At 37.6% G+C, this 57,671-nt stretch carries 34 protein-coding genes and 1 pseudogene (1 of these 35 running past the window's edge); 4 read left to right on the top strand and 31 right to left on the bottom strand.

Annotated features, from left to right (window positions below; translation table 11 throughout):
• From AC4MRQ_RS01240 to AC4MRQ_RS01215, 6 genes are all read right to left on the bottom strand, one after another.
• A protein-coding gene (locus AC4MRQ_RS01240) for a hypothetical protein (RefSeq protein ID WP_491195813.1) crosses the window boundary here: on the bottom strand, positions 1-3,856 show its 5' portion. The gene continues 2,585 nt to the left of window position 1, outside the view; the window shows 3,856 of its 6,441 coding nt (coding positions 1-3,856); it begins with the start codon at positions 3,854-3,856; the stop codon falls past the left edge of the window.
• An 11-nt stretch (positions 3,857-3,867) separates the two neighbouring features.
• Entirely contained in the window at positions 3,868-4,482 is a 615-nt protein-coding gene (locus tag AC4MRQ_RS01235; RefSeq protein ID WP_491195812.1) for a hypothetical protein, read from the bottom strand.
• 2 nt (positions 4,483-4,484) lie between these two features.
• The gene (locus AC4MRQ_RS01230; protein ID WP_491195811.1) at positions 4,485-5,027 is read right to left on the bottom strand and encodes an OmpH/Skp family outer membrane protein; all 543 of its coding nucleotides are present in this window, start codon (positions 5,025-5,027) and stop codon (positions 4,485-4,487) included.
• 11 nt (positions 5,028-5,038) lie between these two features.
• Positions 5,039-8,545, bottom strand: coding sequence for a PKD domain-containing protein (locus tag AC4MRQ_RS01225; protein ID WP_491195810.1), 3,507 nt, complete (start codon positions 8,543-8,545; stop codon positions 5,039-5,041).
• Positions 8,546-8,666: 121 nt separating this feature from the next.
• Complete coding sequence (locus AC4MRQ_RS01220; protein WP_491195809.1) at positions 8,667-8,864, bottom strand: hypothetical protein; 198 nt, start codon at positions 8,862-8,864, stop codon at positions 8,667-8,669.
• A gap of 81 nt (positions 8,865-8,945) precedes the next feature.
• Entirely contained in the window at positions 8,946-9,137 is a 192-nt protein-coding gene (locus AC4MRQ_RS01215) for a hypothetical protein (RefSeq protein ID WP_491195808.1), read from the bottom strand.
• Positions 9,138-9,351: 214 nt separating this feature from the next.
• Here AC4MRQ_RS01215 and AC4MRQ_RS01210 point away from each other — a divergent pair, with 214 nt between their 5' ends.
• Complete coding sequence (locus tag AC4MRQ_RS01210) at positions 9,352-10,956, top strand: helix-turn-helix transcriptional regulator (protein ID WP_491195807.1); 1,605 nt, start codon at positions 9,352-9,354, stop codon at positions 10,954-10,956.
• A gap of 176 nt (positions 10,957-11,132) precedes the next feature.
• Here the strand turns inward: AC4MRQ_RS01210 and xylE are convergent, their stop codons facing one another.
• From xylE to AC4MRQ_RS01160, 10 genes are all read right to left on the bottom strand, one after another.
• Entirely contained in the window at positions 11,133-12,524 is a 1,392-nt protein-coding gene (gene xylE, locus AC4MRQ_RS01205; RefSeq protein ID WP_491195806.1) for a D-xylose transporter XylE, read from the bottom strand.
• A gap of 168 nt (positions 12,525-12,692) precedes the next feature.
• A complete protein-coding gene (xylA, locus tag AC4MRQ_RS01200; protein ID WP_491195805.1) occupies positions 12,693-14,009 on the bottom strand; it encodes a xylose isomerase in 1,317 nt (438 codons plus the stop codon).
• Positions 14,010-14,110: 101 nt separating this feature from the next.
• Positions 14,111-15,583, bottom strand: a complete 1,473-nt coding sequence (locus AC4MRQ_RS01195) for a xylulokinase (RefSeq protein ID WP_491195804.1) — start codon at positions 15,581-15,583, stop codon at positions 14,111-14,113.
• A 62-nt stretch (positions 15,584-15,645) separates the two neighbouring features.
• Positions 15,646-16,635 (bottom strand): GntR family transcriptional regulator, encoded by a 990-nt coding sequence (locus AC4MRQ_RS01190; RefSeq protein WP_491195803.1) that lies wholly within the window; start codon positions 16,633-16,635, stop codon positions 15,646-15,648.
• 436 nt (positions 16,636-17,071) lie between these two features.
• Positions 17,072-17,485, bottom strand: a complete 414-nt coding sequence (locus tag AC4MRQ_RS01185; protein ID WP_491195802.1) for a hypothetical protein — start codon at positions 17,483-17,485, stop codon at positions 17,072-17,074.
• A 56-nt stretch (positions 17,486-17,541) separates the two neighbouring features.
• Positions 17,542-22,440 (bottom strand): DNA repair ATPase, encoded by a 4,899-nt coding sequence (locus AC4MRQ_RS01180; RefSeq protein ID WP_491195801.1) that lies wholly within the window; start codon positions 22,438-22,440, stop codon positions 17,542-17,544.
• A 129-nt stretch (positions 22,441-22,569) separates the two neighbouring features.
• Positions 22,570-24,711 carry a hypothetical protein gene (locus AC4MRQ_RS01175; RefSeq protein ID WP_491195800.1) on the bottom strand — a complete coding sequence of 714 codons (2,142 nt, stop codon included), beginning with the start codon at positions 24,709-24,711 and terminating at the stop codon, positions 22,570-22,572.
• A gap of 3 nt (positions 24,712-24,714) precedes the next feature.
• Positions 24,715-25,401: a hypothetical protein gene (locus AC4MRQ_RS01170; protein ID WP_491195799.1), complete on the bottom strand. Its 687-nt coding sequence runs from the start codon at positions 25,399-25,401 to the stop codon at positions 24,715-24,717.
• 112 nt (positions 25,402-25,513) lie between these two features.
• On the bottom strand, positions 25,514-26,230 hold the full coding sequence (locus AC4MRQ_RS01165) for a PspA/IM30 family protein (RefSeq protein WP_491195798.1): 717 nt from the start codon (positions 26,228-26,230) through the stop codon (positions 25,514-25,516).
• The gene (locus AC4MRQ_RS01160; protein ID WP_491195797.1) at positions 26,217-26,636 is read right to left on the bottom strand and encodes a type III secretion system chaperone family protein; all 420 of its coding nucleotides are present in this window, start codon (positions 26,634-26,636) and stop codon (positions 26,217-26,219) included. Before AC4MRQ_RS01160 ends, AC4MRQ_RS01165 begins: the two co-directional genes overlap by 14 nt.
• Before the next feature lie 189 nt (positions 26,637-26,825).
• On the opposite strand from AC4MRQ_RS01160, the gene AC4MRQ_RS01155 reads away from it, so the two are divergent.
• Both AC4MRQ_RS01155 and AC4MRQ_RS01150 read left to right on the top strand, forming a co-directional pair.
• A complete protein-coding gene (locus AC4MRQ_RS01155) occupies positions 26,826-27,560 on the top strand; it encodes a helix-turn-helix domain-containing protein (protein ID WP_491195796.1) in 735 nt (244 codons plus the stop codon).
• A 6-nt stretch (positions 27,561-27,566) separates the two neighbouring features.
• Positions 27,567-28,247 carry a phospholipase D-like domain-containing protein gene (locus AC4MRQ_RS01150; protein ID WP_491195795.1) on the top strand — a complete coding sequence of 227 codons (681 nt, stop codon included), beginning with the start codon at positions 27,567-27,569 and terminating at the stop codon, positions 28,245-28,247.
• A 240-nt stretch (positions 28,248-28,487) separates the two neighbouring features.
• Here the strand turns inward: AC4MRQ_RS01150 and AC4MRQ_RS01145 are convergent, their stop codons facing one another.
• The 15 genes from AC4MRQ_RS01145 to AC4MRQ_RS01075 form a co-directional block, all read right to left on the bottom strand.
• Positions 28,488-29,465 (bottom strand): glycoside hydrolase family protein, encoded by a 978-nt coding sequence (locus AC4MRQ_RS01145; protein WP_491195794.1) that lies wholly within the window; start codon positions 29,463-29,465, stop codon positions 28,488-28,490.
• A gap of 174 nt (positions 29,466-29,639) precedes the next feature.
• A complete protein-coding gene (locus AC4MRQ_RS01140) occupies positions 29,640-33,173 on the bottom strand; it encodes a hybrid sensor histidine kinase/response regulator transcription factor (protein WP_491195793.1) in 3,534 nt (1,177 codons plus the stop codon).
• Between the two features lie 290 nt (positions 33,174-33,463).
• Positions 33,464-36,025, bottom strand: a complete 2,562-nt coding sequence (locus AC4MRQ_RS01135; protein WP_491195792.1) for a GH116 family glycosyl-hydrolase — start codon at positions 36,023-36,025, stop codon at positions 33,464-33,466.
• 3 nt (positions 36,026-36,028) lie between these two features.
• The gene (locus AC4MRQ_RS01130) at positions 36,029-37,138 is read right to left on the bottom strand and encodes a cellulase family glycosylhydrolase (RefSeq protein ID WP_491195791.1); all 1,110 of its coding nucleotides are present in this window, start codon (positions 37,136-37,138) and stop codon (positions 36,029-36,031) included.
• Between the two features lie 10 nt (positions 37,139-37,148).
• Positions 37,149-37,463: a hypothetical protein gene (locus AC4MRQ_RS01125; protein WP_491195790.1), complete on the bottom strand. Its 315-nt coding sequence runs from the start codon at positions 37,461-37,463 to the stop codon at positions 37,149-37,151.
• A gap of 135 nt (positions 37,464-37,598) precedes the next feature.
• Positions 37,599-39,194 (bottom strand): beta-N-acetylhexosaminidase, encoded by a 1,596-nt coding sequence (locus tag AC4MRQ_RS01120; RefSeq protein ID WP_491195789.1) that lies wholly within the window; start codon positions 39,192-39,194, stop codon positions 37,599-37,601.
• A 9-nt stretch (positions 39,195-39,203) separates the two neighbouring features.
• Entirely contained in the window at positions 39,204-39,746 is a 543-nt protein-coding gene (locus AC4MRQ_RS01115) for a hypothetical protein (protein ID WP_491195788.1), read from the bottom strand.
• A 2-nt stretch (positions 39,747-39,748) separates the two neighbouring features.
• Positions 39,749-42,475 (bottom strand): GH116 family glycosyl hydrolase, encoded by a 2,727-nt coding sequence (locus tag AC4MRQ_RS01110; RefSeq protein WP_491195787.1) that lies wholly within the window; start codon positions 42,473-42,475, stop codon positions 39,749-39,751.
• Between the two features lie 6 nt (positions 42,476-42,481).
• Positions 42,482-45,067: a GH116 family glycosyl-hydrolase gene (locus AC4MRQ_RS01105; RefSeq protein ID WP_491195786.1), complete on the bottom strand. Its 2,586-nt coding sequence runs from the start codon at positions 45,065-45,067 to the stop codon at positions 42,482-42,484.
• 424 nt (positions 45,068-45,491) lie between these two features.
• Positions 45,492-46,487: a family 43 glycosylhydrolase gene (locus AC4MRQ_RS01100; RefSeq protein WP_491195785.1), complete on the bottom strand. Its 996-nt coding sequence runs from the start codon at positions 46,485-46,487 to the stop codon at positions 45,492-45,494.
• Between the two features lie 43 nt (positions 46,488-46,530).
• Positions 46,531-49,182 (bottom strand): GH116 family glycosyl-hydrolase, encoded by a 2,652-nt coding sequence (locus AC4MRQ_RS01095; RefSeq protein WP_491195784.1) that lies wholly within the window; start codon positions 49,180-49,182, stop codon positions 46,531-46,533.
• A 289-nt stretch (positions 49,183-49,471) separates the two neighbouring features.
• Entirely contained in the window at positions 49,472-51,187 is a 1,716-nt protein-coding gene (locus AC4MRQ_RS01090) for a RagB/SusD family nutrient uptake outer membrane protein (protein ID WP_491195783.1), read from the bottom strand.
• Positions 51,188-51,199: 12 nt separating this feature from the next.
• Positions 51,200-54,640 (bottom strand): TonB-dependent receptor, encoded by a 3,441-nt coding sequence (locus AC4MRQ_RS01085; protein WP_491195782.1) that lies wholly within the window; start codon positions 54,638-54,640, stop codon positions 51,200-51,202.
• A gap of 76 nt (positions 54,641-54,716) precedes the next feature.
• On the bottom strand, positions 54,717-55,694 hold the full coding sequence (locus AC4MRQ_RS01080) for a FecR family protein (protein WP_491195781.1): 978 nt from the start codon (positions 55,692-55,694) through the stop codon (positions 54,717-54,719).
• Between the two features lie 82 nt (positions 55,695-55,776).
• On the bottom strand, positions 55,777-56,379 hold the full coding sequence (locus tag AC4MRQ_RS01075; protein ID WP_491195780.1) for an RNA polymerase sigma factor: 603 nt from the start codon (positions 56,377-56,379) through the stop codon (positions 55,777-55,779).
• 593 nt (positions 56,380-56,972) lie between these two features.
• Between AC4MRQ_RS01075 and AC4MRQ_RS01070 the strand changes: the two are divergent.
• A pseudogene (locus tag AC4MRQ_RS01070) lies at positions 56,973-57,671 on the top strand (lysine 2,3-aminomutase); the annotation flags it as partial.

Below are 57,671 nucleotides of genomic sequence, written 5' to 3'. Positions count from 1 at the left end.
AACTATTTCCTTCTTCTTTATTAGAAGCGTAATTAAAATTATCATGATACCTGATCTGTTTCACTCTGGTACCAGTATATTTAGCTTTGTAAACAGGTGTCCGGATAAAAGACATCTCAGTTATATATGATCTTCCCGGCTTTCCGAAATCCAGATCAATCACATCTTTAAACTCGCCATTGGATTTAAATATATTCCTAAAATTATTCAGAGCTTTCTTAGCTGCATCAAGAGGATCATCTTTCCCCATATTATCCATTTTCTTAAGCTCGGATTGAATATTATGACTTGTCATCGGCACGGCTTGCCTGATACATGTAATTTGCTCTGAATTATTATACATGTACAACTCCACCTCCCTGAAAAATGGCGGTTTACCCCAATTGGCTTTATTCTCTTCTTTATTATTTGCCTTTACAACAATCGACTGATAATAGCGATTATCATCACTCAAATGAATATCGTCTAATATCTCAACTAATTCTACTTCGGTAGCAGCTACAAACTGTTTACCTGGTTCGGGTGTGAAGTAGGACTGATAGAAAGATATTTCACCGTAAAGCATATCTCCTGCTTTCATAATATGGTTTAATCCTTTAAGGTTAGCACCTCCGTTAGCCTTAATTTCATCTAGGCAGATATCATTAACATCAATTGATACACGTGTATTTTCACCAAATGCATCTAAGGCGTCGGCATTTGAAGCTTTATCCTCGAGCCTCCTCATCACACAAGCTTTTTTATCCTGAACATGAGCATAGGATTGTGCCTGATAATCAATCTCCATTTTTCCGCCACTGGGTAAGCTAACATTCTTTAACTGCCATACTTTAGCATTTACATCGGCAACTTTCTTTTCGTATACACAATAAGGATTGTATAATCGAACCCCCTTGTTCTTGCCAGGTATGGGTATCTCCACCGAAGAGGCATTTTGATTATAATTACCCCACATATCCTTCATTTGATTATTGTATGAAGGATTGTAATTACCATCTTTATCATCAGAATAATAACTAAAGGTATAAGATGGTAAAGCTTTACTCTCTCCATTAGATTTGTATGCCAGATGCTGAACCTTTCTGAGTGTCAAACGTCCACCTCCAATATCTTCACCATTTTTTGGATTATAGTGATAACTCAAATCACCCTGATCAATATCCATTCCCGGGTAATTCGTAAGGTTATTAGGCACCTCACTGCTTGTTGAATAGTCATAATAAAACCGGGTTGATTTAACAATTTTACCTGGAGCAGAAGAAGTGTAAACATGCTTGGAATGTTCTCCCTCAATATGCTTTTTATATAAATCAACTCCTGTAACCACAAATTGAAAATTATCACCGGTATAATCTTCCTTAAACAAGTCGTCTTTACCGGGATCGCCCTCTGCTAACGGATTGCGATTAGTTCCGTTGATGCGATCCTTTGCATCCAAACCATCAAATCGTTTTTCGTAATTATAACGACAAACATATTGAGATGATTCTATCTCAGCAAGTACATAGATTTCTTTCTGCCCCGTGGTCATATTGTATGAATCATCGCCATAACTGGTAATTGAATTGGGCATATACATCATTCCTGTAAATGGGAATCTCCATCTGTAACCATCTGCAGTTTTGGTGTATCTGAATTTCACCCAATACCCCAAATCTCCATCACTTGGACCAGGTATATCGTCAAAATCCACATAATCTTCTCCAACAATAGCAGTCAGCATCCAGGCATAGGGATAGGAATAGTTATCTTTAACCTTAACCTTGTTCCGGTATTTATTACCGAATGACTTATATTCTCCATTTCTAACAACTGGAGGATTAACCCCTTTGCCACTTAGCATGGTCATTTCTGTTTCTTTGGCAAATGCAGGCAAGTTGAAGATGTATTTTAAACCTGAAACATTCTGCACTTCAACAGAACTAATTACAGATGAAATATCTGATTCAGACTTTTCATTTAACTCCTTAAGGTGCGCCAGTATATTAAACCTTGATGTATGGTTATTCAAGATAACATTCTGCGTTTTATCCCCTGTAACCTTCTCATATTGATTATGCGTGTAAAACGATTGGCTAAAATTAAAACTCTCAGAATCAACATGATCTTCCGGATCAATAGTCAATAAAGCATCATATGCTTCAATCGTTTCACCCAAAGTTCTGTAGCTTATATTTGTTGATGTTTCAATTGCTCCCGCATTATCAAATAAGCGCTGTGTAGCCGCACTGGCCTTAGGCTCAAATAACGTTATTTTACGTCCACCCCGCAGAAAACCAGAAACACTTCCACCCGATCCCTGAATTTTGACAATGTCAAACTTATTTATATCATCATCTTTAAAATTTCGAGACGCTAAGTTATATTCTCCGGACAGCTCACCCCTCATTTTAAATTTAGTATTACCAAAAGTATGCTTATCTGTAACCAGACTGGCCTTAGGAATATGCTTAAACATGGTATTATCAAAGTCATTCTCTGATTTTCCTCCTTTCAGTAATTTCAATAAATCAACCCCGTTATTAAATTTCGCTTCATCTACTGTTGCCCATGAAAATGACTCATTTCTTGAAGTCTTAACACTCAACAAACCAATATCACGATATTGCACTCTGGAACCACCTCTTGAAACCACTCCATACTCCTCATGGTTCAATTGCATAGAGCCTCCCAAGCCCATGGCATTGGCTACAAAATAATCACGTTGAAGATAACTTGGATTTAATCGGGGATCATAACCTTTCTCTTTAATTAAATCATCGCTTGGAAAAATATTTTCACCTTCAATAGTAAAGTCTCCTAAATGACTTTCATCTTTCCTGTCTACATCACCCAAATACTGATACCCAAATACCTTTTTGGTTATATTATTTCTATCAAGTTTATTTTCATTATAAGCTGCTTTTACAGAAACTGAAATTCCTGCTGCTGGCATTGGTATTGGCACTGTAATTGATAAACCCCATCCCTTATTAACTGGTAAAACGTTTGATAATGCAGCGAGAGATTGCACACAACTACCTGAGGTCGTTGAGAAGTTACTTATTCCAGCAGAAGTTATTACACTGGCAGATGAAAATGTACTTCCCTTACCTCCAACCTGTTGAGAAAAGCCAAAACCTAAAGATCCAAGCCCACCATTTTGGGCAACCAGTTTATTTTGCCAATCTTTTGCCGAATTAGTACTAACTCCTACTGATAAACCACCATTAACAGATGCCCTTGTGTTTCTGCTATCTGAGGTAAGGCTTAATCCCAAACTTCCGGTAGCAGTAAGGTACTTGTTTTCAACATCGAACAAAGTATGTGATAAACCTAAACTAATTGAACCGAAAGCACCTTGGTAATTATCATACCCTGCAGTTATTGATACACTTGAACTAATTCCTAGCTTTTCGAAAACAGGAATTTTCACTTTATTACCAGCCAGACTTACAGTTGCACCTGCAGTTGCCGACCATTGTTTTTGATTTTGATAATGATAATTACGCGTAGCCCCTCTTATATCATCGGGTAAACCAAGCATATTGCGCCCGATTGCCCCTGAAAAACCATGAAAACCATAACCAAACATCCCTGCTTCTGTATCTGGCCTATTACTTGAACGATATGATATCGCCATCGGATATTCTGGTATAGAAGTAACCGGAATTGTATAGTTGAAGGCACCAGTTGTAAGACTGACATTATCTGTCGCATCAACCGGTTGGTACGAAAACACTTCTGGCTGTGATGCGCCATTAGTCGTCATGGCCATAGCAACTGTTGGTAAAAACAGTTCAGACAATAAAGTCACAACCAAAGTGATACTAACTACTTTTACCAGTTTATTTTTAGGATTTAAAAAGATTGTCATAAACAACTTATCTAATTAAAATTATACTTCATCAATTCTTTTATCCGGTATTTAAAGCGGCATTTATTCTTTATACCGTAAACCCGATCTTTATATATCAGCTCAAACTCTTCTTCCTTCTCCAAGAAACTTTTTGGAAATACAAGACTGATATCACATGCATTACTTGCCCCGAATGAATTCTGAAAACTATGCCCAAGTGCCTTTATCTTTTGCATATTTTTAGTCAGAATGTAAAAATCATTATAGACGTGGTTATTCAAATAATCAATTCTGGAGGCATACATACGTCGATCACCAACGTTATATAATATGATATTTCCTTCATCTTTTAATGAAAATCTAATATCAAAATATAGCGCATCGTCATAATTCCCTAATTCCTTGGAAAGACCTGTAGTATCTTCGTACTCATTACCACTCTTTAACAGTTCACGCATTGCCAGGTAAAATGGTGGTCTGTAATGACAGTTAATTTTTATGTCCTCAACTAACACTTCCCCACATAGTTTTTCATCCTTTTCAACTTCAGACATCAAACTATAAACGTTATTCTGCTTGCATGCTCCGGAAAGAAGCACAAGCAAAATAAAAGGCAGTTTTGATATTGTAACTTTTTTCAACATATCTAATTATCGTTCTGTCCCTTATAGTTAGCATTAAGGACTTCAAGAATTTCTTCAGTAACATCGAAACTTGTATCACCATAAAGAATACTACCATCGTCAGTAGCTCCAAGAATGACTTTAAATCCTTTCTTTTTACCGTAATCTTCAATTATAGAGTTAATCTCAAGAATGACTTTATTTGTCAGTTGCAAGCGTCTTTGTTCCAGTTGTTCCAGTGCTTTACCCGTATACCTGTTATAATCATCCTCTGCAATTAACAACCTATGTTCAACATCTTTCCGTTTCTTTGCTTTAGATTGCTTTAAAAGCTCTTTTAAAGATTGATATCGAGATCTTAAAGTATCAATATTCGCATTTACCCTTGCGCTTTCTTTTTCGTAAACTTGATTTGAATGAATCATCGCTTCATAATTTGAAAGAACATAAGCAGTTCTCACAAAGCCAACCTTTTCATTCTTCATATTTTGAGTCACAACATATAAAACAATGTTGGTCAAAACCGAAACTACAATAACCAATAATACTACCTTAATAATCTTCATTGCCCTATGTTTTACTGACAATTACTGTCGTTCTCTTTAATGCTTATTATTTTGCAATGTGAGTATACTTCACCACCTTCTTTTGTAGACAAACAAACCTCATATTCACCAGGCTTATCATATACTTTTGTGACAACCTTATCATTTGAACCATTACCATCCCCAAAAGTCCATTTGAATTCATCTGCTTCTCCTTCTGGCGTAAATACCACCGTATAATTATCTTCACCAAAAACATAACTAAAGCCGGCATATCCAACATCTTTTACTTCAACTATAAACTCTGCAGTTTCTACACATTGATCCTTCCCGATTGAAATTAAGTAAGTTGTTGTTACATTAGGAGAAACACTTGTGTAAAAACCTTTTGGATTGCCTATGCCCGTTTCAGGTTGCCACTCAATCCAATCAGCTGATCTGTCAAATTTTACATCAATTGATTCCCCGCGACTGATCGAGATGCTTTCTTCGAGTTTTATCTCAGGAATATCAACTACCTCTAATGTTACACTTTCAGAAGTTTCACAATTATTCGCATCTACTACGGTCAATGTATATACTCCTGAAAATTCAGGACTCATAACGGTTGGATTTAGTATTGTTGTCGAATTAAGATTATCCGGTCCCGACCAGCTATAGCTTATTATATTCCCAGTACAGTTTAATTGAAACATTATCTGTTCTCCAGGACAAACCTGGTATGATAATTTCCCCGAAATTATTGGTTTTGATTGCAAAGGAATGCTAAAGTCTTTTATAAATGAGCATTTCCCCTTAGTTGCTACAAGCTGATAATTCGATTCATTTTCAGGGGTTATTATTTCCGTTTTATTGCAATTATTGCATGAAAAGGATGATTCCGGCAACCACGAGTATGTATCGTAACCTGAAGATGAAACTTCAACCTTTTGAGAAGTACATGACTCATAATCAATCAATACGTCGTTACCTTCAATTACACTTACAATCACTTGATCTGTTGCAAAACACCCCTGGCTATCCATTACAATTAATTCAATCTCAGTTGATGCAGGGAAACTTAATAATGCTGTTCGTTCTTCGGAAAGCAGCTCTCCATTAGCTTTCCACTGATAAGTATAATCATCTCCTTCTTTTGCTGATAAACTAAATCCCTCACCCGGACATACTTCTATTTGCTCTGTATCACAAACTGCCTCAGGCGACTCCTTAACCTTTATACTTACAGTTTTATCTACAAAGTACTCTTTATCATTGATCGTTTTAAAAATTCTGACATTGTATGATGCGTCATTGCTGACTGTTGCGATTGGTGATGCAGTTGTCGGATCATCAAGCCCTGTGCCCGGAGACCACTCATACCGTTCTCCTCCATAGGCCTCTAATTGTACACTCTCTCCTTTACAAATCTCCTGATCATCAATAACACCTCCCTCAAGGGATGGTAATATTTTTAAAGCATATACCTGCGGTTGATCCATGCAAGTAGATGTGATTTCTATATCGACAGATTGATTCGGGTTATCCAGGTCTTCTGATACAGGTGTATAAGCAGGCTTTCCATTTACAATTCGAAATGCTCCCTTACCATTACATGACCAGATTGGATTATGAACATTGATTAATTCAAGCTTATCAAAAAGAAATTCTTCACCCACCAACGCACCATCGTATTCACCAAAATCAACTGATAAATGATCAACATCAACGAAGGTTAGTTTTACTGAACTTGACTTGGAGTTAAAATCATTTAAGCTATAAACTGTTAATGTACATATCACTTCCCCATCATCAGCTGCAGGAACATACTCTGTATTTAATAATGTCGGATCTAAGAATCTACCGTTACCGTTTGTTGTCCATTCTACCCTCCCCACATATTCCTTTGCCTTTTCAGCCTTTTGTTCATCCAGTTCATAAGTTACACTAGCGTCGTTTAAGGCAACATTTTTATATCCGCAGATAGGTTCTGAAGATCCGGCATATGGATAAAGAGGGTAAAGTACCTTAACTTTTGTAGTTCCTGTTTCAGGGGTACAATCTTTGGTAGAATAAGCAGTTGCCGTTAAGTCAATTATAGTTCCAAAATCATCCTCTGTAGAAATATATTTTGGATATTTATGTTCATGATCATGATTTTCGTATACGATTTCTCCTGTTCCACTGTGAACCCATTCAACATTCTTAATAGCATTATAAATTCCACTTCGCACTTTATAAAAGGCAGGCTCACCTATCAATCTTCCATCAATGGTTGTGTTTGATAATAAATTAACAACTGGCGTCTTTCTTGTAAAAAACATGTATCGAGATTTACATCTATCATATTCAACACCATTTAAAATATATGCTCGATTAATAAGGTTCATACTTTTATGTGAAGGAATCGTAAAAAGATCTCCATGAGAATTAGAAATTCCACTTCCTGATAATAGTGTCGAACCATCCCCATCCTTTACTGATACATTCAACTCATGATCTTCACACAAATAAATATTTGGTATATTATCTTGGTATGCAAAAAGTAATACACGATCATTTATTGATTTATTCGCCTCTACTTTGATATCAATAGCTGATGACTCTAATTCCTCAGCCATCTTTAAATATAAGCCATGGTTGTGCATTTCTCCTGAATACCATTTATCAACAATTGATTTTATATCAAATTTGAAATATTTTCTAATTTTCTTAACTCCATTATCAATAATTTCATATTCATTATATTGAGTCATAGGTATTGCGTCACCTACTTTTCCAGAAAAGTTATCCCAGGTAACAGAAGAGTAATCCCACTCTTGATCCACCACATACAACTCCAAAGCATTCTCCAAGGGGAAAATCCCTTCGTCGCCAGCATTAGTTGTTTGAATAGTAATGTAAGAAGAGTATAAACTTGATCCTTGATAAAGTCCATGTAAAAAGATCTTAAGAAGAGCATGACTTACTACGCCATCATTAATACCATTACTTAACACAACATCATCACCTGCATAATTTTTTAGTTGAACACCAGCATCTACATGACTAAATTTAATTGGTGCCGCCTGATAAAATGCAACGCCTGAAGTTAAATGATAATCATCAAAAAAAACTTCTTCATCCTTTATCTTCAAATCATAATCAAGAGTTTCATTTTGCCGGATAGTTAAATTAATATCAATAGATTCAACAACAATATCATTTTCCTTTCCAGAAAGCGTTATTTGTATTATTTTCCCAACATCTTTGGGATTAACAACATATTGTGCATTCAAGCTATTACCATCCTTTAGATATCCCGCACCATCGTGTTCCCACCTAAATTCCTCGTATGTGCAGATTCCTTCCAAATCAACAGTTAAGTGATTTTGAGCTCCTGAACCACAAATTGAAATTTCTTTTTGGACTGCATCCACATACTTATCGGTTACTGGTGTTTGTGAAAAAACTGAGAAAGCAATTATGACATTAACTAATACTGCAAATACCTTTAAACCAAATGGATTAAAGAAGTACACAATAGTACTTATTCTACCTATAACTTTCTGTCTTCTCATATGGTTTGCTAAATCAATATTGATCAATAGTATAATTTTAAGGCTACAAACATAAACACGAAAAAGGGTCACCTGATGACCCTTTTAATTTATTCTGAAGACAACCTTCAATAAATATCAATTAACTTCTTATGTAACTTCTAAAACCATAATCAAATCGCACATCCATACCTGCATCTCTCAGGTCATTTATCATTCTTTTAATAGAACTTTCAGACATGTCTAATTTATTGGCCAATTCTTTTCGAGATCCTGTTGATCGCTTGTCACATAATTCAAGAAAATAAAACATACGTCTGATAAATATGTACCTTTCCATCCTTTGTTTCTATTACTTGTTTAAAAAATATCAATCTCCTCTGCAAGCCTAAATTCAATAAGCTAAAATCATCGTGTAAATCTAAATGACAGCTAAGGGTCTGATAGTTGGATCTAACTCTTCAATTCCTGTTTTGTAAGTTTTTTCTTTTAATAAACGAGAGAGATACATATCCCCCTTGTGATAATGTTTTGAAACTAAAAAAGCTTCAGCGCTTTGAACCTGAACCCCAACAAGTATAAGTAACAAAAGACATTTATTCATTCTCCTCATAACATTAAGTTTAGTTTTATTTTGACGCGGCAAAGCAATAAGAGTTAGGAATTATTATAAAAAAAAACGTGCGGCATTACATGTGGCATCAACTAACCAGTTGTTTAACTGACCACTTAGCTAATAAAAAGAAAAGGATTCCCAAACAACCCTTTTAACATTATTTTTAAAACCTTTTTGTAACACTATCGTAATAGAGCCCCAAAAACAATATATGTTGATAAAAATACCAAACCTGATTACTCTTGTTATTATAGTACCTTCTTTGATCTCTTGTATACAAGTAAATTTAAATAATGAGCATATTGATAGAATAATAGATAACGTTGAAGAGCTAACTCACTATCATCCAAATCTCGCAGACTCTATCTTAAATGAAGTTCAAGAAAAATATCATCAAAAATATTTAGCTAATTATTATCCGAGATTAATATATCTTGATGGATTATTGTATTATAAACAAGGTTTTATCGATTCTTCATTAATAAAAATAGAGTTATCCATTAATGAAGCCATTAATATTTCAGACATTGAAACACAAGCTAAATGTCAACTTTTACTTGGATGGATTTCAGAAGGATTAGGCCAATGGGAGCAAGCTAAAATTAATTACTATAATTGCCTCGATATTTTTCAAAACTCCAATAATTTAAATGTCGGGCTTGCTTCATTTGGTCTTGCCAGATGCAAATACTATTTAAAAGATGAATATCAAACCGATTTAGAGAATGGTACCAACCTTATCTCTAAATACGGCTCAAAAGAACATGTTCTACAGAGCAACTATATCAGCACCTTATTAAAAAAAGACTTTAATAAAAGTGATTTTCGAACATTGAATAAATTAGCCGAAGAATTTATCAGTATAGGATTAGAAAATAATGCAGCTAATATTTACAAAAACCTTGCAATAAAATATCAGAGTGCAAATGAGATGGATAGTGCTATAATATGTATCAATAAAGGTCTTAACTGTAATTTTAGTAATTCCCCGGAAATTTCAGAATTACCTGCTTTACTGCAAATAAAAGGTGCTCTTTTATATATGAATAAATCCTACCATGAGGCTTTACAATTCTCACATGAGGCACTTGAATATTATAGCCAATTTAATCTTGAGGCTCGCAAATACTATGCTTATCATTACATTCACAAATCGGAATATGCGCTTGGAAATCTATACAATGCCTATCATTATAGCAATAAAGCCCTTAAGGTTTACAAAAAAAACAAAACGATATCAAAATCAAGGTTAGCCAAGGTAATGGAAATTTCATCACAAATTAAAAAATTAGAATCTGAAAACAATAACCTTAGGTTTGAACATAAAATATCAATCTTATCTTCCGTATTAGCTTTAACTGTTCTATTGACAATATCTTATGCCTTCCTTAAACGATATCAGACCAATCAAAACAAAATCAAGATTAAAAATAGTGAATTGCAAAAACTTATGGATGGAATGAATGAAAAGATTCTCATGCAGCGTAAGTTAGGAAAAGAATATGAAGTTAATAAGAATAAAAAAATTAAAACATTGGCTGATCAGTTTGATGAATGTTATTATGAAACGATTAGCAAAGTTCTAACTACTTATCCAAGTTTAACCAAGGTCGAAGCGAGATATGGACTAATGTTCTCTTTAGGATTATCTAATGATGTTATTAGTTCAATATTAAGTGTTCAGAAATCTACGATTAGAAAAGCTAAACATCGATTGAAAGAAAAGCTTGAACTTGATGAATCAGAGGAATTGAATGAATACTTCAAAAAACATATTGTCACACCAAAACGTTCATTAAAATCTATAACCAAATAAGCATGATGACATACAAAATTTTGCCATCATCAACACTTGCCAATTGCTAGTTCTTCCTGTCAACTAGGCGAACCCAAGAACGTTTCATCTTGGTAGCATGTTACCATGCCCGACATACCACAAAGTCCGCCAATCATAAAGATTAACGGACTTTCTAATTCAAAATATATCTTGACTTACAATTTCTCAATTATGTCTTCCATTTCTTCTAAAGATTTACCTTTTGTTTCAGGAACCATTTTCCAAACAAAAATGGCTGAGAGTATACTCATAATTCCATAAAACACATAGGTCATTCCTCCACTAAACTCCATCATGGCTGGGTAAGTTGACGAAATAAAATAGTTAGCTGCCCATTGTGCGGCAACAGCAATTGCAATTGCTCTGCCACGGATCTTATTTGGGAAAATTTCACCGATTAGGACCCAACAGATTGGTCCCCAACTCATCATAAACGAAGCAGTGTAAACAATGATAAACACTAGGGTACTAATACCAATCACTTCCAGGAAGGATAACATTCCAATCGCAATCATACCTACAGCCATTCCGATTGAGCCTGTAATTAACAGAGGTTTTCGCCCCCATTTATCAACTGTGAGGATGGCTACAACGGTAAAGATGACATTAACCAACCCCATTACAATGGTTTGTAACATCGATGCATCTTTGGCAGCTCCCATACTTTCAAATATGCGGGGTGCATAATACAATGCGACATTGATTCCTACAAATTGTTGGAAAACTGAAAGTAAAATACCGATGATAATGATTTTCTTACCATATGCCATCACACTTGATGATGCCACCGTTTTCTGTATAGTTTCTTTAATGTCGTTGAGGATATTTTTGGCCGCTTCCACTCCGTTTATGCGCTCAAGAATTAATAATGCTCTCTCATTTTGACCTTGCATGGCCAGGTAACGTGGTGTTTCTGGTACAAAAAGAAGAAGGATACCAAACAAACCTGCCGGGATGGCTTCCGATAAAAACATATAACGCCAACCCGTTTCGTTAATCCATTCAATACTTTGTCCCTTAGCTATTGACCAGTTGACAAAGTAAACCACTAACATTCCAAAGATGATTGCAAACTGGTTAAATGAAATCAATCGACCCCGAATATGCGCAGGAGCGATTTCGCTAATGTACATAGGGCTAATAGCTGATGCTAAACCAACACCGACTCCTCCAATAATTCTATAGAAATTAAACATATAAAGTAAGCCAATGGTGGCTTTACCATGCTCAAAGAACAGGAATTCAGGTTTACCGGAACCTAGAGCAGAAATAAAAAATAAAACAGCAGCTACCATCAAAGATCTTTTCCTTCCCAAGCGCGAAGCAAATATCCCAGAAATTGCACCACCAATAATACAACCTATTAATGCACTCGATACTGTTGCACCATGAACAAATGAACTCAAATTGAGCCCATTAATTAAAAAAGCCTGGATGGATTTCTCAGCCCCTGAAATAACAGCTGTATCATAGCCAAAAAGCAACCCGCCCAATGTGGCCACCAAAGTCAAAAGCATGATATAGCCCAAATTTTGTTGTTTCTTCATAATCCCAGAATTACCTAGCTACCAGAAGCTATATGAAAACTCCCCAAAGATGCCATTTTGAACACTTAACTACATGTATGTTTGAAATTCTGAATAACCCAAATATGTAATTAGATTGAACAAACTGAGATTTAGCTCATTTTACATCTTCCGGAATATAACTAACTACTAGATATACATATTTATTAACTGTTCGTAACGTTCTTGCTTACCACTGATCATTTCAGGTTCTCCAACTTCTTTTGCATAAGAACGCAAATCTTCCATTGTCAATTTACCTGCTGCAAACTCAGCTCCCTTTCCACTTTCGAATGATTCGTAACGTGCAGCTTTTTGCTTTAGGTAATCGCTGTTGGTAAGGATGTCATCCGCAATAACCAAAGCACGGGCAAAAGTATCCATACCTGAAACGTGAGCAATAAATATATCCTCTAAATCTGTGGAGTTACGACGTGTCTTAGCATCGAAATTAACACCTCCACCTTGTAATCCTCCAGCCTGAAGAATCACCATCATGGCCTGAACAGTTTCGGTAATATTTGTTGGAAATTCATCAGTATCCCATCCGTTTTGGTAATCACCCTTGTTAGCATCAATACTTCCTAACATACCAGCGTCAGCAGCACACTGCAATTCATGCTCAAAAGCATGCTGAGCTAAGGTAGCATGGTTTACTTCAATATTTAGCTTGAAGTCTTTATCAAGTCCATAGTGACGTAAGAACCCGATGACAGTTTCAGCATCAACATCATACTGATGTTTTGCTGGTTCCATAGGCTTTGGTTCAATAAAGAAGTTACCGGTAAAGCCATTCTTGCGCGCATAGTCACGCGCCATGGTTAAAAATATTGCCATGTGTTCTTTTTCGGCTTTCATATCGGTATTTAATAATGACATGTAGCCTTCACGTCCACCCCAGAATACATAGTTTTGTCCCCCAAGAGCAATCGTGGTATCTAACGCATTTTTAACCTGAGTTCCGGCATGTGCTAATGCCTTAAAATCAGGGTTAGTAGACGCTCCATTCATGTATCGGGCATTTGAGAATACATTTGCAGTACCCCAAAGCAGGTTTACTCCTGTTTCTTTTTGATATTGCTGCGCAACAGGAATTATTTTAGCCAATCTTTCTTCGATTTCAAAAACAGTTCCGTCACCAACTAAATCAGTATCATGGAAACAATAGAATGGAGCACCAACCTTTGTAAAGAACTCAAAGGCTGCATCCATTTTATATTTTGCCCGATCCATCGCATCGACTCCTTTATTCCAAGGGTAAATTTTGGTGCCAGGTCCAAATGGATCGCCACCATCTCCACAGAATGTGTGCCAATAAGCAATGGCAAAGCGCAAGTGCTCTTTCATTGTTTTACCCGCAATAATTTGTTCCGGGTTATACCATTTAAAAGCTAATGGGTTTTTTGAATCTCTGCCTTCGTAGGCAATTTTTCCGATACCGGAAAAAAACTCCTTACCTGTTGCCATGATTTGAATAATTTATGTCAGAAACTAAACTTGTTTGTCGTATTAAGCATACCTGAAAATGTTTAAACCGAAGCTTAGGTTTCCAACAGATAGATTTATTTTTAATTTAATTCTTGTTTCCAGTTTTCATACGTCACTTCTAATTGGTCAATATTATTAGGATTTGGTCTGATAATTTCTACCTTTTCGAGTGACGAAAATGCTTCTTCCAATGAATTATATAAACCGGCTCCAAAAGCAGCACCTCGCGCAGCACCTAAAGCGCCATCTGTTTCATACAACTCAATAGTTGAACCAGATATATCAGCCAGTGTCTGACGGAAAACTGGACTGAGGAACATATTTGCTTTACCTGCACGGATAACTTTCGTTGCAATACCTGTTTGCTCCATTACTTCCATGCCATACATAAAACTAAATGCAATACCTTCCTGGGCAGCACGTAATATATGACCACGCGTGTGAATATTGAAATTTAAATGTTTAACTGTTGCTCCCGGGTTCTTATTTTCCAAGACCCGCTCTGCTCCGTTGCCGAATGGAAAAATCAATAATCCGTTACTGCCTGGTTCAATGGCCTCAGCTTCATCATTCATCTGTATATAATCTAATTCAGCAGCCACATTTTTACGTAACCATGAATTAAGAATACCTGTTCCGTTAATGCAGAGCAATACCCCAAGGCGATTGTCAACATTGGTGTGATTGACATGGGCAAAGGTATTAACGCGCGATGCAGGGTCATATTTCAACTGGTCGCTTACACCATAAACAACACCAGATGTTCCTGCTGTTGCTGCTACTTCTCCAGGATTCAGCACATTAAGACTCAAGGCATTATTAGGCTGATCACCAGCCCTGTATGATACTGCAATACCGGCTTCCAAATCTAACTCTTTCGCCGTTTCCAGACTTAATACTCCTTGTATTTCAAATGTTTCCTTTACGGTTGGAATGATATCTGCACTAAAACCATAATTGTTTAATAATTCTCTTGAAACGCTTTGTGTTTGAAAATCCCAGAAGATTCCTTCAGACAAACCGCTCTTTGTTGTCACTATATCACCTGTTAATTTGTAAGCAATGTAATCACCCGGTAACATTATTTTGTGTATCCTGGAGAATATTTCCGGCTCGTTCTCTTTCACCCACCTCAATTTAGAAGCCGTAAAATTGCCGGGTGAATTTAACATGTGAGACAAACAATGTTCTTTACCTATTTCATTAAAAGCTTTATTACCATGTTCAATAGCACGGCTGTCGCACCAAATTATGGCTGGACGTAGCACATCACCATTCTCATCAACAGCAACTAATCCATGCATTTGGTAAGAAATGCCAATGGATTTAATAGCTGATTTATTAACACCTGGTTCGGTCAACACATCCTTTAAAGCCTGTTTTAGGTTATTCCACCAATCTGATGGATTTTGCTCAGCCCATTCGGGATGAGGGCTTGAGATGGCCATCTCTTCTTTGGGATAAAAAGCAGAACTAACCGCTTTCCCGGTTGTAACATCAAGTAAAGCAACTTTTACTGAAGAACTTCCTATGTCGAATCCTAATGAATACATACTCTAACATTTCCGTACTGTTCTGTACTGGTATGTTACAAACATATAAAAAAGAATCATGCTTATAATGATTCTCTAAAAAATATTTTTGTTGGCACACAAAAATTCATATCAATATCGCTGGAAGCAAAAGCTGCAGCTTTCTGTCCCATCAATTTAAAATCTGTTGAAACAACAGATATTCCTTTATAAATAAACTTCTTCATTGGTGTTTCATTATACGATAGAATACCAACATCAATACCCGGTTCTAGCTTGCGTTCTTTACATTGCTCAAGAATATTCCCAAGCATACGATCACTTACACTGAAGTACATATCCCCTGCCCGAACACTAAGTTCGTCCTCATCTGTCAAGCGAAAATGCTCATAGCCTCTTTCATTGCAATACTTCTCGAAGCAATCAGCTGTTATAATGGGATGGTAAGTGAATGTCGGGTAAACCATTATTTTTCGTTTGTACTTTTGAAGCAAGTGATCAGCCTCCTGTAATGCCTCATATACCGGTTCGTTAAAATTCTGATAGAGTTTATTTTTTACCTTATTGATATTTGTATCCCAGTCGATTATCAATATTTTTTCAGAAGGAAGACTGCTAACAATTTTGTCTACTTCCGGGTGATCAAAAGGCATAATAATATACTTGCTATAACGACCTCGGCTATCTGCTATTAGCTTCTTAAAAAGTTCAATATTGTAATGATGGAAATGCACATCTGCAATGGTGTCCTTATTCAGGTTCTTTACAAATTCACCATATAAAACTTCTTTATATGCTTTGAATGTGTCAAGAAAAAGAAAAACCTTTCTCCCCTCTTTAGCAATGAAATAACCTTTATTAGGCACTGATTCAATAACACCCTGCTCCTTTAAAATTCCATAAGCTTTAAAAACTGTATCACGGGATAGCTTATAGGTCTGACAAACTGTGTTTACAGATGGTAGTTGGTCTCCTTCGTATAATTTATTCTCAGCTAATGCATTGACGACTGTATCAACTAATTGCTGAAACTTTGGAATTTCGCTATTGGAATTGATCTTAAATTTAATCATCCTAATCGGATTTTAAGTGTTCTGCTCTGGTAGGTACAAATGTAGAATTTCTTTCTTTAATAAGAAAAATGAACTCACTAGACAATATGAAACAAAGAACACTTTGTATTTGAAAAATCTCAAATTTGTTGTACAGAACGAAGCTTCATCTTTTAAACAATTCAACACCAGGTTTTAAAATATTAGGAATAAACTATTTACACACCAATATTAAGCATTATAATTTGACTATCTGTTTTTTCATGAAACGCCTCTAATCTAAAAAGTTACTCGTCTCCTAAGCAGTATTGATTCAAATATTATAACACTCAGCTTCTATTTATTGAATTACATAGTTCCCCTTCATTAATCTACCAAACATCAGAAAACAGAAATGCAGACCAACCATTTGATAAATTAATCAATTGGGTCTGCACTTCACAACTATAGTGTAGGGTTATAACACTGGTAATAAGATTTTCTCTATTTCCTCATATCCAACAACCTTCTTTTCCTGTTTTTTAGATAACTCTATAATATTTTGCATTTTATCTTCATCGATATAGAGTCTCTTTCCAACCTCATAACAAAGGGCTATTTCTTCCTCATTCATCGTAAGATCAACTTTCATCATTTGGATGACCATGTATAGCGTCGCAAAACGCTCTTTGGGATTTGCGGGTGGGAGGTATTTATATTTATCAGGATTCTCCAGAATGTAGTCAAAATCGTCTGTGGAAATCTTCAGTTTGTGTGCCAACAACTTCAGAAATATCATTTCTGACTGGATAATTTCGCCATCTGCTTTGGCCATTTTTACAAATAAGGCCAATTGTGCTTCTGCTGAGTCAAAATAGTTTTTAATGTTCATATAACTTTTTAATCTGTTTAAAATTTTATCAATCTGCCTTTGGGCATAACCTCACTTTAATTTTTGTTCCTGCCTATTTCATCCTTAATACCGAACACACCTTTGGCGATCTCTTCCATTTGCACCAATACATGGGCTGCCTGGTTATCATTACCCATACCTTTTAGCTTGTTATTTCGCACAAATGTTTCCTTCAGCTCGGTCCAACGGGTACGTTCCTCATCTGTAATAACACCATATATTTCTTTAAACTTCAGAATATTTGCCTCGGCTCCGCTGGTCAGTGTTTGGGCTTCGTTTCGATAATGCGATAACAGCAATGTTTCCAACTCCTGATTGTTCATGATTGGTAATATCTTTTCCGATATCTTATTCATATCACGATACGACCCCTGCAGCTTAAATGGTGGTTCTATCCGGTATTCATCAGCCTGAGCTGCTGAGGAGATATATTCGAGATTAACCTTTAGGATCACATCCCGAGCCGTTATCAGCTTTTTAAGAACGGTGACATATTCGTTAATTTCCTCAGGAGTATGCGAAGCTTCGAATTCCTGTCCTTCTTTACGACCTGTTTGAGCGATCGAAATTAAAGTATACAAATCCTTCTGGCTTTTTGAAGAAAGCTTGTTAAGCACCGGATTGGATGTTAATGAATTCTCAATGTAACTAAGTTTAAATTCTTCATCCGATCCTCCGATAATATCACCAATGTTATAGATGTCGGCTCGGTTAGCCAACATATCCGGAATCTTAAACTTCTCGCCACTCTCGGTATATGGGTTACCAGCCATCACCACACACACCTTTTTACCTCGGAAATCGTAGGTTTTACTCTTGCCTTTATACACACCTTCCACCTTTCGCTGTGCATCACATAGGGATATAAATTTCTGCAGAAACTCGGGGTTACAATGTTGGATATCATCCAAGTATATCATCACGTTATCACCCATCTCAAAAGACAGATTTAGCTTTTCAAGCTCTTCACGAGCAGCTGCATTTTCAGCTTCAGATGGATCCAGTGATGTAATGGTGTGTCCGATGGAAGGCCCATTAATCTTCATAAAGATAATACCAAGGCGGCTGGCCAAATACTCCATTAAGGTGGTTTTACCATAACCCGGAGGTGAGATAAGTAACAACATACCCATCAGGTCAGTACGTTTTCCAGCTCCCTCGGCACCAATTTGCTTGGCCAGGTTATTACCAATTAACGGCAAATACACCTTGTCGATCAACTTATTTCGAACAAAAGAGGTTAACACCCTTGGTTTAAACTCATTTAATCGTAATTCTTCAGAAAAAGAGTCTGCCAGCTCTTTTTTAAGTACATTGTATTTCTCAAACTTCGGTACAATGTTATGGCGGAAACTCCTTAGCTTGGCTATAAAGTCATTGTAATGAAAACTATAAAGATGCTCATTCAATAAGGCATGAGAGCCACGTAATCCTTCTAGTTCAGTGCAAACAGGCTGATCAATCAGCTGCTTCTTTAACTTCGAATCGAGTAAAAGAGTGATGCTTATTTCATTTAAATACTCATCCGACTTACCTTCCATATCCAGGTAGGCTTTTACCCATTTGGCGATTAAGCGATAAGCATTGGCACGATCTTTTTCAAGTGGTTTCAACGACTCTTCATAGGTTTTAGTCGCTCGATTCTTCCTTAAATAAGCCAGAAATCCATCCAGATGAACGATGGCCTCTTTAGAGATTATAAACTCATCTGCGTCTATCATCTGGTAAAAAAGGAAATGCACCGCATCATTAATTAATGACTCATTAAAAAGTTTTTCATCAGCCTGGAATTCTTCTAACATCGCGGTTAGTGACTCCAATAAATAGTCAAACTGTCGGGTTTCGGGGAACACCTTAATGATCAGTCCTGCACCCTTTAGGTTGTTATTAAGATCTTCTCGCACCTCATCGGCACAATAGACTTTCCAGAAATACTCAGCCATAGCACGCGCATCAGCCGGGTAACGTAACAAACCGGCGTTGGCATAAACATCTAACAACTGCTTGAGGATAATGGCTGTATCCACATCATGAATACCTTTCGAGTAGCCTTCGCTGTAGCGCAATGCCATTGCTTTCTGCACGAAGTTAACCAGAGCTTTTTGCTCCATCTCTGCTAATTCTCTTAATGATGGATGATTTTCTACTTTATTTTGCGCAGCCATAAATATCTCGTAAGCCAGGTATTCGGACCGATAAACCGTTTCATTCTCGGATGGCAATAGCTGATTCCAAATCATTTTGGTTTCCAGAAACTCAATATCACTAACTTCTTCAAAGAAGTTGGTACCTGTAAGGTGATAAAACATACACCCTTCCTTGTTGACCATTGACAGTTCCAAAGGCTGTGTGTTCACCGAAAACTTATGGTTTCCAAACTTGATGATGTTAGCTCCGTCTTCAAACAGTTCTGTTCGATCTTTAATCTGACGAATGGTTTCTTCTTTAAGCGACTTAAGTTTGCTTTCCAGGTCATCGGCCTTAACATTGTCGTCCAACTCTTTTAGTTGGGTAATAACATCGCGTACCTTCTCAATCATCAGATCTGATGCAAAATAACCATTGACTTCTGATATCTCATTGAACTTGGAAATGCGACTACGAATGGCTTTTAAGATACGTTCAGCTGACGATTGTAAAGCTGTTGTTTTGCGGTTACGCTCTTCCACCAGGCTTAGTTTTTTCGACTCAAAAGCATTGTAGACCTGTTCGCGTCGCTCGGCAATTCCCGGCATAAACTCGTCAAAATCGGAGAATTTACCTTCCAGCTCCTCTAGCTGCACCATTAGTTTCGAAAGGTACTCATCGGCTTTACCAGGCGTATCACAAAGATCGATGTAATTGAACATGCCCTGCTCTACCAGCTTCAACTGCGAACTAAAGTCAGCTTTTGCTTCAACAGCTCTCAGGCTTTTTCGCTGCTTCTTCAGGTCAGTTTTTATAAGGTTAAACTGTGAATAAACACCTGAAATATTATTGATGATCTGTGTGGTTTGCGTGGCATCATCAATTTTCAGATTGCTAACAATGTCGATCAGCATTTCGAGCTGTCCGGCTAGTTTTAAAATTTCATCGGAGAGTTCGTCCGCTTCGCTCACTTTGGCTACTTTGGTAACGCCCTCACGGATATTTTCTACTTTATCTTCATAAGATCTTAAGGCCTCATCGCGCAACAAAAAGGTCACACAATCCTGCGAAAGGCGGATCGTTTTTTCTTCAACATTGCTTTCCAACTCTTCCACGAAAGGTATATCAACGTAGCGTAGTTCTTTCAGGCTAATCACTTCTCCACGTACGGTACGAAGCGCTGCCAATAACTCCACATAACGATCAATGTCACCAATCTTTTGCTTGGTAATATGCGAGAATATTTCATCCACCTTAACGCTTACAGCGTCGATACGCTCTCTGGTATTTTTTCGGATGTTGCGCACCTTTTCATACTCGGCAATGGCTGAAAAAGCTGATTCTTTGATTTCAATCAGCGGTGATTTAATATCAAAAGCATCTGGTTCAGACAGCCAATAGTAGCTATCAATCACATCCGTACATTGTTTCACCAAATCGCCGTATACATCGGCATAGGTCTCGTCTTTATTCACTAACAATATGACTTCATTACACTCAGCCATTGCCTTCACTACATCTTTATTTCCAATTTTATAGAGGCGTGAATTATTTGTTGGCGCCACCTGGAACTCTGCAGTCATAAAAGGCGTTTGCCACACCTGTATAACGTGATGACGTGTAGGATCATCCGGCTTTTTAAAATAACACAACTCGCCATTATCAAATAAGGAATAACCATTGCAAATGATGGGCGTTTCTACGCGTTGATTAATCAGATTGTAAATCAATAAAACATAGGCACCGATCTCCTGATTATAAAATGTATAAAGAAAATCTTCACCATTAATCGAAGCCAGCTTACGCTCAAACATCAGACCTTCGATATCGCGGTCGAATAACTTAAACTGTCCATTCTGTAAATAATATCCATTGGCAAAAATAAGCCCCTGATCATCGGGTAATAATACACATGAATCTTCTAATGCATCAATCCTTTGAACTTTCTGGATCTTTGAATTATAAACAAAGTAACGGAACTCTTTTTCTTTATAAGGTAGAATCCGGATGATTATGAGGTTACCAATAATGGAATAATGTATTTCAGCATCATCAAGCGTTTGATCTTTCACCTCCACTTCCTCGGCATAAATTCCACGACCCGAGTTAGTGTTATCTTCAATTTTGAAAGTAATATCACCTCCCACTGCTTCCACAAAAACAACGTCTTCGATGGTTACGTGAGGATGTTCACCGTAAACGTATTGCTCACGCGTCACCTTTTCCCATTTAAACTCATGCTGATCAGGGAATACAAATTCATGCGAGCTTCTGTTTCCTTTATATTCAAGTTTATCACCCTTAATCAACCATTTAAAAGCCTTGATGTCATCATTACTTTTCCCTGTCTGAAACACCATAAACAGATGGGGACCAATGGTTGCAAATTTCTTGAATTGAGTCTCTTTGTAATATTCATAGAGGTTGTCAAAATCATTAACAAACTGAGTGTCATTAATGATGTTCATATTTTTTTGGTTAAAAATATGCTCTTTAAAATCATAGACACTGAATACATCATCTAAAGAGGTTTTTGTTTTCAGACCCATGGTTACGTTGTAACCAAACAGTAAGGTGTTACCCAAGGCCACCATATCTGACGGCGTACAATTATTTTCTGTACTGATGCGATCTGTCGCCACTAGTGTACTTTCAATGGATCCAAATACATCTTTTCGTGCCGTATTAAGCTGATCTAACCTTTGGCCCAGGTCGCCGGCATTTTTACGTAATCTGTTTTTAATGATTTCGTAGGTGCCTTCTTCAAGCTGTATGTTTTTATCTGTGGTGTTTTGATTATCAGACATAAATCATTTATTAGGAATGGATGATGAAACATGGCATAGCAATCCCGGCAATGAGGATGAATGCTGATTGCAAAAAGATTGGAAGTAACGCCTCCTGATTAAATCTGGAAGCGTTAATCATGGTGTTAATTATACAATACCAAGACTTTTGGCAGTGCTATTGGATACCCCCAGACTTTTGGCGATATCATTTAAACTACTTAGCATACTACCTGTCTTATCATCTGTATTTTCCTGCATCATGCGACCAATTAAAGCACTAATACTTAAGTTACGCACATCTTCGGATGAAATTCCAAACTGGTCGATGAAGCTGGCAAATTGATCTTTAAAACTCTTACCATCTGAGCTATCGAAGAAATGATTCTTGATATCGTTAATGATTTCACTGTTCTTCACTACCTTGTCAACCTGCTTACCCTGTGTGATGGAACCGATTATCTTATCAAAGAACATTGTTTCTCCACCTACGATATCGATATTTGCTGCTTTCAGTGCTTCGGCAATCACTTGCGACTGAGCATCCGCAATGCCTTTCTGAATATTAATACGTGCCAGCTCAAGCTCTTTTTGCATGTCTAACTTCAACTTGAACTCTTCGTGGTCACGACCAACAGCATCCAGCTTCTTCATTGCCATACCTTTATCTTCAATACCTTTAGCTTCAACAGCATTACGTTCGTCAAGCACTTTGTTTTCTGCCTGTCCTCTTTCGGCTTCTGCTTCAGCTTTTGCTTTAATCACTTCAGCTTCTGACTCACCAACCTTTTGAATAGATTCAGCATCTGCCGCGGCCTTAGCCTTTCTACCTTTGGCTTCAGCTTCTGCTTTCATTTCCATTACCTTCGCTTCATTCAAGCCCTGCTTCTCCATGGCGTCTGCTTTGGCTTCAATAACCTGAGCTTCTGCAACTCCAATGGCCGCTTCTTCAGCCGCTTTGGCTTCGGCCATGATCTTGCTTGCTTCGGCTTTCTTACCGGCTGCTTCAAATTCTGCCTCTGCATCAATTAATCGTGTTTTTGCATTATGCTCCGCAGCGTTCTTAGCCGCTTCAGCCGATTTGATTTCACGAACAAAAGCTTCTTCGGCATCCATTTCAGCCTTCGTAATCGCTACTTTCTTAGCACGGTCGGCCGATGCAAACTCTTGCGTATCTTTGATTTTCTCTTGCTCTGCAACAGTTGTTTTCTCCACCTCAACGCGCTCGCGAATCACTTCCTGAATTTGCTTTTTCTGCAATTCCACTTCTTTCTCTTTCTCAATCTGAGCCAAAGTAACAATGCGCTGACGTTCTGTTAATTTTAATTCACGTTCCTGTTCAACAGCTTCTGTTTCTACAGCTTCAACACGTTCACGGTTTTTCTCAGCAATAACAATCTGACGTTCTTTGTTCTTTTCAGTTACTGCAATTTCTTCTTCGGTTGCAAGGCGTGCCTTTTCAGCAATTAAGCGTTGCTCTTCAGCTACTTTTTTCACCTCGGCTTCTTGGCGGTCTCTGATGTTGGCAACTTCACGTTTCTGATTTTCTTCTGTCTCGGCTAACTGACGTTCTAACTCCAATACGGTTTCTCGCGCTTCAACATCCTGTTTGGTAATAGTCTTTTGCTTGTCGCGCTCAATCTGGTTCGATAGAATTTTTTGCTTGGCAGTTAGCTCAACAATCTTCTTAATACCTTCTGAATCGAGGATGTTATTTTCTGACAATGACTCTAGAGGTGTTTGCTCCAGGAAGTCAATAGCACAGTCATCCAGAATATAACCATTCAAATCGGTACCAATGATGTTGAGAATCTCGTGCTTAAATTTCTCACGCGAATTATAAAGTTCAACAAATTCGAATTGCTTACCAACCGTTTTCAAAGCTTCCGAAAACTTAGAATCAAACAGTTCAACCAGGGCTTTTTGATCTGAGGCGCGGCTACAACCGATTGATTGCGCCACCTGAATTACATCTTCGCTGGTTTTGTTTACCCGCACAAAGAAAGCCACTTTAATATCAGCTCGCATGTTGTCTTTACAAATCAGGCCATCTTTAGCCATGCGTTCAATAACAACTGTTTTTAAGGTGATATCCATAATCTCCATTTTATGAAGAATAGGTATTACAAACATGCCTGTAAACGTCACCTTTGCACCACCGGCACCGGTGCGCAACATTGCTTTCCCTTGCGTAACTTTTCGGTATGTTTTTACAATAAGATAAAATGCTCCAATACAAACAAATACAATCAATAAAATTGTAGCTATTCCTAAGGATTGAATTAATTCCATTTTTTAAATTTTATAGGGTTCTACTAAATAACATTTTTTCTCGGGTATATATTCTATTATCAGGGCTGTTTGACCTTTTTCCAAAATCACCTCGTCATATGTGAGTACATTGACACGATAGATGTTACCATTCCTGTTTATTTCTGCCTGACCAAACTTGTCATGGGTGGCACGCATCAAAACAGTACAAACTTTACCGGTATATTTGAATTGATCCTCATTGTTCTTTTTCATCTTGGTGAATACCATTGCTATTGGGGTCGTGAGCACCTTGGAAACCATTAGACTTACGATCAGATTTGGTATGAGGGCTGCTAACGCCAATAAAAAAGAGCTGTTGCCTAGAAAATGATTGAACAAGATGGAAATAACCCACATTGGAATAACCAGAAAGCTCAACCATACCATAAATGGAATCTTGCCAAGATTAAAAAAGACTAGGATGGAGTTAAGAAAAGCTACAGATCCAACCCCTTCACCTGCATTGACTTCGGCTTCGGTATCCACATCAGTATCAAGATCTACATCAGCATCTGCATCAATGTCCACATCGGCATCCACATCAACACTAATCGTGTCGACATCCATTGCCCCAATGATCACAAAGATCCAGTAAATCAATATCAATAGTAATAAAACAGTGGGTATGATATTTACCCCGGAAAAAGCAGCTTCAAATAATTCCTTCATAATTGAGGGTTTTGTTTTTTGATTCTAAAGGCCTTACTAAAACAGTAGCAGCATTAATAATTGAAAATAAAAAAAGGTTAATGCCAAAAGCACTAACCTTTTATATGTATGTCTATTCTTCTTGTTTATTCATGCCTAACTTTTCTTTTAGCTTGGCTAAAGATTCGGATGCTTCAGCTTTTTCTGTTCCTCCGAGTGCTGAATCAATTTCATCATCCAAGGATTTGGATTCGTTAGCAATTTCACCATAAGCTTCCGATAAAGCTTCTTCCTGGTTCACCTTTTCCTTCATCTTTTCAAGCATACTGATGGTACTGCTCGAATCGATTTGTGCCATCTGCTTATTAATGCTCTTAGTAGCTTTGCTTACTTTTACTCGTGCCTTGAGCGTCCGTAGTTCATTTTCAAAAGTACTGATTTGTGAACGCAATTTTTTAATGTTGGCATCTAACTGAGCAATGTTTTGATCAAAACGGTTCACCTCGCTCTGCTTTTCTTTGGCAGTGGCTAAACACTCTTCTTTTTTAGTTAGTGCTTCGGTTGCCAGTCTGTCAGCATCTTCAGGTGTGATAGCTCCTTTTTCAGCTTTCTTGAGTAATAAAATGGCCTTGCTCTCGTAATCATTGGCACGCGAACGATTTGTTTCCAAATCGTTTTTGGAGCGAATGGCTAAAGCCTTTACTTCTGCCAGGGCCTTTAAACTATCATCTAAATTCTTTTTAAGATCGCGAATACCTTGTTCGGTCATTTTAATCGGATCTTCTAATTTATCAATTGCCGAGTGCGCTTCGGCTGTTCCTATTTTGAATAATCTGCTAAATACGTTCATGGTACAATTCTTTTGAAGAAAACTTAATTATTTCGTTGGCATATTCACTAAGTAATAAACCTAATGAGTTAATAGAACCTTCTAATTCATTCAAATCGAGATTCTCAATTTGGAGTGTATCTCTGAAAATCACCTTTCGACCAGTTTCATCAAGCACGAAGGCTCCGTGAACAATATCGCGGTTCTTCATCAGTAATTGCTTGAACACACTCATATTATCTTCATTGATTTCAAAAATAAACTGCTCCATTATCAGGAGTGGATCGACACAACCAAGAACTAAATTTACTATCCCTTCACCGGGCTTAGTCACAACAAGAACACCTTCGTTCTCCTGTTCAGTTACGATTTCACAATTTAATTCTAACAGGTAATTCTTTACTTTTCTAAAATAGTCTTCCATCATAGAGAGGTTTCATTTTTCAGGTTTTGAATTTAAAAAAATTATTGACTCATTAATCATAGATTGTTTATTTAAAATCATAAGAAAGAGTTAAGGTTATTAGCAATTGCGTTTTATTTTTCGTTTTTTTGACAACTACATTAGCAAATGTAACCAATATATTTTTAATTGCAAATTTTATTAGCATAAATTATGAGTTTTTTTGGCAAAAACATTCGAAAGATTCGTTCGATACAAAAAATAAGTCAGGCAGAATTTGCAGATTTATTTGAATTATCAAGGGCTAGCGTAGGTTCTTACGAAGAAGGACGCGCCGAACCTAAAATAGAATTAATCAATAAAGTTGCTAATCATTTTAGCATTACTTTGGATGAACTTATTAATAAGGAGCTAACCGTTAATGAACTTTACCATTTTGATGTGGGAAGTGAGCCGACCTTTAAATCCACTCAACACTCTACTTTCACCACATTAACCATACCTTTACTGTTATCCATACATGAATTGAACACTGACACATCCAAAGCAAGCAAAAAGAAACAATCTATTCAATTGCCTTTGAATGTTAGCTATGATAACCCAATTGCAATTGTATTTTATCCGTACCAATTTATGGCAGCACCAAACAACCTGAGACAAAACGATATCTTAATAATTGATACAAGCCAAGGTCAACTAAATAACAAACAGCATTTTTTAATCAAGGTCAATAATGCTATCTACATTAGTAAGCTAAATTTATTAGCAAATAACAAAATCCTTATTAAACAAAGCAAACAGGGCATTACGACTGTAAACATAGACGAAATTGACTATTATTATCCTATAATCAGATTTTTGGGAGACTTACCAGAAGAAAGTGAGTCTGAAAGAATAAATCGGTTAGAAGAGCAACTCATTTTATTAATTGAAAAAACACTACAATAAGCTATCATGAAAGAAGTTCTTAGCCACTTGAAACAAACACTTGAAGACCGAATCCTATCAAAAAGTGAAAAGAAAGCACTTAAGGCCGTTATTGGAGAAAAACAATTAAGCAAGCATGAACTAAGCCGTGTAAGAAGTGAGATATTTACTGAAGCACGTAATCATTTCAATGAATTCAAGCACGTTCAGGTAATCGATTGGTTGGAAGAGGCCAACAAGCTTATTCTACCAAAAGAATCACAAAATCTATACTGTCATTCATATTTTAGCCCTGGTCAGGAGTGCTTAAGTGCAATTCTTACACAAATAAGTTACGCCGTTAAAAATATTGACATCTGCGTTTTCACTATTAGCGATAATGAAATTCGGGACAAATTAGAATATGCTATGAATAAAGGTGTGAGAGTCAGGATTATTACTGATGATGAAAAAACTCATGACCTGGGTTCTGATGTTGATTATCTTCAACGGAAAGGTGCAGAAGTAAAAATCGACAACTCAAGTCACCATATGCATCATAAATTCGCAATTTTTGATAGTGAGATACTTTTAACTGGCAGCTATAACTGGACAAGAAGTGCTGCTCAATTCAATCAGGAAAACATCCTGGAAACAAACGATCCTAAAGCAATTAGCAGTTACAAGAAAGAATTTGATAAGCTTTGGAATTCAATGAGTATTTATTAATTCTGATTGATGACTGAATAAACATGGCTTAACGGAATAACATATCTTCGATCACACTGTATTATTGCCCCTTTAGGCATCAGTTAATTCAATAACTCAGCAGTCCTTTCTACCTTCCAACAATGTAAATAAAAGGATTGATGTCCATAATTAAACCATAGTTTACTTAAAGTTCCTTCAATGTTTGTTCAACTTATATTGAAGGGACATTAAGTAATCAACATTCAATTAGCTAATAGCCTACCTCCACTCCATTTTTGCAATATAAATCCCTTTTTTATCCCATCCTGTATTGGATAAATACCACTCATCTTCCGACACTTTGATAACTTCAGAAGCGTGGGTGGGTAGTTCGCATACTAAATTTTCGATTGGGAATGAATCTGGGAATTTGGACCAATAAACATGTGTTTGATTATAATCGGTCATAGCCCGGCAAATGAATAAATAATAAAGATCATCTTTTTTAACAACAAATGGTGATTCTGCATCTCCTCCCCAATCGCATTTTAATGATTGAGTATGCACAATCTTTGGGCCACTCCAATGTTTTAAATCAGGGCTTGTACGAACAGCCACACAAGATCGAAGATCTACTTCATCGAAGGTGCGCGTGTAATAAAAGTAGTAAAGATCATCATCCTTCAAAATATATGAATCGCGAGCATGTCCGGGATCACTAAACAGAGGATTAAGAACATGGCGCTCCCAGTCAAACATATTTTTTGAATCAGCTCTGCATAATTGTCCCCAACTGGCATAATTAGGCGCATGCTCCTGCCGGTTACCAATATTGTAGAACATATGCCACTCATCGCTGCCTGCTTCATGGTAGACATGAGGTGCCCACAATACGCGTTCCACCCCTGGTTGACACATAAGCGCATAATCATGATCCTCCCATTGAGACTGATTAAAGTGGTCAGCCGAGATATGAAACAGTTTCGTTTCTCCTGTCCAGGGATTAATTGGTTTGTGGCCGATAATACCATAGGCATGCCATTTTCCATCAGGTCCTTTAGCAAAACAATGGTCGTTTGTATACCAAGTTGTATCTTCTTCAGACCGAGTATCATTCGGATTAAAAATATGTTGCCATTTACCAACAATTTCAGGCTTTTGAACTTTCACATTCTTATTACTCTTCTCTTTATTTTTAAAGCAAGCAACCAGTAATACTGATGTGAGTGCTAATATTATTGTATGTGTTTTTGCCATCTTTATGAATCTTCAATTACAGTACTTACAACTCTTAGGTTCGTAGATAAAGCAAAAGTAGAATCAGCATATTGAAATGTAGTTTACAAATCATGACGAAAAGTATACCATTAATGATAAAGCAACGGATTTTATAGAAATAGCTCCATTAACTCCTATTATCAGACAGCTGCCCTACTTTTTCCGATACTTACTTGGCGATACGCCAAACTTACTATTGAAACATCTTGAGAAGTACTTCTGAGTACCAAAGCCCGTTAAATCGGCAATTTCAGAAATAGAGTAAATACTATTACGCAACAGATGCGCAGCTTTATTTAATCGAAAGGTTCGTATATAATCCACCGGACTCAGACCAGTTAACGCCTTTACTTTTCGATAAAGGCCAGAAGGGCTTAAAGCTACTGCAGATGATAACTGATCGACATTAAACTCTGAATTATCAATAGCTTCCTCCAAGGCTTTACTTAGTTTATCCATAAAAGCCTGATCAATCGGATTTAATTCGGCCTGCACCTCCTCAAGCTGATCATTTGAATATTTCTCGCGTAAGCGCCGACGAAGTTCTATTAATTTTTCAGCTTTTATTTTTAACAAACTTTCTTGAAAAGGTTTTGTAATATAGGCGTCTGCACTACATTTAGCAGCACCAACTTCTGCTTCGTAACCGGTTTTTGCAGTTAATAATATTATTGGTATATGACTTGTTTCAATCTGTTCCTTAATGACTTTACAAAGCTCAAAACCATTCATCTCCGGCATCATCACATCTGATATAATTAAATCAGGCATTAAAACACTCACTAACTCCCTTGCTTCCTTACCGTTGGATGCTTCTACACATTGATAAGAATTTGCAAAACTCTCTTTGATAAAAGAACGGATATCTTCATGATCATCTACAATTAATATCAGTTTTTTATCCTTTGATGTGACAACGTCATTGGTTTCGATCAACTCACTATCAACTCCTATAGGTATAACAAGTGTAAAAACAGAACCTTCCCCTGATTTACTCCAAACACTAACCTTAGCTCCAATTAATTCACTCAATTCTTTAACTAGTGATAAACCAATACCCGAACCATTGGTTCTCTTTTGTTTAGCTTGATAGTATCTTTCAAAAATCCTGGATTGTTCTTGCTCGTTCATTCCAATGCCATAATCCTTCACTTTAATACGACACTCTGTTTCGTCTGCTTCAAGGTAAACTTCAACATCGTTATCTTCAGGACTAAATTTAATTGCATTGGACAACAAGTTATACAAAATGGTTTCAATCTGCTCACGTGGACCGCTAATCCATACTGGTTTTTCAGGTAATACCAGACGTATCTGATGTTGCTCTTCCCGTATCCGAAATGCATCAACCGTTGCATTCAAAAACTCTTTCATGTTGAAAAAGCTCTTTTTTGGTTCCACATCCGGGCGATCCATTCTTTTTAGATCAAGCACTTCATCAATCATTCGTGTCAATCGATGCGTATTGTGCTGAATGCGTTCCAAATCTTTGTTTTCTGAACCACTCTCATTCGTCATTAAACGATCAATTGAGCCTTTGATTAGAGTCAGCGGTGTTCTGATTTCATGCGACACATTTAAGAAGAAACGAAACCTTAGTAAATCAAATTTCTCTTTTTGTTTTCGTTTCTCCAGCTGCCTTGTCTTAATTAATATAACTACATATAACACATACAGCAATAATACTAAAATTAAGAAATAGGCAATTTTAGCAAAAGTCGTTTTCCACCATGGTGTCAGGATAGTAAGAGCAAAACCTGTAGTATTTCTCTTCCCCTTCTCCCTGATTTTAACCGTGTATTCACCTGGTGCTAAATAATTCCAACTTCGTTGGCGATCATTAATTACAATCCAATTGCTTTCATAACCTTCGAGCATAACTTCATAAAGAATATCCTCATCCTGACTATAATTGAGACTGGTGAAATCAACCAACAGATTATTCTGATCATATGCTAATTGAAGCCCAGCAAATGCCTCATTTTCTTTCCACATAGAGGTGCCCTTAAGCGAATCAAAGATAAATGCTTCACCATTGATACGTACTTCGTTGATTAATAGTGAATTTTCTACTTCGTCGGCATCTAATATATCTGGATGAAAACGATAAAAGCCATACCTTGTACCAAAATACATGTAACCATGTAGATCTTTAGAAGCTCCCTGCGTGCAGCTATTCCCCATTTGTCCGGAATACAATTCAAAGGTTTTTACTTCAGCATTGATTGGGTCTATTTTAACCAATCCCTGATTAGATCCAAGCCATAAAAATCCCTTATCATCACTCAAGATGGATTCAACATGAAGAGATGGTAATAAATGGTTATTCTTGAAACTCAAAAATTCCTGAAGACGGTGGTTATAATAAAAAACGCCATTTTCACCTGCGAACCAATCGACCCCATTTAACTCAACACTATTAAATAGTAATCCAATTTCTCTACCGCTTGCCTCCCGGAATTTCTTCACATGGTTGGTAGTTAAATCCCATAAAAAGGTGTCCCCGTCACGGCAGCTGATCCAAAGATACTTTTGATTGGTTATACAAACCATATGAATGGTTTTTCCCGATAATAAATCAGGCTTATCCAATTCCGGGAATTTACTTCGTGCATTAAATTCTGAATCGATATGCACTAATCCACCATAAGTACCGCACCAGACATCACCATCAATACCTTCACATAAACTTCCGATAAAATCATTCGGTAATTTACCGTTACTTACCATGAATGGAATACATCGGTAATCATTGTTTTTTTTCCTTTCAGCACTCAAATAATACAAGCCACCTCCATAGGTACCGATCCACACATTTGAATTAGCATCTTCAACCACAGGAAATATTAAATTCCTTCCCAAAGGTGATCCATTAACCTGACGCAATGGAAGCGTTTTGAAATTAGGTCGGCTGGAATCCAAATCCTCCTTATCCCAAACATTTATTCCACCTCCCCAAGTCGCAATCCAAATATCGCCATTCTGCATAGCTTTTGGGGAACTAATATCACGATGGCTTAAGCCGCCTTGTTGTCTATACTCTGACCTGAAGAACTGGAACCTTTCAGGTTCAAAGGTTATTTTATAAAGACCGTCATTACGAGTTGCTATCCATAAATTGGAAGATTGATCAAAGAATAAATCAACAATTTCGCGATCAAGTACACTAGCAAAAACTTCTCTTACATCAGCATACCCATTATACTCATCAATATTCTGGATAGAATACAATTTACCTGACGTCGGCTCGTAGAATCCAATACCAAACAAATGCATTGAAAACCATACTTTTCCATCTTTGGCTTCAATTGGGTTTGAGCAAGCACGTACAGGCAGATCACCGTTAGAATTTAACCACTCTACTTCCTTTGTAATGGTGTCCAGGTGTCCGATACCATAACCTGAACTGATCCAATAACCCAATGATGATTTATCAATCCCGTTATATTCTCCTCTAAGGGTATCTTTACCAAGAATCAGTTTTCTATCCAATAAATAAACATTTGCAGTCCTTTTTGACAGATCATTTGCTGGTTTAAACGGGCGTGATTCAAAACCGTTAAAATAGTAACTTCCTTTTGTGCAATGCAATATGATCAAACCATTATCTTCCTGATCGATGGAAACTATCGGATGAGGTGGTAACCCATTGCTTTGATGCCAATGATGGAGGCTTAGCTCTATCATACTTGCCCCACTAAAATGGGTTACAGTGAAAAATAGTATTATCAAAAAAATGTATCGAACCATACCGCTTGGTTTCTCATTAACTTATAATCGTTAATTTTTAAAAATTCTGAGATGTATTTAATACGATCCATTCGCATTATTTTTCAATCAAAGAATTGTTTAACCCAGACACCTAAATTACTATTTGTATTTACAAAAATTCCAGGTGTGACCATTTATTTCTTAATAAATAATCACGCCTGGAACATGGGTTTGTTATTCGGAATTACTTTCTGATTCAATGCTATTTACAACTTAAAAACTACCGCTTTATTTCCATTCGCATTTAGCAATTTTATTTTTGACTTTTTAGCTATACCATTATCCAATTGTAATTTATCAACCTCAACTTCACCGTACTCCACATTCAATGTAACTTTCTTATCGCTCACCACACAGTTACCCCAAGCCGAACCATTACTCCAAAAATAAGTTCCCGGCCTGGCAGTTATTGTGAATGTTTTAGTATAACCGTTGTAGTTAAATTTACTCAAGGCCATTGGTGCCGACCAGCTAGCCATAGCACGTGCATAAAAATGTCCACACTCAGGCTCATCAAACGGATTTCGTTTTTTACCATCATAACGGTCACGAATGGCCTCAATACATTTTAAGCCATTTTCAACCTGTCCCTCGTACAACATGCCTATCGCCGCCGTGTATTCAAAGCCCGACATGGATTCGGCCCAGTATGGAAAAGGAACTTTCAATCGGCCTTTGGGCCAACTTGACATGATCAGCCCTGATTCTTTATCCATCACATAAGAACGCATATTATTAAAAACATTTTCGAACTCCTCAACAAAGTTATTGGTCATGATGGTTTGCATCGTCGTTTTTATATGCTCTTCATCGGCCAAATAGCCCAATCCGCAAACATGCGCCATATACTGACCTGCAAGTTGATCAACCAAACAACCTGAACCTAACTGATACCAAGGTACTTCTACATCAGGATCATCCATATCCAGAAACTCACCATATTCTTTAGGGTTTGTGATTTTATGCTCATAATAATTGCCGTTGAATAGGTTCGCATCTACCCATTTTCTACCGTTCTCCTGAATAGCTTCACACTTTTTCGCAAACTGCTTATCTCCGGCTACTTTAGCCATTTCGGCACAGGCTTTTAAAGCTCCAAAATACCAGAATTGCATTTGAGGGTTTGGTCCATAATAATCACAATCCATTGTATTGTGCTGTTTGCCTTCCTGCACACCATCCTGATTACCATCCCATCCTTTGGCTTTCCAACCATAAGACATGGCCAATTTGACCTTTGGCCAATGCTTCATTAAAAATTCCTTATCACCTGATAGCATCCAGTCTCGGTAAAAGCGCATAATCGTTCCCATTTGTCCATCAGCCGCTGCAGTGTGATGACCTTTATTACTCTCCAAAGGAAACTTGACCCTGTTCATCATATGTCCCTTATCACTGGTGGCATATGTAAATTCCACATCGCGCATGGTTTGCGCCAACTCACTGAATAAAAAACTGGTGGCTGTCTCGTAATTCCACACATGCGTGCAACTACCATAACACGAACCCACTTCATCCATTATCCCTTCCCAGCCCATCAGGTGTCCTGAAGGAATACGAAATACAGTTTGCGAACGCATACTGGTTAAATTAAATAAAGCCGCTTCTTTTACAACATCAGGAATAGAAGTATTAAGGAAAGTATTGACGAAGTTTATAGTCTGCTTTTCATATTCCGGCAGTTTATTAATTTCTTTCTCAATCACCTCCTTTGCATCTGTGTATTGGGTAGTGTAATAGTTTCCAATTATTTTGCCACTGCGATTTAAGGACCACCCTTCATTCCAATCCAGGCGATTAGGAAAATGCCAGGTCATGTAAAAGGTAAAGGTCTGACTAGAGTTGGCAGGAATTATTTTCTTCTTGGCGAGAGAGGCCATTGGATTATCATCAACCAACTTATCTTTATCAGTCAACAGACCATCTTCACTAAAATCATCCCAAAAGTCCAATATTGCATTTTCCCAGTGATTAGGCGTGGATGATCGACGGTAAGTCAGCTTTCCTTCATTTAATGTCGAAAGAGCGAATGTTCCCCATGCAGCATCTTCCTGATCCACTCCGTCGCTGCTCATATAAATTCCACTCACTTTATCACATTCAAAAAATGTATTGACATTATCCTTCGCACCATAAGGTACAATATCTCCCTTCCAGTTTTTGTTGGTTTTACTGCCATCAATACCAATAAAATTGCGGATTGAACCACAAACAGCAACCTCCATTTCTTTATTGGTATTATTGGTTACTTTGTATTTGAGAATAGCAATAGGAATACTGCTGGCGTCCACATCTCCCGGTATAAAAGGATTAAAACCTTTTATTTTCACAGATATTGGTAATAGATCATCTTCAAGGTTAACCTGACCAAATGGGTACGCCCCATCAAATGAAGCACTGGAAAACCGAGGCAATCCATGATGATTAACCGGACGACCTTCGTAATGCTGATATTCACTAACATCAAGTGGCCCCATTAAAGCTTTTGTCATGGCTTCCTTTCCTTGTGGTTTTACATACACCGAAAAGAAGGGAGCGTTATTCCCTACCGGAGTAGTGTAAAAGTTCATCCCGGGTTTATTCATAATCTGCCAGTCGCGCAGTTCCCCTCTTCCTCCTAATGAAACTGTTCCGGTACCAATTCCACCCAAAGGAAGTGCAACATTTAATAAATGATCGCCATCATAATGCTTGAATTTGGGCCATTCCTGCGCATTGGCAGATAGACTTAACAAAATGACTATCAAAAAGATTCCTATTCTTTTCATTGTTTATTCTTTTATCATTGTTTTAATAAAATCAGTTTCTTCTTTCATGTAAGGACTGCCGTCTTTCCTAAAGATATCATGAAACCATATTTTTGGTTCTGACTTATATTTTTTATCCCATGAGTCCCAGGGATAGATTGTTTGAGATTTTCCATCAACCAATCCCCAATTGTATGCAGCAACCTTGTATTTTTTAAAAATCGGGAGAATTTCGTGGAAACTTGAACCAACTGGTCGTGCCATATATTCGGTGCATATTAAAGGTCGATTTGAGATGGACAGCCTTTTTACCATTTTTTCAGTATCTGAGGCATTAGCATAACAATGGAAATTTATTATATCTGAGTTGTCATAAGCGAATTTGTCAATTTCACTCATTTCATCCAGTTCCTTATGAATTGATGTCCAAACATCGATACATATAGGTTGAGACGGATTTACTTCACGAGCCCATTTGTAAACCTTCTTTAATAAGTTTAAAGAATACTTTGCCTTATTTTCAGGCTCAAGTTTTCTGTAACTATTTCCGTTAATATTTCCGGGTTCGTTATACAAATCCCAGATTATAACACGTTTGTCGTTTTTGAAATGCGAAATAATTCCTTTTACATAGGACTCAAGAGCATCACATTTTCTGGAATCAACCAAAACTTCACTTCCGGGACTTTGAACCCAGCCCGAATTATGTACTCGAGGGGTTGGATCAGGTTGTTTACCAAGTTTTGGTAGAGGATTCCATACGTCATCAAGTAACACCAGCATAGTCTTAATCCTATGCTTATCCGCGATTTCAAGGAACTCCTCAATCCGTTGGATGAATTCTTTCGAATTCTGTTCCCAAAGCATGTGATGCAAAAAAACGCGCATGGTATTGAAACCTAGTTCCCCGGCCCATCCTAATTCTCTATCAATGGTTTTTGGATCAAAGGTTTCAGCCTGCCACATTTCCAGTTGATTAATGGCCGTAGACGGGACAAAATTAGCCCCAACCAACCATGGCTGGTTTTGATACCATAAATTAGCTTTTTCTACACTCCACTGCTGACAATAAGCTGATTTAGCTATAACTACAAATAGTAAAAACAAGCTAATTTTTAGTTTTATTCGATTCATAGACATGATTTTATTTCATTAATCCTCTCATCTTCTTTTCTTGTTCACCATTCCAATATCCACAGTCTAACCTGAAAAAGACTGAGGTATACGGAATCGTCAGATTCGTTTTAAGCACCAGAATATTGAATACTTTAGCCGCTTCATCAATATTGGCAATCAACTCTTCATGAAGCTTTTTATTGACGCTCTTCCCATTTAAGATTTTAAAGAGTTCTTTTTTGTAGGCTTCAATTCCCTTTGCTTCCTCTTCTGGCACAAAATCAATTTCCTTATCCAGAAACACTACAGAATAAACATGCTCAGCTTTTTCAATGGCTGCCAAAGGTAAGGCCAGGTTTAACAAGTGATCGCCATCGTAATGTTTGAAGGTGGACCATTTTTGGCATATAAACCAACACTTATCCAGACGAGTAGAATAACCGAAATACTAATTTTAATCTTTCTCATATCAATAACTTTAGTTTTTGCTTTTATATAATTCTACAGGCGGTCTGTAATTAATTCCTCTATCCAATAACACATTCAAATGATATTGCATTCGAACTACGAAGTTCTTCCACTCGCGATTCTCCATATTAGTCCAGCCGGCATCTGCCAAGGCAAAAGCTCGCGGGAATGTCATGTAAAATGCCCGATGGATATTTTTTACCGATTCCCCCCAGATGGTCGCCTCAATTCCCCTGATATATTCTGATTCTTCTTTGGGAAGTCCATAAGCGGGATCAAACTCATAAACTTTATTAAGGGGGAGTACTGGAATCCAGGCTGGTAAATATTCCTTATCACTTTGCGATTCCGGGTAATCAAAATACGCGTATTCGCCAGGGGCACAAATCAATTTAAGTTGTTGTTCCCTGGCATCTGCAATGACTTTCTGTGCAGTTCCCAAGCGCCATAGAAAAATGGTTTCTCCTTCGGGGTATTTATGGCCGGCCTCGTGCCAAAACTGAACATTCTTACCATATTCTGATGCAATTTTTGTGACCCTTTCAAATAGATAATCCATTAATTGGTCATCCATTTTCAGACCTTTTTCATTTTTTAAATTCTGACATTTAGGACATTTCGACCAAGCTTCTTTATTTACTTCGTCTCCACCAATATGAATTTCATCTGCTGTGAATATTTCACTTAACTTCCGTATCACATCCTCATAAAAAGCATAGAATTTATGGTTACCAATACATATTGGCGCAGCATGGGGATAAGCCTCTTTAATTTCGGCCTTTAAAGTAGTATCGGGAAAACACGCAAACTCCGGATACGCGGTCAATAAAGCATGGCCGTGCCCGGGTATATCCACTTCCGGAATGATCTGTACGTTTCGCTGAGCGGCATAGGCCACTAATCCTTTTAAGTCTTCAGTAGTATAAAACCCACCTTTAAGAATTTCGTCATTATAAATGGCATCGCGTTTGGCACCAAGCTCCGTCAATCGGGGATATTCTTTCATTTCCAGCCTCCACCCATGGTCGTCGGTTAAATGCAGGTGCAAGGTGTTAAACTTATAGTAGGCCATGGCATCTACATAGCGTTTAATATCCTCTACCGGTAACATATGACGAGCCGGATCCAACATTAATGCCCGGTACTCAAAACGAGGGGCATCAACAATGTTCAGTTTATTAATTCTACGATCAATGCGAAGATCCGGATAGGACGTAAAAATCTGATCGAGTGTTTGAATAGCATAAAACAAGCCTCTACCACTGGCTCCTGTTAAGCGGATTGCCTGTTCATCTATATCTATCTTGTATGCCTCTTCCTTAGGTAAACGTTTATCTATACTGCAAACAATCTTTTGCAAGTCATTATCTGAATGCTGCCCTCCCTGTTCAGTATCAAGGTGTCTTAAAACGGCTTTCTTTAGTAATTCCTTTAAATACTGACTTTCAATATTCGTATTGAAATCAATCAACATTTCATTCGCCAGTACAACTTTCTCTTCTGAAATCTGCATTGAATTCGGCTGTGGTATTAATTTCAATTCAGCACTTGAGGCGTTCATCTCAATAAAAACAATGCAAAAAAATAATAAAGCTCTGATTTTCATAAACTGGAATTATTTGTTCATTAATTTCCTCATCTTCTTCTCCTGCTCTCCATTCCAATAGCCACAATCCAAACGGAAGAAAACAGATGTGTAAGGAATTGTCAGATCGGTTTTTAAAACCAATATATTAAATACTTTGGCCGCCTCATCAATATTGGCTATCAACGCTTCATGCAATTCTTTGGTCACGTTTTTTCCACTCAATATTTTATATAGTTCCTTTTTATAGGCTTCAATTCCTTTTGCCTCTTTTTCGGGCACAAAGTCAATTTCCTTATCAAGGAATACCTCCGGGTACACTTGCGGTGCCTTATCAATCGCAACCAATACCTCTTTTACCACATCCAACTGCTTTTCTCCGGTTGAAATGGTTTTTATGGCCGCCTTGCTTTGTAATGGATAGGCAGCATCAACCACCAATATCCAATTACGATGGCCAAGAAGAGGTAATTGTTCTTTTAAGGTTTCGCGCCAGTTGTGATCTGCTTCCTGAGCAACAAGCTGAAGTGAGCATAAACCTGTAATTAAGATTCCCAATAATATTCTCATCATATTTATTGAATGTTTATCGTTAATATTTGATTCGATCTCAGTGTTAAATGCATCAAGTCCAAAAGAATCTTCCTTCCATCAAGAGTATATCTGACATCAATACTTTTACGGTTGATATCTGCATTCACAACAGTAGGATGGAAATCTGGATAGAGAACTAATGAAACCTGCTTTAAATCCAGCTCGCCGAATAATAGTTCTATTGTATTTGTTTGTTGGACGCTATTTCTTTGCTGTGAGAAGTTACCCCAACCTTGTGCAGTGGAAAAAAATGATTTGTGGTTTTCAGGCTTCCAACGTGGATTAAATCCTATAGTTTTTTGTGGACCATTGTATTGAAAACCTTGGGTTGCCAACAATACTGACCAATTAGATAAAGCTCTGCTGTAAAATTGTCCACATTCATCATCTCCAAATGGATTTCCACTAAAACCAAAATTACCCCAACCATTATCCGTTTTATACCCTGTTTTTAATTTCCCATTGTAACGATCATAACCAGAACGTAACAAAATAAACGCTTCTTTAAAAAGCCCGTACTTGATAAGTGATGCTCCGATTGTATATTCATAACTTGTCCAAATTTCATCGGAATATCCTGAAGCATATTTTGTTCGATCGTTGCCGGGCCAAGTTGTTCCAACCATACCTGCTTCATCAGGTTTCGCGAATTTTCGGGATACCTGAATGTGATTATTAAGATTGCTTTTAAAGTTAAATTGAAAAACGGATCTGGTTGCTGAGAATATTCGGTAATTCGGATATAAAGTATCAAAGTTAAGTTGATCAGCCCACCATTGTCCCAATAACTGATCGGTCATGCAGCCATTTTCATAATCGGTTGCCCGATTATCTCCTGGAATCTGAATAAAATACTCTCCATTCCAGAGTCTATCGTTCTGAAGTTTTCCAGAGCTGACAGCAATACCCTGCCATTCTTCTGCTTGTTCAATATCTCCGGCTACTTTAGCCATTTCTGCCGAAGCGCTTAATGCCGTTAAATACAAAGAAGTCAGGATTGAAGGATTCCCAGTCATGCTGGCATCATAGGTGGTATGCTTTGGTGCATCTGAAAGCCAACCATCTTTATCCTCATCATGATTCACAATCAAATAGTTCATCGCCTTCTTTATATTGGGATACATTGTTTTTATCCAACTATCATTGTTCGATAACAAGTATTCACGATAGGCACCTATTATATCTCCACACTGACCATCAAAAGCCGGAGATCCATTGGGCTGACGATAAGGAATCTGACCGTTACTTTTAACTGCCTTAAACGATTGCTCCTTTATTTTTCTACCCATTTGCGGAAATAAGCGGGCATGTGCCTGGGCATAATGCCAAACGTGATTACAGTTGCCGGCACATGATCCATCACCTGCTCCACATCCTTCCCAGAGGCCTACATAATTGTTCTTGTCATGAAAAATAGTTCTGCTTTTTAATATCGCTAATTGATTTCCTAACCTTTCGATTAACCAAAACGGAAGATTGGTTTTATACAGACTCTCGGAAAAGGTCGCGGTTGTTGTCTTTAACCATCTATGATTATCAATTATATAACCCGAAAGCTGCTGAATATCATACCAATAATTAGCATAGTAATTACCCTGTCCCTCCCAGGTTCCTTTCCCCCAGGCATCCCACGAATCCAAATGACCTCCATTCAATCCGTTAGGAAAATACCAGACCAAAGCGAATTCCATTTCTTTTCTTTCGCCGGGAGCCAAAGTAATTTTAGCATTTAAAGCACCAGCCCAGGTTTCTCCTTCTATACTTCTTTTTGATTTTGATTTTGTTTTTATATCACCCGAGGTTTTAAAATCATTATGAAAGTCGTCATTATACTCTATGCCTGCATTCCCCTGTACATCATCCACGTCACTTAGCAGCATTAAAGCCATTGCTCCAAAATGTTCATCGTCTGAATTAAAATCACCTTCCATTAAAAGCATTGACATGTTTCGTAGCTTTTCAATCCTATTCCTGTTATTACCGTAATAATCTGATTTATTACCTACAACTGCTTTTCTGTTAATGCTTTTCTGAAAACGTTCGGCAAAAGAATCTCCTTCTGTAATTTTGGGAATCCGGGAAAAACCAACCGAATTTTGCTGTGAAGCCAACAAGCTAATTTCGAGAGGTTCGCTGCTTTTATTTTTCAATGTTATGGTGTAAAAAGCAGCAGGTATTCCGGAATTTTTCAGATCTGTTGGAATGAATGGATTATAAACATCCAAGCCCACATCCACTGCTATATCATCTATAAAGCGATAACTTAAAAATGGAAACTTTGAGCTTGCATTAAGTTCTTTCATGGCAGGAAATCCAGCAACTTCTTTCGTTTGTAATGCACGAGTGCTGACACCATCATTACTCTTGACACGAATAGCAAAAAAACTATTGGGAATAAAATCGTGTGTCATATTATTAAAAATCTGCCAATACCTCGGAACCGCACTTCCATCGTACTGGATACATCCCGTTCCAATTCCACCAACGGGAAATTGGATTGCTTCGAGATATTCACCTTTAAATATCGTTGGTGTTCCCCGTTCCATTAATCCCGGATGCGTTGCTTGTTGGTAGAAGCTTTGCAGGAGATCTTCGTTATCAACAATTTGTTGCTTTTGCTGGCCTTTTGTTTCCAAATTTCTGGCTACTTGTGAGTAGCCATTGAACAGCGCAACAAAATATAAGAATAGAAAAATCAGATTTTTCATTTGGTATTATTGAATAATGATGACCAGTTTTTGATTTTGCTTAATTGTAATTTCAGGAAAAGTTACCGCTATTTTCCCATCATCATTTCTAAATTTTGATTTTAAGCTTTTACCATTTAACAATACTTCTACAGATTTCATTTTAGAATCTACAATAGCTGAGGTTTCAAAGCTCCTGATTTTCAGCTTACCATAGGCAACGGCTAATGAATTAACCTGTTTGTTGATTTCCTTTTTTTGAGTAAAAGTTCCCCAACCCTCAGCAGTAATAAATGCCGATTTAAAATCTTCCGGATTAATCTTAGGCGCGAACGCTATTTCACCTTTGGGCCCATGATACTGAAAACCAGATGCAGATACAAAAGCACCATAGCTTGACATGGCTCGTGTATAGTGGTTACCATACTCCACTTCATTGTAAGGATTTCTTTTAACCGGATTATAACGATCATGGATGGCTTTGATTATTTCCATCCCTTCATCGACCAATCCTTCGGCAATCATGTGGGCTGCTGCCTGGTAAGTGAATCCGGTCATGCATTCGCTAAAATAGCCAACCACCAGTTTCTCCCAATCATTCTTTACTTTTCCGGGAGCTTTTTCTTCTCCACCCCGAGGGAAAGAACACATAACAGTACCTGCTTCTCCCGGGAGTGCATAAAACCGAACTGGTTTTATTTTTGCCGTCTCCAAATAGTAGCCAATATCTTTCTGAAAACTGTATTTGTAAATGGATGCCAATGCACTTTTGGTTTCTTTCTCAGGCAGTACACGCGGCAAGCCAGCCTGAACGGCCCAAGACTCTCCAAGCACCTGATCGATGTGGCAACCAAGGTATGAATTAGGTGATTCAGGATTTTCAGTATCAAGAATATTGGCAAAATATTCGCCATTAAAGAGTTCATCAGACATTTTCTCATATCCGCTTTCAGCAATATTTTTGCATTGTTTGGCAAAAGCCTTGTCACCCATTTCGCTTGCCATGGCTTCCCCTGCCCTTAAAACAGCGTTATACATACTACTAATCCAGGCATTTTTTCCATACCACATACGGTCTAATGTATTGTATTGAATGCCTTCCAGAATTCCGTCAGCTACACCATTTTTTTCTTTATCATGAGCAATCATGTACTCAATGCTCTTTTTAATTTTTGGCCAATTGTTTTTCAAAAATGTATAATCGGGCGACATTGTGTGCTCTCTGTAAGTTCGGAGAATGGTTCCTGCATGCCCGTCAACAGCATAACCACGTCCATCGTGATGTCCCATGTCACTCAACTCTCCTCTGTAACCGATAACTCCTTCAGACTTATATGAAAGACCATAATCAATTTGTTCTCTTAACTGCCGCGCCAAATTAGGGAATACACGCCCCAATGCCTGTTCATAATGAAATACATGTGTACATGTTCCATGTCCCAGATAAACACCTTCCATCGCATAAAACCGTCCCATATTAAATGGGGCACCACTTAAATCGGTTAATCGATAACACGATGTGGTGGCCAATGTGCTTGTGTTAACAAAAGTGCGATCCAGAAACCAATCGGGTAATGTTGAATCGTACCAGGTTTCAGCCCAATCTTTAGTTGCACCGGCCAATTGCTGATATTGACTTACAATATTATTAGCTACATCGGTAGATGACCCAAATTGATCACTGTAGTAGTACCTTAAAGATTTTTTATTTCTAAGATTATGAAATCCGCTTTCCCGACAATGTAAATTAGGATAGTACCAGGAAATTAAAAACGTTACCGTCCTTTCTTCATCAGGCTCTAGCTTAACTGTTTTTCCTAAAGCTCCGGTAAGAGTCTTACCCAAGTCTGCCTGAACAGCAGTATTTTTTGAGGCTTTTAGTTCCGGCAGATTGTAGTCGATGTTTTTAGGGGCCCTTGGAGATGTCCAGGTATTATCACTTCCAAGAAGAGTAAGTGTCATATTACCATAATCTGGTAAATCAGTCAACTCATTTCCCTCAGAGCTGCAAACCAGTTGAACAACATCGTCGGTTTTAACAATTGTATTAACATGCTTGCCGATTTGATTGGCCGAGGAAAAATAGTTACTTGTATTTTGCAGCCACCCGAATATTTCTGCTTCTACCATTTTATCTCCAGTGTTTTTAAGTGTATATTCCATTATCACAGCCGGATAACCGGATGCTTGGCTATTCGTAGGAATAAACGGACTAAACGCTTGTAAGCGAACATCAAGAGGCAAATCATTATCACTATAATAAACATTTCCGACAGGGTATTGCCCTTTAAAACGAATATCAGAGAATCCTCCTTCTCGCAAGGCTTTTACAGTTGGTGTAATAGCTCCCTTAACACGGATCGCAAACCCCTGTTCGAAACGCTTGTCCTGCGTCATTGGATTGATATAAAATTTATCGCCCGGTCCGCCAGGGCTGATCCTTTGATAATTAAAAATATCCCAGTACCATAACTGACCATCACCACCGAGATAAACCTGTCCGGCACCAATGCCACCGACGGGCATACCGATGTACTTTAATTCATTTGTTTCGATTGACCACAAAGAACTGCTCCATGCGATCATTACCATTAGAAATAGAATTTTTTTCATATTTAATAACATCTAATTTTATTCATTATCCCTAAAAAAATAAACTATCATCTACCATCAAGCAATATCGACTAATTATAAGTTCTGCTGTTTTCAAATACAATCTGCTTGTTAAAGGGTGACCTCGATCTTATTTAGGATTCCTACACAAAAGAAGTATAAGCTTACTGAGATCAGTGGGCAGATATCTTGAGAAGAAGTGTAAATTTCATGAAATATTCATACTGAGATGATTTTATTACATCATAGTCAAGCACTTGAAGTTTCGGATGCTGATGCTTGTTCTCTTCGATACTATACAAACCAACTGAATATTTGCCCTCCATAGAGATGCCAACGCCTTGGTTGACGCACAAACTGCATGACCATTCATAAATTGTAAATACGCCCCGGCTAATTGATCAGCAATAATCAAAAAGCACAATTACTCAACTATTTCATACCGAATCAGATAAGCTTCTGAACCATTGTGAACCATACTGATGCCCCATTTTAATCCTTGCCCCTCGACAACAGGATTTGTTAGGTCAGGTCGATAAGCACCTGGTGCATCCGGTCGATTTTCAACCTTAACGCTCAACTTATTAGTAGTAAAATCTATACCATCAGCAGCATATTCGATGGTGCTGCTAAACGATGCTAACGTTGCCACACCTGTTTTGTGAGGCCAGATCATTACTTCATGATTTTCGACCATCAGCGGTTTGTCCATCTTAATAAATGGTCCTTCAGGATTTTTTGAAAAAGCAACACCCATTCGCGTAAATCTTGGTCCTTTATTGCCATGAATGCGACTGCGGCCTTTGTAATACAACCAATATAATCCATTCCGGAATAATAATGAGGCGTCGTCTATGCGGTAACTGTCAAACTTATCTGGTTCAGGACTAATTGTAAGAACTGGCTTGTCACTCACTCGCTTGAAAGGTCCATCTGGTGAATCGGAAACAGCAAGCCCCAAGGCAGTGATGTCTGTCGTCGAATTGTTTTCAAATTCACCTTCTTCATTACCGGGCGTAGGTTTTACACCTGTATAATATAGCCAGTATTTACCTCCAGCGAACAGGATATTGGGTGTAAATGTAGCCTGAGAATCAAAAGTTCCTTCTTGTCCTACACCAAGCACTTCACCCTGCTCTTTCCAGGTGTAGCCTTCATCCGTTGAAGTAGCATACCAAATCGTTCCCCAATACCCGGGAGCACGCCCGAGTACTTTGGTGTAATAGACATAACAGGTGTTACCAATTTTAATCACATCACTCGGGTCGCGTCGGGTACAGCCATTTTCATGTCCGATACCTTTAACTTTGTCATATTTAAATTGCCAATCGGAGAAATCGTTTCTCAGCTCTGATATTTGTGCATGTAATTGTGCACTTAGAAACAGATTTATCAGTAACAGTATATAAATGGTCTTCATGTTCTGCAATTTGAATGATAAAACGTTCAAAGAACCAATTTAATCAATTTAATTCTATACTTGTTCCTTCAGTTAATAAGGTTTGTCCTCTAACAGATACCGTGTTTATGGACTTGTTGTCCTTATTCAGGAAGCTTAACTTCTTAAGTTCAAGATCACCTGATTCAACTGTCAATATTGCCTTAATTTTATCTCCTTGTGTCTTAACCACAATCGAACCATAAGCATAACCATTCGACCAATAGTAAGTACCTTCTTCGGCACGAATGGTCATGGTCTTTTCAGCTTTATTATAGTGATAACGTGTATAAGCAACCAAAGGACTCCATGATGACATGGCGCGTGCATACCGATGTCCGAATTCACCTTCGTTGAAAGGATTACGGTTAGAACCATTATAACGTGAACGGGATGCCCTTACTACTTTTTCTCCCTCAGGTTCCATGCTTTCGAAAATCATACCGGCAGCAGTGTGATATTCCAAACCAGTCCATGCTTCGGAATAATATGGGAATGGTCTGGCTTCGCGTTTTCCTTCGGGGTAATAGGCATTCATTAATCCGGCCTCATCACCAGTTATATAACAACGGAAGGTACTTAAGTGATTGTCCCAGCTATCTCTGTAGTTATATTTCATCACCGACTGTAAAGTCTTTTTGACGTTTTCAGGTTTAAGCAGGTAGCCCAGATTACAAATATGAGCCATTTGCTGACCAACCATCTGGTGCACTAAAACAGCCTCTCCAACCTGGAAATTTCGTGGCTCGGACAACAACTGAATATAGTATTCACCATTAAACATGTTCTCATCCATCCAGGCACTGCCTGTTTCAAACAATTGGCGACATTCTTTTGCAAACGCTTTGTCTTTTAACACTTTGGCCATTTCTTCGCCGGCACGTAATGCACATAAGTACCAGGTTCCCATTTCGGGATTAGGACCTACATAGTTTACATCCATGGTATTGTGATGTACACCTTCAATCACACCGTTTTTGTCAGCATCCCATTTACTATCCTGCCATACAAATTGTAAAGCTCTTTTTACATAGGGATATAATTCCTTTAATTTTTCTGTATCGCCCGACAATTGCCATTCGCGATACATTTTAATGATGCATCCCAACTGACCATCAGCAGCAGCTCCTATTGTTTGTTTCTCTGTAATCGGCAAGTAAACGCGGTGAGCCATTTTACCTGATTTTAAATCTGTGGCTTTTGAAAACTCTACTTCACGCATCGACATAGCCACATCACCAAAAGTAAATGGTATGGTCGACTCATAGTTCCATACATGAGTACAGGTTCCACAGCCCCAACCTCCGCGTATTCCTTTAGGATTCAAAGAAGTTCCAAGTACACTGCCATGTCCTTCCCATCCATAACTTAAACCATCAGCCGTTCGAAATAATGTTTGACTTCGCACATTAACCAGGTTTGAAAGTGCTGCTTCTTTTATTGGCTGTGGTACATCCTGATTAACGAATGTGTTTACAAATTTCTCAGTCCCGTTTTTCAGGTAGTCATAACGCGCAGTCACTTTCTTAGCCACATCCCAGGCATCTGAGTAATCTTTGGTATAAAGGTTATCAATTGGCTTTTGGGGCCATCCCGGTTGACCTTCCCAGCTTATACGCGTTGGGAAATGCCATGTCAGCATAAATGGAATGGTCTTTACTTCACCAGGTTTTAATGTCACCTTAACAGCCACTGAAGCAGGAACAGCCACATCTTTTGCTTCATCCTGAAATTCATTCAGCATATTATAATCTGTTGACTCTTTCATCTTCTTTGAAAGGTGCTGTACCAAAATTCCATCATCCTTTAAGTCATCCCAAAACTCGATTACTGAACCATTCCACCATAAATCGGGATGCCAACTTGTACGGTAACTTACTTCACCTTCTGCTTGTGTTGTAAGTGCCATTGATCCCCAACGGCTATCTTTCTTGTCGTCAGAGTGTGTTGTCATAAATACTCCTTTTAAACCATCTCTGTTACGATAAGTATTGTAATTCTTCTTCAGATTGTTTTTATGACCATCAAAGCCAACATAATTGGGAACAGTACCACATACGGTCACCTCCATATCACTGTCTGTCGTATTTTCAACAGAATATTCAAACATGACAGTTGGAATACTGCTGTCATCTGTTTTACCGGGGATTAATGGATTGAATGCTTTAAAAGCAACCTTGACCGGCATGGTTTCATCAATCAACTCAACCCTGGCAATTGGATAGGCTGTTTGCATCTTGCTGGTTTTAAACCTTGGAAAGGTGCTGTTTAATTCATCACAACCCCAATCTCCTTCCAGGTTTTTCTCTGGAATAGCTCCTTCTAACATTCGGGCATCAATGTTTCCGTTGATCGTTTTTGTACGAATGGCAAAAAAAGGTGCTATACGTGTTGCTGCATAGTGCTCATTAAAATAGGGTACAAAGCCTATTGCTCCCTGGTTCATTATTTCCCAATCTACCAATTTGCCACGGGCATCAATCGATACGGTACCTGTACCAATTCCTCCAATTGGCATAGCAACCTGATGATGCTTTTCTCCTTCGTAAGATTGCAGGAAGCTTAGCTTGTTATCGGAAGTTTGAGCGTTACCAAGGAATGTAACAGCTACTATTAAAAGAAATGACCAAACGTATTTCATAGTTTTTACTTTTTTGCCTTTATATTTTCTGTTCATGTAATTTTTTTCAGTTTGTAATTTGGATATATCTGCTTCTATCTCAATGTGTGCATTCTAAATACCTGGTAAAGAAAGCATCAAATAAAAGAGACCAAATGGCAGGAATCATGAAAATAAGTGTCTAAATCATGAAATATGTACCGAAATAAAATAATCACTTCAACGATTCCATGATAATATCTAAAATGGATAACTTTATTCTTTTTGAGACTTGCGTTTTCTATATACTTGTAATAGAATAAAAAAGGAGCACTTAAAATGCCCCTTTCTTAACTAGAAAATATTCTTACCATTTAGGATTTTGAACCAAATTCTCATTTAATTGCAACTCTCTTCGTGGTAATGGAAACAGGTAATGTTTTTCAGGATCAAATGTTCTTTGAGCGGCAGATTCCATCAGGATATACCCTTCTGCATCAAAATTACCAGCAAAACCAGCTGTCCACTCATGAGTTTCCCACTCTGTACCAAGGTATTTAACTCCTAATAAATCGTTTGGAATTTCAGTTTCAGCCGTTTTCCATCGTCTTAAATCATTGTATCTAAATCCTTCGTAAAATAACTCAACCGCTCTTTCACGTCGTATCTCTTCACGAATTGATAATGAGTTGGACAAAATAAAAGCATTGGTTAATGCCGGTAAACCGCCGCGCTCCCTGGTAAGGTTTATCGAACGATTTAACTCAGCATCCGATACAGCTCCTTCTTTTTCGTATACTGCTTCGATGTAGTTTAATAATACTTCGGCATATCGAATAACGGGATAATCAACACCTACAGGTAACTCCACTTCAGGATTAAATTTAAATGTGCTATAACCGGTAATTGTTCGAGCACCAAACTCAACAGTGTAAGTATATCCCCTTAATGGATCATCCGGGTTGCTCCAGTCCTTATTCCATATGGCCTGAGCGGAAGAATGATATCTTTCACCAGGTATTTGAAAGGTATTCATCATGCGGTAATCGCGATCCTTAAATTCAGTTGTCAATCCATCTTTTCCACCAAATAAAGCCGATTGATTGATTGGTAAACCATCCAGACACAAATACATGTCGGCCATTTTACGAGTTGGTGTTTTTTCGCCAACTAGCGAAGCTGCTTGTCTTGGGCTTTCTCTTAAATCGGCATCGTAAGCTCTTTTTAATATGGATTCTTTATTATCAGCTTTGGTAAAGCTGGATGGGTTGGTCTTCACCTTATCCAGCATAAACAAATACTTATAGCTATAATCGCCCAGTTCAGCAGGGTGATAAAACAATTCATATTCGTCGCTGGAAATAACCTTATCAGCTGCATCCATTGCCTGCCCTAAAAAGTCCTCACTGTCACTGCCATTATGAAATTTTTGCCAGGTACCTTCAAAAAGAGCCACCCTACTTTTATATGCCAAGGCAGCCCCTTGCGATATACGTCCTTTATCAGTAGCGGTCAGAGAACTTTCCACAGAACATAAATCCGCAGCCATATTTAAGTCACTAATTGCCTGTTTAATCACTTCTTTTCGATCAGAACGAGCTGAAAAAACAGCTTCACTTGAAGTGTCTAAAGATTCGTTAATCAAAGGTACATCACCAAAGGCCACAACCAGGTTAAAATACGCCCAGCCTCTGAAAAAGTATGCCTCTCCGGCGAATTGTTGCACACTGCTTTTATGTTCATCACCTGCTTCTTCATATTTTTCAATAAGAATATTAGCATTTCTAATTAATCGATAATTGCCACTCCAGGTATTACTATAGTCAGAAACCTGATGCTCACCCCTACTGACGGAATTTCCACCTGAACCTGTTGTTAAATCAGCCCAATCTTCAGTATTGGATACATATACTAATGTAAGGGAACCATAATATTGATTCGCCCAAAATCTAAAATCATCAGGCGCTTTAAAAAAAACCTCTTCACTAATATTGTCTAATGGCACCAAATCCAGTTTTTTTTCACAACTTACGAAAAAGGTAGCCATCAAAACGATAACGAATTTATTTATTATTTTCTTCATAATAGTAAACTTTTAAAATGTGATATCAAGTCCAACTGAATAGACCTTAGGAATTGGTGTGTAACCAACGTAAAATGGCTTTTCTGGGTCTATTCCATCAGGCATCTTGCTATGCCACCATAAGTCATTCCCACTCACATAAAAATGAACTCTGGAAAGATTAACTTTTTCAATTAATGATGCTGGTAAAGAGTAACCAAAGGTTATTGTTTTTAGCTTAATATAACTTCCATCTCTCTTTTTATAAGGAGAGTCGGACCATTGGTAATTCCACCAATGTGTTGTTCCATTAGCACTTGCTTTAGGGTAAAGAGCATCTGTATTTTCAGGACTCCAAAAATCACCTGTATTCCATTTCAAAGGATTTAACCACCATTCAGACCCAGGGGCATGTAAATTATTCATTAATTCCCATTCGCCTACACCTGAAAAGAATGCATTAAAGTCAAAACCTTTCCAGTCAAAACCAAGGTCGATACCATATTGATAGCGCATATTATTGGAACCTAGTACAACTAAGTCTCCACTTTCTTCATCTCCGGGATTATAAGCCGTCCATTCAATTGTTCCATCTCCGTCCAAATCAGCATATTGGGCATCACCAATAGCAATATTACCCGGAACACCAGCTATCTGCTTATAGGCATCCAATTGTTCCTGATTCTCAATAAAACCATCAAAACTAAATCCAAAGTACGTTCCAACATCGTAGCCTTCAATAAATTGATTATAACCATATCCTGGCACAACAGCATCTTCCAAAGATGTTACTTTGGTTTGAGCATCAGATAAATTAAAACCAATATGATAATTAAATCCGTCTCCAACAGTATCTTTCCATCTCAGACTTAATTCAAAACCTTTTGTTTCCAGTGAACCACCATTTATTCTATTTGGAGCAATACCCAAGGTTTGAGGAAATTCACGCGTCACCAACATGTCTTCTGTATTCTTGATAAAATAATCAAAAGAACCTTGAAAACGGTCTCTTAACATACGGAAATCAACTCCAAAGTTAGTTATCTTAATGGTTTCCCAGGTCTGCGTTGGACTTGCTAAACGTCCACCATCATGGGCTATACTACTTTGCGTTGGATCATTCGGATTACCAAACAAGTTATAACCTCCAATATACATTAATGGCATATATCCGAAATCACCACTGATTCGCTCATTACCCATTTCGCCATAACTGGCACGTAACTTTAGAAAATTTAGCCATCTAATATCTTGCATAAACGCTTCTTCGGAAAGTAACCATGCACCGGAGAATCCTCCATATGTACCCCAACGATAGTCTTCTGCAAAACGACTACTACCATCATGACGAACAATTCCTTCAAGCAAATATTTATCGAGAATACTATAATTTAAACGAGCAAAATAAGAATCGATGGCCCATTGTGAAGCACTTCCTCCAGTTATTTGTTCTTCAGGATCTCCCATGGTAATGAAAGGAACCGATTCGGAAACTAATTTTCTACGTCCGGCATAAATATACTTGTATTCCGACTCTTCGTGAGAACCACCAAGCAATACGTCAAAACCGTGGATACCAAATTTCTTTTTGTAATTCAAATATAGGTTAACTGTCTGATGTTGTGATTTATTATTTGTATTCGTAATCTGGTTTGGCTGAAGTTTAACGGTGGGCACTTCATCATAATCGTGATGCTGTACAACACCATAAAAACCTTCTGAGGTATTTTCATTATAATTCAAATTATAATTACCTGTAATAACCAAATCTTTAAGAGGCTTTAATTCAAAACCAAGCTGTCCGCTTAAATCTGTTCCAATATTCTCGGTATTACCGGAATTTATATACGCCAGAGGATTCAAAAACCCACCAAAATTATAGTAATTGCCTTCCGGTGTATAAGGAAAATGATTATTCCAAATATGTTGAGCCAAACCAACAGCATCATAGTATCGGGTTGGTCGCTTGTTTTTTAGTTTTGAGGCAGATACATTCGATATTATCTTTAAATAGTCGGTTACCTGCACATCATTTTTCACTCGTAAATCGTAACGTTTTGCCCCGTTATCTACATTCGCAATCGGACCATCGGCATCTAAGATACCAAGCGACACATAATAACTATTTTTCTCGCCAGCACCAGAAATTGAGATTTGATGCGTTTGCTGCAAAGAAGGATCAAATAGTATATCCATCCAGTCATAGTAATGAGGACTCATTTTTGGTGTATCACTAAAAGGTCCCTTTATCCATTCTGTTTCAGGGGTAACATTAGCCAATTCTTCTTCCAGATAAGAATAGTTGTGTACAGCTACTCCATCATTGGTAAAGGCCTCATCATAGTACTCAAACATTTCTTGCAAATTGGCCTTTTTAGTATATACACTAGGATCATTAATTGCAAAGTTGGCACTGTATTGCAATTTAGGTTTTTTACCAACTCCACTTTTCGTTGTAATTAAAATAACACCACCTGCAGCACGAGATCCATAAATAGCAGCCTGTGCATCTTTTAATACAGTAATACTCTCAACATCATTCGGATTTAATGTATTTAACGGCGTTGCATCATTTTCAGGCTGAGGTACTCCATCAATAATAATTAATACGCCTGCACCATCTCTTGAGGTTACACCTCGAATTTGCAATCCAGTTGTATTAGAATAAATATCACCACTCGAACGTGTTACCTGTAAACCTGGCATCAATCCTTGTATTGACTCGGCAACAGTTCTTTGGGCTCTACTTTCGAACACCTCAGAGCCTATTGTTTCTACAGCCCCTGTAATAGTCGCCTTTGTTTTAGAACCATAACCAATGGCTACTACTTCATCCAACTCTGTATATTCCTCCACCAAAGTCACATTGACTTCATTTCTTCCACCTACAGTTAACTCCTGATCTGCAAAACCGATAAAAGTATAAACCAAAACAGCATCTTCCCGAACTTTAATGGTGTAACTACCATCAACACCTGTAATGACACCATGCTGAGGATCACTTTTTTCGTAAACATTCACACCAGGCAATGGATCTCCATTGACATCCGTTACCATCCCTTTAACTATAATTTCATCCTGCAACACACTTTCGGCCAATACTTTTCTATTTGACTTAAAAAGCATTACCTTATTGTCAATTATTTTATAATCAAGGTTTTGATCGGCAAGTATATTTTCCAGTACACTGCCCACTTTGGCTTCTCTGACATCAATCGAGATCATTTCTGATCCATCGACCACATCATGGTTGTAGATAAACGTTAGTTCGGTCTGATTTTCAATTTCAGCAAGTACCTTCCTCAGTGATTCTCCTTTGGCTTTAAGGTTCACCTTTTGGTTTTGAGCATCTGTACTTGCGTACAAGGGCATCAGTAAAACAAACAATAGCAATAACGAAATTCTCATGATACGCATTACTTTTTTGAGATCACGAGCTAACTCCCGTGATTTCCAATTACACGTTTTTTTCATAAATTTGAATTGTTTTAATTTAAACATAAACTGATGAGGGGCTTGTTAATGTTGGTCGCATTTACCCCCTCATTTTTCATTCTTTACTCATAATAATTGTGTTATCCTTAAGGGTATATTTAAACGATTTTGTGACGGCCAGGCATCCAAGAATCTCAAAAACGGATTCATCTCTAAACCTTCCTGTATATGTGTAATTATTAAGTTCCTTATCAACCAGAATAAACCTCATTCCAAATTTTCGCTCCAATTGCAAAATGATCTGTTCCAGTTTTTCTTCGTCAAATACCAGGTAACCGCTTTCCCATGATTCTTTTGGTTTGTAGTTGCTGATAACCACCATGCGCATCGTTTCTTTATCAACGATTGCCTTTTGACCGGGAATCATAATGTATTGCTCCCTATCATTAAAATCTCCTTTTAGTTTGACGCTTCCCTCTTCCAGAATCGTACTGATGTTTTTTTCATTCTGGTATGATTTCATAAAAAACCGTGTACCGAGCACTTCCACTTGCAAGTGCGATGTTTCAACCCGGAATGGACGTTGCCGGTCTTTGGTTACATCAAATAAAGCTTCACCAATTAATACCACATCCCGATTTTGGTTTGTGAACTGTTCGGGAACAATTAAAGTCGATGAAGAATTCAATAATACTTTAGACTTATCCGGCAGAATGACTTCCCTGGTTTCGCCAACAGAAGTTGTATATCTATAGGTTTCGCCAACAGTATTTCCTTTATTAAGAAAATAGGTTAATGAAACAGATATGAGCAATAAAATTGAGACAGCTACTTTTAATAGTCCTGTTATTTTGTAACGCTTTCTGTCTTTTTGCTCATAAACATGGCCCATTACCTGATTAAAGATGTTGTTTAATGCAACTGTATCATTTGGTTTTTCCGCCTTATCCCAAACATGCTTAAGCGCATTATACTTTTTCTGTAATGATAAATCTTCACGTAACTTTGAAAATAAGATCGCTCGCTGCTCTTCCGTAATATCATTGGTCAATTCACGGACAATGAGTAAATACAATTCGTTGTTCTTTTCCATTTTTCTTTTGTCTTCATATATAAAGACTCCATCCAAAATGAAAAAAGCCTAGGTCAGTTTTAAAAAAAATGAAAATATCTTTTTAACAGACTGAAAGGATGACAGATAAAAAATCTTTCATTTTTGAGAAGGCACCTATATTATTCACCTTCATCTGCTCAATAATTTTGACTACCGCTGTTTTCAGGTGATATTCCACGGTTTTTTCTGAGATGTCTAAAACGGATGCAATTTCTTTCCGCTTAAAACCCTGTATTTTAGCCATTGAAAAAACTAGTTTACATTTTGGTGGCAAATACTCTATGGCTTCATGAATCTGATCTATTAACTCTGAGCTCACCTGTTCATCAGGTGTAACAATTAATTTTTCAATGTAATAATCTGGTAATGCATCCAGACTGATTTCATTCTTTTTTTGACGGTTTAAGAAGGTAAAGCAACTATTTCTTAAGGCAATAAATAAATAGTTTTTTAATTCTTTGATTTCACCTAATTTGTTTCTTGACTCCCAAAGCTTAATAAAGACATCACTAACTATCTCCTCGGCTTGCTGACTGTTTTTAATAAACCCTGAAGCAAATGTGTACAATTCCTGACTATAACTACTAATCAGACGTGCAAACTCAAGTTGATTCCCTTTTATTATGAGAGAAATATTTAGCTTTTGCTCGTTTACTTTTCCCATCCTCCTCAATTCTTAAAAATGTATTTCAATTTCAGAAGCTTCACTAAGTTTGGCGGGCAGAATAATAATAACATCACCGATTTATAAGGCATACAAATTTGGGATAGACACATCAGAAATAGCGGGTACAAATCATGATAATAGGTGTCTATTTAATGAAAATCATTAATGACAATATCAGGTCAGATAAGCTGTAAAGCTTATTAACTGTGTGGATTTTTCGTTGATGAAATCTTGTTCCTTTATTCTAACCTACTGCATACATACGCAAGAACACCTATCACATAACGATTTAAAAAGTTAGCCCAAGGATTCATTTCCGCAAATAGAAAACAATTTTCATTGCCTTATGTTGGTATTGATGAGGGCCATGTACAAAACGACTATGTAATTTTGATTATTCAGATTAAGATTGAATGATCAATTTAATTTGTGAGTTCCATTACTGTTATGGAACAAGTAGTAACAATCGAGAGTTATAATATATATTGATGAAACGAACATGTAAATTTTGATTATCTAAATTGACGTACTGGCGGATGATTAAATTTATTTGCGAGTTCCATCTGACTTTTGACAAATAATTTAAACAGATGAAAATTATTAGCTATAACGTTAAAAACTTCAGACAAATTGAATACATGAAAATGCTTCCCGAATCGGTGAAGCAGGAGATTGAAATTGTATCGAAGGTATTGCCGTTTAAAGCCAACAATTATGTGATCGATTATTTAATTGACTGGACCAATTATGAGACTGATCCTTGTTATATCCTAACCTTCCCCAATCGTCATATGCTGCCTGAAGCAGATTATGACAAGGTGAAATGGGCTGTTGAGTCAGGCTTATCATCCAGTGAAATAACAAAAATTGCCAACGATATTCGATTAAGTCTGAATCCGCATCCGGCACAGCAACAATCCAATATTCCCCAACTTAATGGTACTCCTCTACCGGGTGTTCAGCATAAGTACCGGGATATTGCTTTGTTTTTTCCAACACAAGGGCAAACATGTCATGCCAACTGTACCTTTTGTTTTCGCTGGCCACAGTTTGTAAAGGACCTTGATCTACAATTCTCGATGAAGGAAATTGATCAGGTTTGTGAGTATTTCAAACAACATGAGCATCTGCACGAACTTCTTTTTACAGGAGGTGATCCAATGATCATGAGCCCACGTACTATTAGCAAATACATCGATACTATCTTTAATGCAGATCTGAAGAATCTGAAAACAATTCGTTTTGGAACAAAGTCACTGACCTGGTGGCCTTTTGTATTCTTACCTCAA

The sequence above is a fragment of the Carboxylicivirga sp. genome (assembly GCF_982718395.1).
Note: the sequence above shows the minus strand (reverse complement) of the source record. Positions and strands in the feature narration are given on the sequence as shown.

Bases quoted from the DNA above. Each gene is read 5' to 3' on its own strand.
- AC4MRQ_RS01220 (WP_491195809.1), bottom strand. From the start codon at position 8,864: ATGGAAAGGTACATATTTATCAGACGTATGTTTTATTTTCTTGAATTA.
- AC4MRQ_RS01185 (WP_491195802.1), bottom strand. From the start codon at position 17,485: ATGAACATTAAAAACTATTTTGACTCAGCAGAAGCACAATTGGCCTTA.
- AC4MRQ_RS01120 (WP_491195789.1), bottom strand. From the start codon at position 39,194: ATGAAAATCAGAGCTTTATTATTTTTTTGCATTGTTTTTATTGAGATG.
- AC4MRQ_RS01215 (WP_491195808.1), bottom strand. From the start codon at position 9,137: ATGAGGAGAATGAATAAATGTCTTTTGTTACTTATACTTGTTGGGGTT.
- AC4MRQ_RS01165 (WP_491195798.1), bottom strand. From the start codon at position 26,230: ATGAACGTATTTAGCAGATTATTCAAAATAGGAACAGCCGAAGCGCAC.
- AC4MRQ_RS01085 (WP_491195782.1), bottom strand. From the start codon at position 54,640: ATGAAAAAAACGTGTAATTGGAAATCACGGGAGTTAGCTCGTGATCTC.
- AC4MRQ_RS01140 (WP_491195793.1), bottom strand. From the start codon at position 33,173: ATGATAGAGCTAAGCCTCCATCATTGGCATCAAAGCAATGGGTTACCA.
- AC4MRQ_RS01225 (WP_491195810.1), bottom strand. From the start codon at position 8,545: ATGAGAAGACAGAAAGTTATAGGTAGAATAAGTACTATTGTGTACTTC.
- xylA (WP_491195805.1), bottom strand. From the start codon at position 14,009: ATGGCAACAGGTAAGGAGTTTTTTTCCGGTATCGGAAAAATTGCCTAC.
- AC4MRQ_RS01100 (WP_491195785.1), bottom strand. From the start codon at position 46,487: ATGAAGACCATTTATATACTGTTACTGATAAATCTGTTTCTAAGTGCA.
- AC4MRQ_RS01180 (WP_491195801.1), bottom strand. From the start codon at position 22,440: ATGTCTGATAATCAAAACACCACAGATAAAAACATACAGCTTGAAGAA.
- AC4MRQ_RS01155 (WP_491195796.1), top strand. From the start codon at position 26,826: ATGAGTTTTTTTGGCAAAAACATTCGAAAGATTCGTTCGATACAAAAA.
- AC4MRQ_RS01095 (WP_491195784.1), bottom strand. From the start codon at position 49,182: ATGAACAGAAAATATAAAGGCAAAAAAGTAAAAACTATGAAATACGTT.
- xylE (WP_491195806.1), bottom strand. From the start codon at position 12,524: ATGAAGAAACAACAAAATTTGGGCTATATCATGCTTTTGACTTTGGTG.
- AC4MRQ_RS01190 (WP_491195803.1), bottom strand. From the start codon at position 16,635: ATGATTAAATTTAAGATCAATTCCAATAGCGAAATTCCAAAGTTTCAG.
- AC4MRQ_RS01075 (WP_491195780.1), bottom strand. From the start codon at position 56,379: ATGGGAAAAGTAAACGAGCAAAAGCTAAATATTTCTCTCATAATAAAA.
- AC4MRQ_RS01115 (WP_491195788.1), bottom strand. From the start codon at position 39,746: ATGATGAGAATATTATTGGGAATCTTAATTACAGGTTTATGCTCACTT.
- AC4MRQ_RS01080 (WP_491195781.1), bottom strand. From the start codon at position 55,694: ATGGAAAAGAACAACGAATTGTATTTACTCATTGTCCGTGAATTGACC.
- AC4MRQ_RS01160 (WP_491195797.1), bottom strand. From the start codon at position 26,636: ATGATGGAAGACTATTTTAGAAAAGTAAAGAATTACCTGTTAGAATTA.
- AC4MRQ_RS01145 (WP_491195794.1), bottom strand. From the start codon at position 29,465: ATGGCAAAAACACATACAATAATATTAGCACTCACATCAGTATTACTG.
- AC4MRQ_RS01090 (WP_491195783.1), bottom strand. From the start codon at position 51,187: ATGAAGAAAATAATAAATAAATTCGTTATCGTTTTGATGGCTACCTTT.
- AC4MRQ_RS01135 (WP_491195792.1), bottom strand. From the start codon at position 36,025: ATGAAAAGAATAGGAATCTTTTTGATAGTCATTTTGTTAAGTCTATCT.
- AC4MRQ_RS01150 (WP_491195795.1), top strand. From the start codon at position 27,567: ATGAAAGAAGTTCTTAGCCACTTGAAACAAACACTTGAAGACCGAATC.
- AC4MRQ_RS01235 (WP_491195812.1), bottom strand. From the start codon at position 4,482: ATGTTGAAAAAAGTTACAATATCAAAACTGCCTTTTATTTTGCTTGTG.
- AC4MRQ_RS01230 (WP_491195811.1), bottom strand. From the start codon at position 5,027: ATGAAGATTATTAAGGTAGTATTATTGGTTATTGTAGTTTCGGTTTTG.
- AC4MRQ_RS01170 (WP_491195799.1), bottom strand. From the start codon at position 25,401: ATGAAGGAATTATTTGAAGCTGCTTTTTCCGGGGTAAATATCATACCC.
- AC4MRQ_RS01210 (WP_491195807.1), top strand. From the start codon at position 9,352: ATGTTGATAAAAATACCAAACCTGATTACTCTTGTTATTATAGTACCT.
- AC4MRQ_RS01195 (WP_491195804.1), bottom strand. From the start codon at position 15,583: ATGTATTCATTAGGATTCGACATAGGAAGTTCTTCAGTAAAAGTTGCT.
- AC4MRQ_RS01110 (WP_491195787.1), bottom strand. From the start codon at position 42,475: ATGAAAAATCTGATTTTTCTATTCTTATATTTTGTTGCGCTGTTCAAT.
- AC4MRQ_RS01130 (WP_491195791.1), bottom strand. From the start codon at position 37,138: ATGAATCGAATAAAACTAAAAATTAGCTTGTTTTTACTATTTGTAGTT.
- AC4MRQ_RS01175 (WP_491195800.1), bottom strand. From the start codon at position 24,711: ATGGAATTAATTCAATCCTTAGGAATAGCTACAATTTTATTGATTGTA.
- AC4MRQ_RS01105 (WP_491195786.1), bottom strand. From the start codon at position 45,067: ATGAAAAAAATTCTATTTCTAATGGTAATGATCGCATGGAGCAGTTCT.